We start from the raw sequence: 56341 nt of genomic DNA on the forward strand, positions 1-56341 counted from the left end.
CGGATGGCGTGCGTGGTCGTGGCGCGTTTGTGTAGAACTTGAGCCATGGATCCTCCTCCGATAGAGGTCTATACCATAAACCCTTTCTCCCTGGGACCAAACAGATAACGTCGCCTCACTGGCAGTATTGATGCGTAATGGGTTCGCTCAATATGGACACTCCGTAAGAAGCTTTGAGTTAAGCGGAGAGTGGTTTGATAAGCTCCATTTTGAAAGGCATATAACGAGCTGAACTTCTTTTCGGAAGACTAAAAATCAGGCACGCCGACTAAACTCGATTGAGACAAGGCCGGTTTCGTCAATGCAAGGGCCTGACTGCTGCCTAAGATGCTGTTAATCATGGTCTGACCTCTTTCTCTAGGTGCACAATGACCCTCAGGCTATCGACCTTGTACGCTGTCCTTGTACATCTGTAGAACCGCTTATCAACCATAGGCCCGCCCGGCTCAGAGGCGCAGAACTGGTCTGAGGCTTTCATGGATCTAATCAGGCAATGGCTGCGACACTTGAACCAGCTCCTATAGGGACCGTTGCCTCACCGGGATAAACCAGGCCAGGACTGCCTGACCGTAAAGCCCGGCCAGCAAGCCCAGCAGGACCAGCACCATGGCTATCAGCTTTATCATAGGTAACGTCTCGTTAAAGATCAGAACGGAGCCCAGCAGGCCAAAGACTGGAACCAACAGGGACAGCGGGGCGACAGTTGAGAGTGGATACTGCCTGAGCAGGGAGTTCCAGATCCAGTATGCCAGCAGCGTATTGGGATAGACCTGAAACGCCAGGGACAGAAGCGCCGTCAGGTTTAGCTGCTCAATCAACAAAGCGTAGCCGGTCGCTCCATTCAAGATATAGCTGAGCATGAATAGCGGGATAGGTGCAAAAGCGCTGGACCACACCAGAAACCCAAGGACCTCTCTGGTGTCTGCCCGCTTGATAATGAGGTTGGCAATGCTCCAGCAGACGGCCCCACAAACTACGAGCATAACGCCGGGGAGTGATACCGAGCCGTCAGTGATCAGCATAACCAGCGCCAGCCCCAGCAGGGCAAGGAGGCCTCCTGCTATCTGATGACGACGCAGCGGTTCACTGAAGACCAGGGCGCCTAGGGCAATGGTGAAGAATGCGCTGACTTGAAGCACCAGTGCAGCCAGACCAGCCGAGAGCCCGATCTTGATACCTAAATTAACGATCCCCCATAACCCTACGCCAAAGACCAGTCCGTAGCTGATCAGATAACGCCAGGGCACTGCTGGCTTGGGGATCAGAAAGATTGCCGGCACGGCACAGAGAAGAAAGCGTAGCCCGGCCAGAATAAAGGGATCAACCGTAGCGAGCCCAAGCTTGATAACCGAGAAGTTGAATCCCCAGATCGCAGTGATCATGACGGCAAGCAATAGATGGCGGGCTTTCATATGGACAGGTTTCCAAACGCAGAAGAAGAACTCATGGATAGCGCTAGCAGGAGGGCCGTGTCAGTTGCCAGAAGACCAAGGCGATCAGGCTGACGGCTGCGCCAAGTACACAGACGCCATTCCAGCCTGCCCATCCGTACGCGGCGGTGGATGCGAAGGCCCCTGTGGCGCTTCCGATTGAGTAGAAAATCATATAACCCCCGACCAGTCGGCTTGAGGCCTCTGGTCGAACGGCAAGGATCAGGCTCTGGTTGGTAACATGCACAGCCTGCACGGCAAAATCCAGAATAATGACGCCCAGGACAAGTACTGCGATTGAGGCATGTAACCCGGCGATGGGTGCCCACGACAGTAGCAGGAGCACCAGAGCCAGCCCTGTGGTCTGTTGTCCCTTGCCGACATCTGCGCGCTTGCCCGCACGGGCTGCAGCCAGGGTACCCGCAACCCCGGCCAGACCAAAGAGTCCAATCTGTGTATGGGTAAGACCTACCCTAGGTTCACTCAGCGGCAGCACCAGCGCCGTCCAAAGAATGCTGAATGCTGCAAAGATCAGCATGGCCAATACCGCTCGTACTCTGAGAACAGGCTCGGACATGAAAAGCCGTGGCACCGAACAGAGAAGATCCAGATAGCCGGCTGGCATGGCGCCCTGGTTATGTCGGGGCAACATGATGGCAAGCGTCCCGGCTGTAACTATTCCCAGCGCTGCGGATGTCATGTAAACGGAGCGCCAGCCGGCAAGATCAGACATAGCTCCGGAAAGCAGGCGCGCCATCAGAATGCCGAGCACGATACCACTGGTCACTCTTCCCACAAGGCTACCTCTCTCCTCCGGTCGTGCAAGGGTAGCGGCGAAGGCCACCACCACTTGTACCACCGTGGCCATGAGGCCTACTGCGGCAAGAGATAGCAGAAGCAGAAAAAAGCTGTCCGAGAGACTGGCTGTGAGAAGAAAGCAGGCGGACAAAAGGATCTGCACCAAAATCAGCCTGCGACGGCTGAGGAGATCGCCGAGGGGGACAAGAAAGAACAACCCAAGGGCATATCCGATCTGCGTGGCCGTTACGACGAGACCGATATGCGCGGCACTTACACCAAGGTCATGCGCCATGGCATTCAGCAGGGGCTGCGCCATATAGACATTGGCCACGGAAATGCCGGCTGTAAATGAGAGCAGGGTTATCAGCACTCCTGATAGTCCAGTCTGGCTTGTCCCAGAGCAGCTCTTGCCAGCCGTGCATGACGAGGCGTTTGCGTCTGTATTCATTGGTCACTCTTTATCTGCACAGTTGATAGGGAGGCAGGAAATGCCTCGCCGCGTCTGATAAAAAGGATCAGGCAAAAGACATCTATATGGCAGACTCAGCAATGGATGACCTCGAGCATACAGAAACGCTATCTCGCGCTCTGAATGGTGAGTTTTAAAGCAATCTGTATGGTCACCTCGTGATCCAAAGCTCTTATAGTTAGGAGATGAATCTTTATCACAATCTTGCTGCGCTGCTCGGCCAGCGAATCGAACAGGGACTCTATCTGCCCGGTCAGAGGCTGCCCTCGGTCAGAACGCTGAGCATGGAGCATGGCGTAAGTCTTTCGACAGTCCAGCAGGCTTACCGGGTGCTTGAGGACCAGGGACTTGCCGTGCCCAGACCCAAGTCAGGGTATTTCGTGGCCTCAGGCTGGCGACAGATGCCTTTGCCACGGACATGTCGTCCAGCCCAACGCCCGGTGGAGGTAGGGCAGTGGGATCTTCTGCTCAAACAGATGAGGTCAACACCCCGAGCGGATGTACAGTATCTGGGAGGAGGAACGCCTGACATCGGCGCACCAACGCTCAAGCCACTCTTTAGTGCACTTACCCGTATTTCGCGCCGTCATGATCCGGCCATGCTTCGCTACGACAACATTCAGGGTCTATCTGATCTGCGCCAGCAGGTTGTACGACTTTTAGTGGATTCTGACTGCCAGCTGCATCCCGATGAGATTGTGATTACAACGGGCTGCCATGAGGCACTCTCGACTGCCGTCCGCACGCTATGCAAACCGGGCGAGATCGTTGCCGTCGAGTCCCCGGGCTTTCACGGCATCATGCAGACCCTCAACGGGGCAGGGGTACAGGCTGTCGAGATACCGGTAGACCCAATTACGGGTATCAGTCTTGAGGCCCTGGAACTGGCTCTTGAGCAGTGGCCAATCAAGGCCATACTGGTCACACCCACCTGTAACAATCCGCTGGGCTTCAACATGCCCGAGGAGCGCAAGAGAAAGCTGCTTCGACTGGCGCAGCGATTTGATGTGGCGGTTATCGAAGATGACATCTATGGCGATCTGGCCTATGGCTATCCAAGGCCACGATCGATCAAGTCGATGGATCAGGAGGGACGAGTCCTGCTGTGCAGTTCGTTCTCCAAGACACTGGCGCCTGGCCTTCGCGTTGGCTGGATTGCTCCAGGCAGGTATCTGGAGCAGGTGCTCCACATGAAGTATATCGGCACAGGGGCTACCTCAACCCAGCCGCAGATGGCTCTCGCGGAGTTCATTGCAGCAGGGCACTATCATCCACATCTGCGTCGTGTACGCAGCCAGTACAAACGAAACCTTGAGCGTGTCTCAGGCTGGTTGTCGCACTACCTGCCAACGTCAGCAGGTATAAGTCAGCCTCAGGGCGGCTTCTTGCTCTGGATCGAGTTGGCCGAAGAAATAGATGCGCTGCGCCTGAATGAGCATCTGGGAAGCAGGGGCTATGAATTTGCGGTTGGGAATATTTTCTCTGCTGCCGGTAAGTACCGAAACTGTTTACGTCTCAACTATGCCTTGCTTCAGGGAAACACAATGGAGTCAGCCATTAAGGCCTTGGGACACGAACTGAAAGATGCATCCCTAGCATAGTGTGTCGTTATGATGCGCCAGCCCTTGAACAGATTAAGAGGTAACGGCGTTGACGATCAGTTGGTCACTCACTTGATGAAGCGTGAACGAAGGCGGCGCGAAGCCCTGTGACAGCTTTGCAGTATCGTGAAGCGGCAAAAGGCATTACAGGTACTGCTTGAAATCGTGCAACTTGATAGCGTTTATCCCTTTAGTGAGACTGCCAAGTGGACACCAGAGGATTTAGCCAGGCATGTTGTGATGCTTGAGCATGCTGAATTCGCCCTTGTTGCTAGACCGTCAATGCCTGAACCCTGCAGAAGCCAGACGTTGTTGTTTATCTAGCATCACTTAGAGGACTAGATCAGTTAAGTGCTGGTCCTAGAGAGGAATTCTGATTAAGGGAGAGCAGGGCACATGCCCTTGGCCTTTATGCTCTTACTTAGACCCCTAGATGGCCCTTATAGCCGTAACGGTGATCTCGATAAGAACATTGCCTTCAAGGGTAACCCCGAGGCAAGCTCTCTGAGGCCAATGATCAGGATTCTCCCCAATCCAGTCACACCAGATGCTGTCCATCAGAGGCTTATCCTGCATATTCGCGATATAAACCTGCGCAGAAACGATATGCTGTTTTGATGAGCCGAGGTCGGTAAGATTTTGTTCAATTGTGGCTAAGGTCTGAAGTGTCTGATCCCGCATATCCAGTGCAGTATCACTGGCAGTGGCGACTGTCCAAACCAGATCCTTATAGGCAGATGATCTGTTTCTGCCGTTATAAATACCCCGAACTCTTTCGATGGCTTCCATAGCATACCTCTTAGAATCAACAGGCTATCAAAGCCATTCACTCTCAAATATTCAAGTCTAATATGCAGGCGTGTTCGGTCTAGCTTGATCGGGTTGACCCGTTGTATTCGCTACATGATCCAAAAAGGCGCGTAATGGGACGGACATGTGCTGTCTGCTGGGGTAATAGAGGTAAAATCCGGGAAAAGCAGGCGTCCAATCTTTAAGAAGCCTAACCAGCTTTCCCTGTTCAACCAGCTCCTTGACCTGATGCTCGAACAGGTAGGCGATCCCGGCGCCATCCAGTGCGATGCGTGTAAGCATCTCAGGCTCGGTTACCACGAGCGGTCCATTAACAGCGATTTCAAGCGTCCTGCCGGCCTGCTCAAACTCCCAGCGATACAGGCTTCCATTTGTGGGCCAGCGGTAGGAAAGACAACGATGGTGCTGTAAGTCCTGTGGTCCGTGTGGTATTCCATAGCGCTCAAGGTAGGAGGGCGTAGCAACCACCATCATCTCCAGATTACCGCTTAGCCGGACAGCGATCATGTCCTGATCCAGCCGCTCACCCAGCCGTATGCCAATGTCGTAACCCCCCGCTACGATATCGACCAGCTGGTCTTCGACTACGATCTCAAGCTGTATGTGAGGGTAGGCCTCAAGAAAGGAGGCTATTAGCGGAGCCAGGTAATGAACGGCGGCTACACGGGTACTATTGATCCGAAGAGTGCCAGAAGGCTCGTCACGCAAACCTTTAATGTCAGTCACAGCGGCTTCCAGTTCTGCAAGCGTAGGTATCAGCCGCTTAAGCAAGCGAGTACCTGCTGTACTAGGTGCAACGCTGCGAGTGGTGCGGTTGAGCAACCGTGCACCGAGACGAGTCTCCAGAGACCTGATCGTCTGGCTTAGTGACGATGCAGACATCCCCATATGGGCCGCTGCACGTGTAAAGCTTCCTTGTTCGACCACAGCGACAAAGGCTTTGAGTTCTATGTAGTCGCTACCGCGCATTATGCACTCTTGGATAAACAACCTATTTGGATAATAGCGGATTATCAACATAGCCAGAGCCTGACATCTTGTTGCGTATCTCAACAAGAGGAAAAGCAGATGAGCAGGTTCGTAGGGAAAAAGGTGCTAATTACAGGAGGAACCCGTGGCATAGGACTGGCTGGTGCAAGGCGAATCGTTGCAGAAAAGGGTACTGTTCTGCTCACAGGTCGTAGCAGAAGTCATGCCGATTCAGCAGCTCAGTTATTCCCATCAGCGTCTCGGGTGTTACTCAACGATGCGGCAGATCCTGCGGCTGTGGAGGATCTTGCTTTAGCGGTAGCTCAATGGGGCAAGCTTGATGGACTATGGCTAAACGCAGGCTATGCGGAAGTCGGCCCACTACAGGAGATAACGGCTGAGTCTTTTGACAAAATGATGGCTGCCAATGTCAGAGGACCTTTGTTGCAACTTGGGAAATTATCTCCGCTTCTTAACCCCGGCGCATCAGTAGTGGTGACCTCATCATCGTCTGCTTACGAACAGACCTCTTCGACCAGTCTTTACGCGGCAACCAAGGGAGCACTGATTTCCATGGCTCGCTGCTGGGCAGCCGCTTTCGCAGAGCAGGGCATACGGGTCAATGTCCTGGTGCCTGGCCCCATCGAGACACGTTTTCGGGACTTCATGAGCGAGGATATCAAGCAGGCCTTTGAGCATAGTGTTGTAGAGGCCGTCCCTCTCGCCCGGGTAGGAGCCGCCGAGGAAGCAGCTGCGGTAGCTCTGTTTCTGTTGTCCAGCGATTCCTCCTATGTAACCGGAAGTCAGTATGCCGTGGATGGCGGGCTGCTTATGCGATGATCCAGAATCGGGACTGAAAGTTTCTCGGGGTAAGACTATTTAGAGCATCTGTCAGCTAAGACCACTTCAGCCTTAGCCTATGTAGGAGAGATCTGCTGCTAATGGGTAGGTTTATCTGGACAGCCTCTTCACCATCTCTGCTATGAGCTGACACGCCTGGTTATCTGCGGCAGGTGCGCAAAGAAGCCTTAGCTCATGAGTAACAAGTCTGGCGAAGCCATCTTCTTCCGTGAGAAGGCGCACTTGTAGGCTCAAGTCAGTCCGGTCTGCAATGGTTATGGCGGCTCCGGCTTCTACAGCAGACATAACAAGGTTTGAACTGGCACTCTGCATGACCAGCCGCCAGCGCCGGCCCTGACGTTCAAGTGCTTCAATAGCCATAACCCTGTAAGGACATCCTTCACCATGAAGGGCCAGAGGAACAGGGTCATCATCTGCTAATGTTAAGCCATGGGCAGCAATCCAGACTGGTTGCACTATCTCCAGCGGCGGCGTAGATAGAGGTTCTGACAGGTAGGGCTGTACAACGAGAGCCAGATCAAGTTGCCCCTGATCCAGCCGGCATTTGAGCTGACCACTGGTAGCCGTTTCAACCTCCAGTTCGATCAAGGGATATAGTGAGCCGATCTGAGTGAAGATTCTTTCCACAACGGTACAGGCGCGGTCATCTGATACACCCAGGCGAACCTTACCTCGCGGCGGCTGATCCACAAGCCCTCCGATGATGCGATCATGCAGGGCCAATAGCTCCGCAGTCTGAAGCGTAAATTGCTGACCAAGCGCGGTCAGCAATACCGACTGGTTATCGCGTTCAAAGAGCTTGCCACCGGCTATGTCCTCAAGACGCCTGATATGCAGACTGACAGCAGAAGCGCTGCGATTGAGGTGTACAGCCGCAGCCAGAAACTGCCCCGTTTTCACAACAGTATGAAATGTCCGAAGTAGTTCAATATCAAGGGAAAGGGACATGAATGAGAAATTCTGCATAAGTTATGCAGATAGTCTCGTTTGTGTGCATCGGTTCGTCAAACTAGGCTACGTGATACATGGTTTGGTTTAGGACAGCGCATGCACGAAGCACTTGAAGCATTAGTACTTATGTAGTGGGATAGCGCTTGGAAAGTTGTCAGGGGAAAGGCAAAAGCTTGTCCAGAGCGCGACCCGACTTATCTCCCCTCTGGTAACAGCACTTCTTTTTGCCATTGGCTGCGAGTTTGGCGCGGTTTTGACCAGTCCTCAGTTGGCTGGTCACTCTCTAATTTCAGGAGCGACCTTTGCAGTCTGCTGCACCCTGACCTCATGGATACTCATCCGCTGTTTCTACAGACGAGCCACTGATGTAACCCATCCTAAATCAGAGAACAGAAGCCATGCCCTGTGCTCAAGTCTTAAAGGATGTGCGTTGACACTCCTTATCGTAGCCGCAGGCGCTGTTACCTCACTTACACCTTTGGCACTTATTAAAGAGCATTTATGGCTGCCAGACATCAGTCACCTTATTTATGCATTGGTCTTTCTGGTCGGGATTGATCTGTCACGCATGAAGATAGATCGTCAATGGCTTTCCAAGGGCGCGCTTGGCCTTCCAATACTGGCCATCACAGGGACCTTTGCAGGGGGAATGATGGCTGCCTTTCTGCTGGGAGAGCCGCTCAGAATGGGATTTATTCTGGCATCCGGCTTTGGCTGGATGAGCCTCTCAAGTGCCATGGTAGGTAATGCACTAGGCAGCCAGTATGGTGTAATGGTGCTGGTGGCTGACCTCTTACGCGAGATACTAGCCATTATGCTTCTGTACACGCTTGGGCGCGTCGCACCTCAGGCGTGTATCGGTGCAACAGGCGCAACGGCCATGGATGCAACGCTTCCGATCGTTAAACTGACCTGTCCAGAAAACACCATCCATTACGCAATCATCAGTGGCTTTGTCTTGTCAGTGCTCTCGCCCGTTTTTCTGATGTTATTTATAGCGGCATAGCGCATTTCTGGTTTGTGACCTTGCATCCCTTTAACGATGGCAATGGCCGGCTTACTCGTGCGCTTACCGATCTGGCACTTGCCCAGGGTGAGCAACAATTAATCCGTTTATACACCATGTCGGCCAGCATCCTTGAAAATCGTACCGCCTACTACTACATCCTTGAATCAAGCCAGAAGGGTACTCTGGAGATTACCGCTTGGCTGAAGTGGGTTCTGCAAACACTCCTGCAAAGTCTGCAACAGGCGATGGCGCGCATTGATCGTGTGCTGGCAAAGGCTCGGTTTTGGCAGGCCCATCGCACCGATGATCTTTGCGCAGAACAGGTAAAAGTGCTAATTAAGAAAAGCCAAGGGAACCAAGGCCTTACGCGAATGACTCGCTTTCCATAGAACCGGCAGGCGTTCCTGACACAGATGGCAATCGTGTCCGTCTTCTACATGTTGCAGACATATGAAATTCAAACTCAAAATTCTTGGTCCTCTCGTGGTTTTGGTATTAACCAGCGGCTGTGTTTATGAGAATGCTCGTGCCGCGGCAACACGGTGGTGGAATATCGGCTTCACTGAGCCTGCCTATATGAAGGTCTGGGTGGAGGAGGCATCTGCAGAAGATGTAAACGGGAAGTTCATTCCTCACATTGGCGAGGGCAGTGCCTCTGGCGGTCAAATGGGGCTAGACAAGGAATATGCCCGAGGGTGGCTGGGAGAAGGTTTTACCAAGTACCCGGCAGTAGGGGCTGGTCTACCCAGACGTATCTTTGTTCGCTGGCAATCTATCGCCGAGCCACAGACGTACCGGGCGTGGGTCGATATACCCGAGGAGGCGCGCGAGATCCTGAAGCGGGCCAGTACCGAACTGTGTCCAGAGCAGCCGACAAATCACGACCCGCAAGGAGGACATCTCACGCTGGGACTCGCACCCGGCGGCATCGTACAGGTCTGGGTGCTTGACGAGTGCGCTCGACCGGTGAAGGCGGCTCGTGGCATTGCTGAGGTAGAACCACTCGGACCTGATCAGGGTAAAAGCAATGGCGAGTACGCCTACAAGGTCAGCGAAGAAGCCCAGCAGTATATCCAGCGCTACGGGATTCCCTACGGAAGCTGGTGAAAAATCAGATCGTTGAAGAGGTAAGCTGTTTTATAACAAGAGGCTTCGCCTGTAGTTATCAACGTCTCGCGATAGTGAAAGGGGCCAGGAGACCTGGCACCCCGGCCTTGTTCATATCCGCTAGAGGAAAACCGACTCGCCTTAATTCGTCATTTTGGCGGTTATTGTGTCGGTCACTGATATTCGCGCGTGGGCTGTTGGTATCGGCTTGCCTTTGGTCATCATCAATCTCCAGGCCAACACTTCAATAGTGAGCATTGCCGCAACGATAGTGATGAACGTAACCATTACAGTGGAGCGTTTATCCGCAGCAATGGATGAAAGCGTCTTCAACCATCGCTGGCAATATGCTGATTCCAGCTGGCGTGACAATCCTCTACAAGTTTTGACGGCGGTATAATTTTGAGTAGGGCAGATAGCAACACTAGGAGCGTAGGATTAGCATCTCGAACATTCCGAGTTGCATTGCGTATTAGCGGCATCATGCTCCTGGCCACGCTTGGATTTTTCATGTGGCAGAACTTTTATCCTGTGCAGCCAGCTGAGGGCTGGAGCTACAAGGTTGCTTACCGTGATGTACCGAAAGCTGCATCGCTTGTTCCTATGCAGGACGGCTCTTTAATGGTGAGTCAGGAATTGCGTGACGGGCTTGGAAGCATCATACGTATCCACCCGGATGGCAGACGCGAAAAAGTAGTGGCTGATCTATCCAAACCTGATGGCATGATTCCTTTTCGTGACGGCTTGGTATACAGCCAGGAAGTTGACGGAGCCATGGTAAGTTTTCTTAAGGAAGGCAGGATTTTACCTCTGTTCAAAGGTAACAGCGTACAGGGGCTTTGGGGTGAAGGCGATTATCTATACGCGATCGAAGACAGGAAAGGGAATGGCCGTTTAGTACGCTACCACTGGGATGATCGGACCCTAACTGTTGTGCGAGATAATCTGAATGAATCGGAATCCATCATGCGTTGTACGGATGGACGTATGCTCTATACAGAAAAGGAAAAGGGAATCGTTCGGCAGTTGACCGAAGACCGTAGCGATCCGATCGTGTTAGCTGACTTGAACCAGCCAACCTTTTTGATGTGCGATGAACGCGGAATCTGGGTAAGTGAGGACTCCACTCATCGTGCTCGGTTGCTGTTAATTGACTACCAAGGCCGTCGACAGACAGTTCTTTCATTTTTGAAAGCGCCCCAGTCAATTGTACGTACTACCAAGGGAAGTTATTTAGTAGCTGAAGGTGGTCGCGATAGAATTCTGGAGCTAATGCCGCCCTTGGATGTCCCAACTCATTAAGCCGGAGAAGCGCTCACTATTCCAACATCCTGTTGGGTTGAGAGAAACCTTTGATACCAGTGTGCCGGCACCGTGTGCGCCATCGTAAGGTGGCTACACTACGAGACTTCTAACGATATCGAAAAGTAGAGGCTTGCAGTAGGTCCTGTAAGCTGTTGGCTACCACATCCTATCAAGGCCTTGCGTCAGGCGCATGTGGTGGCAGAAGCAAAGGTCCCGCCTGGCGAGACCTTTGTGCCATTCAATCAGGCATTCACGGCGTCTTTCAGGCCCTTGCCTGGCTTGAAGGCGGGGTTCTTGCTGGCCGGGATATCGATCTCCTGACCAGTCTGCGGATTACGTCCCTTGCGGGCCGCACGCTCACTAACCTGAAACGTGCCAAACCCAACCAGCGCCACCGTCTCGCCCTTGGCAAGCTCGCCGCTGATTACCTCAACCAGTGAATTCAGGGCTTTTTCTGCCACGGCCTTGTTCAGGTCGGCTTTTTCGGAAATGGCCTGGATCAGTTCGGATTTATTCATGTGTTTACCATAGAGATATAAAAACAAGCCCTCATAATAGCCTGACCGCAAGCAATGTACTAACCCGCTCTGGCCTGGGGACTACAAATAACCTCGTTCGGCCAGCGATACGCACCCTCGATCACACCACAACGTGATCAAGCGCCTGGATACCAACCAGCTCCAACGCCCTGCAGGGCGTAGTCACGCTCGCTGGGCTCGGGATCTCCCGAGGGATGGTTAGTCTGTTGCTGGCGCTCGGTTGGCTCGTTACAGCGCCGATCAGAGAAAAGGAGCCCTCAATTCAAGAGGCCTCAGCCAAGCCTACAACCAGTCGGCAATGGAGCGCTTTTCGCGCAGCAGCTACGCCATTAGGTTCAAGCAGCAGCGGTGCCGATCTGACAACCCTTGCTACGCTGGCGATACTGAGTGATATCGACAAGAAACCTGTCTGCACGGAAGCTGCTGGCTACTCAAGCAGTTCTTGTGGGGGCGGTAACTGATAAGGCCGTTCGTTCGAGGACTTTTTCGTATAGAGCCTAGTAGCTGAACTCATGGCCAAGCTCCTGTTGTAGCCAGGAGAGAAAGCGCCGAACACGGGAAAAGTCCGGGTTCTAGGCAAGCACAGGGGCAGTAAGCACATAATGACCAACTGCCCAAAGAATACGGCCTTCTTGACACCAACTGCCTTGGCGTTAATCCCTACCAGGAAATCTGTGCCACCCGAGCATAGAGCAGCCAGTAGGCCCATAAGAACATCCATGCGCAGCCTTCAAATGAGTTTTAATGATCTAGGCACATTAGTAGGCGCAACTACACTTCTTGAGGTACATCATGACTATGCATTCTGACCAGGCACCCTCTAAGGTGAATACGCTCTTTGAGCTAATTCATCTACTGCATATGGCGATCAAGCTTGATGGCTTTGAGCTGCAGGAGGAAGACATCGTCGACCTAATCATTGACATAGCCAACGATCTGGATGAGACAAGCCCGGCGCCTTATCTCCATAATGCCCTGATTGATCCGACCCAGCCTATGGAGCCAATCTGTTGGGTAACCCTCTACATGACCTTGCTACCAGCGGTTGGCCGTAAGCTGGGGCTCTTGAACGCAGAAAGCGTTGATCCCCAAGCATGGGTTAAAGAGGACATGAAGCATACGCAGAACCTTATCAGTGGATGGTCACGTAACGCAGAGCGTGTCATGGCTGACGTCAACAGTACCATGCGTGATCAGATCGGATTTGATGCTGATTTGAAGACGGTGCATTAAGTAAGCGTCTTGACCGTCTTCATACGCTCTCCCAGTATGGTCCAGAGTTTCTGCTCAAGATCCAGCTCTGACCAGTGTAGGTCTGTGCCCATAGCTTTAGCGCTCTATCCTCACCTGCTACCACGCTGGTTGGGCACATCCTGGGTCACGACTCCTCTTTAGTGTAAAAGCAGGAGTCGTGCCGTTATCGGACCTTAAAACATCTAGAGGTTTATCGTCTGCGTTGCAACGTGTATTTGTCTGCTATCAGCGGGTGCCTGCTCGCGCTCATTCAGGCCATAATCTCAGACCACATGCGCAATACGTAGCCGGTAGTTATCAAAAATATGATTTCTTCCCGCGTGTTGAGCCGCTCGATGGCACTCCAGTTCACGCTACTGCTTTACCGACTGCTCATCACGCCAGAATGAAAGCGAGAGGAGTTTCCCTGGTTCACTTAGGCTTTCAAACCGCTCTATGGAAATAAAGCCCTCTATTTCAGTAAGCAGGGGTTTTAACTCGGCAGCAATATCCAGATAGCGTTGGAAATGCTCCTGATGCGGCCAGGCTTCAAAGATCACAGTGATCATGATTTTACCTCCTCGAAGTTAAATATCGGGATGCGACCGTTAAGTGAGGGTCGGTAAACCCAATGAAGTCTTCCTAACGAGCATGCTGGGATCGCCTGGGTCAGAGCCAGAAGTGCAGCATCAGCGATAGCGATGGCAAGTGCCTGTCCAGGACATTCATGATGACCAGAGCCAAAGCTGAAGAAGCGTCTGTAGGGCCTGTCCAGAAGAAACTCATCAGGTTGGGTATTTAGCTCTGGATCACGATTAGCAGAAGCCAGCAGCACAAGAACAGTACTCCCTGCGGGCAGGGTAATACCCTTGATGGTGCATGTCCTGGCTACAAAGCGCCGTGTATTCTGAACAGGCGGATCGTGTCGCAGGACTTCAGTGACAAAACAGGTTCGCGACTCCTGTGATAGACCTAGATCTGAGAGCAAGCCTTCCTCCTGGCACAGCCTCACAAGACAGTTGCCAATGAGGCCAGCAGTTGCTTCGTAAGTCTGGGACAAGAGTCCAACCAGGTTGGAAACAAGCACGTCTTCCTCAATGAGCGCTGATGCTTCAGGCTCCCTGATGAGACCGGCTTTTCGCAGCGTTGGAAGATGATCCTTCAGCGTTTCATGAAGCGCCTGTGCCGCCTGATGTGCCGCCTGTAGCTGCACGTTGTCGCTCAGAGGCGACAGGCAGGCAACGAAGTCGTGAGTCAAATCTGTCAGTGGCCTAGCTGCGTCCAGAGCAATGTCCAGCAAGCGGGCAACGACCATGATCGGAAACGTGAACATCCACTCTGCTATAGATATGTTTGTAGATGCCGATCCTACCTTTCGCTGAAAGGTTGTAGCCAAGTCGTTGATGGGTAGCTGTTGATGCTCTTTCAACAGGGGCATCACTAAGGACCGAGGACAGCTGTGCCGCGTGCCTTCATTCATGCGCATCAGGTGACCAAATATCTCTCCCGCAGCACTTTCCAGAATTGTCTGCGGAACCGGTTCATCTACAGGGCGAGCCCGACACTCTGGATGAGCCAGTACCGCGGCTACGGAGGCCGCATCACTAGCAATCCACAGGGCTTCTCTATTGCGATAGAACAGACCTCCTTCAGCTCTGAGCGATGAATAGAAGGGGTAGGGGTCACGGTGTGTTGCCGCTTTAAGCAGATCCATGTGTTGACCTTAGGCGCTCGTCATTTAGGGCTGCTACTATCCACCTGGGATAATCACCACGATTCGATGTGGAGCGAAATATGGATGCTGATCAACATGATTGTTCCGTCTCTGCTGTGGCTGCAGCGATTGCCGAACCCGCGCGCACGCGAATGCTGTGTTCACTCATGGATGGGCATGCACGAACGAGCACCGAGCTTGCGGCCATAGCTGAGGTCAGTGCCTCAACCGCCAGCGCTCATTTAGGACGCTTGAAGGAGTTGGATCTAGTGCGGCTGCATGTCCAGGGCCGGCATCGCTATTACAGCCTATCTGGACAGCCTGTTGCTCAAGCACTTGAAGCCTTGATGGTAATCAGCAAGAGCACTGCACATCATTTCATTCCCAATACACCGGACCGATTACAATTCGCTCGCACCTGTTATGACCATATGGCTGGCACCTTGGCCGTGCAGCTCCATGATTACTTCATGGAGTCAGGTTGGCTGGCAGCACAGTCATCAGATGCTCCTGAATATGTGATTACTGAAGCTGGAAAGCACGGCTTTCTAGCGTTAGGGCTGGAGACCGGTGCGCTATCTAATCAACGTAGGCGGTTCGCCTGTGCGTGTATGGACTGGAGCATGCGCAGGCCCCATCTGGCAGGTGCTCTAGGCGCTGCCATGCTCGATCTGGTCCTGAAGCGGAGCTGGTTGAGAAGAGACCTAGATAGTCGCGCTCTAACTTTAACCATGGGCGGGCGAAAGGAAATCTCTCGGCGACTAGGTGTGAGCCTACAGAGCGACACACCCACACCATTGCACATGGCTGGTTAAGGACCAGTCTCTCAGAGAGATATCATGGCTATACAATCGGACCTACCAAAGTGAATACGCTTTATGAGCTGATCCACCTCTTATATGGCGCTCAAGCTGGATGGGTTGGATATTCAGGAAGAGCAGATCGTCGACCTAATTATCGATATTGCCAACGAGCTGGATGACTCAAGCCCAGAGCCTTATCTCCATCATGCCCTGATTGAGCCGACCGAACCGATGGAGCCCATTTGCTGGGTCACGCTTTATATGAGTTTGTTGCCAGCGGTAGGCCGCACGCTGGGACTCTTGATCACAGACAGCGCTGATCCTCGAGCATGGGTTAAAGAGGACATGAAGCATACGCAGAACCTTGTCAGTAAGTGGTCGCGTAATGCAGAACGAGTCATGGCTGACGTCAATAATGCCATGCGTGATCAGGTTGGATTTGATGCTGACGAGCTGACCAAGCATATGCAAAGGACAGGCGAAAGCATGGACCAGGCTGAGGCGCGACTGTATAGCCAGCGGTCAAGTTTGAAGACAGCGCATTAAGAGTGGACAGCGATATTTTAGCTATAAAACAAAGCGCGAGGTACAAGAGAGGATTGATATTAATTTAACATAATCAATCTTATGCGAAGTAAAAAATTAATAAGAAGATAGAAGCATTTAGCCGCTTTATCGTTTCCGATTAAGGCCATAATCGGAAATTTCTGACACACCAAAGCGTGCAGCAAACAGGTTCTACTTTTGCAGTCAATTTCCGTTTTACAGAAATTAACGACAACCGTTTTATGATGAGCGTGCTGTCGGTTCACTAATGACCCGACAGCCTTTACGCAGGCGAATCTCTTCATCAGAGGGTCTAATCGAGACAAAGTTGAATTCAAGATTGTCATAGATTTCAAGATATCCCCACTCAAGATTCAACTCATCTTGTCCTGGCTCAGGAGGTTTTGCCCACCAAGGTTCACGACTGATCAACTTCGCCATGGTTCCTACCTGATGCCACTGTATGGCACACATTAACAAAACGGTTTTCGGTAATGCCTACGTTACAGATTAGTAGGTTTTGACAAGCTTTTAGGTTTGAAGATTACGACTGGAAAAAGGAATCGACCGCCTGTTTAAGTGCCAAGGCCGGATCAAGCTCCCTATACTGTTGACTCAATGTCATCGCGGCTCTCCTGAATCGCCCCTCCCTCAAAATAGTTGTAACTGCCTCTGATACATCCTGTGTGGCGGGACGATCCGTCTTGAGGTTGATACCTGCGCCTGCCCAGGCTACACGCGCTGCGACTTCTGCCTTGTCTTCCGAAGTGCCTGCAATCACAAGCGGAACGCCATGTCGTAATGCCTGTTGTACGCCACCGTACCCGCCATTGGTGATCATGACATCGACGTACGGAAGAATCTGCTCATAGGGTAGATAGTCAGCCATGTAAGCATTTGGGGTAACAAATGGCTTTGTGTGTTCCCCTTGTTTGCCGGCTGTAGCAATTATCAATGCATTGCTATCTGCAAGAGCATCAAGCGTTGGATACACCAGATCCTCCAGGTTACGGGCTACGGTGCCTTGAGTGACAAAAACAACAGGCCGACCCGCTGCTTTCGCTGCCTCTACTTCACTCCACCAAGCTGGAAGAGAACAGGCTTGTACCTGGCTAGGTGCAGTGCCTATCAATTTTACAGAGGGAGGAAGACACGCTTCGGCATATTCTAGGCCTGGAACAGTCATTTGCAGGAACATGTCTGGAAGTAGCGTTGTTGCATCCATAAAGGAATAAGATAAAGGCTTTATACCTAGCTCGCTCAGGACGGCATCAAGGGCTGCTTTTGATCCCTGCATATCCCGGTCAAAATCACGACGCAACTGTAAATACCGATGTCTTTCGCTTTCGGTGACAGCGGGAGGAAGACCCTTTCCAAACGGTGCGAGCGCGTCTGTACTGAGCATGAGGGGTGTTATCCCCAGTGAGATTAAACCGACAGGCCGTGCATTGGACGATCGCAGCTGGAACGGCCATCCTCCTGCAAACATATGATTGGTTATGAGCACGGAGGGCTCATCGCTTTCGTCTAGTACGGCTTGAACTGTCCTGGTCTGGTCGGCCAACGGTTGGATAAACAGGACGCGGAAATCAAAATCGAGCAGCTCTGGGCCAGGCTGGAGCCTTTTACGGTCAGGAAAGGTTTGATTCACATCGTGTGCATCATAATTCGCTATTCCCTGTAACGTGACATGGCGGATGCCTTCTCGCTCAACACGTTCTTTTGACCCGGACCCCGTAATAAAGGTGATGTCATACCCCTGCTCTTTCAGGCGCGGCAGTAACGACAAAATGGGAAGCACATGCCCCACCTGGGGCGTAGTTGCGACAATAATGCGAGGCATCAAGTAACCTTAACCAATGATGTATGAGTCAAGGTTTACCTGTCATCCATGACATTATCAATAAGGATAAGTAAAGGTATTTTGATCTGAAGAAGGATAGATGTTTATCTTGAAGCCCACCCGGGACCGTCTATCTTCAGGCCCGCTGGTAGGTGAAGGTTGGGCAGGAATGGGGCACTTTGCTCAAAAGACACCTTTCGTCCAGGCTCTTGCGTCTGATCCTGCACCGCTTCGTATTGTCCTTGTCGAGCAGGCGGGCCCTTGGCCAACCCGCCCGGAAGCCCTCAATGCCGTGCGTCATACCAGTGAGCAGCTTAGGCATTATGTTGAGCCTGCCACCCTACCGATTTACTGAATCATATCTTCGACATCATTGGCCCAAGCCCACGTAACTTCTTGAACATGGTTGGCCACATGTTGGTTGATTGACCGGTCTATCGTAAGCGCAATGTCATAGGGCGACTCTTTAGCTAGTTCAAGGAGCATCGCCAAATAGTTACTCGTCTTGAGAAGCTCACTAGCAGCTTCGACACTACGATCTCTCTGGCCCGCAGATTGAAGAAATCTTTTTCAGACAGCCTCTACCTCCTCCTCTTCATGCCTCTGTCACGTCCGTGGCACATAGTTGATAGGTGCCACGATTATCTTTACACCGGAAAGAGGAATCATGTATGTCAGCCGAAACACCTATCAGTGTAGAGACGATTAGCAAACAGGCATTCAGGACGATCGAGCGAGTACCTGGGGGCGGCTTGTATACTGAAGAAGCCAGACAGCGTCGATTGGAGTATTTGAACGAGAAGACTAGCGTCAAGCTAACTAACATCGAACAGATCGGTTTTAATGTTGACCATGTACGCAACAACTGCGAATCATTAATTGGCTCTGTAGAGGTGCCTGTTGGGGTTGCAGGCCCTTTGCTCATCAATGGTCGCTTCGCCAAAGGTAAGCATTATGCTCCTTTAGCCACCTCCGAAGGTGCTTTGATCGCCTCTATCGCTCGTGGAGCAACAGCGCTAACAATGGCAGGAGGAGCAAATGCAGCCTTTATTGGCAAACGCATGATTCGAGCACCTTTGTTTGAGTTCAACTCGCTTGAAACAGCTCTGATATTTGCCCAACTCGTTAATGATTCTTTTGCTGATATCAAAGTCCAGGCTGAAAGCAGCTCACGGTATGCGGTTTTAAAAAGTATTGAGCCACAAGTTAATGGGCGTTGCGTTCACGTTCAATTCATCTATGAAACCGGTGATGCAGCTGGTCAGAACATGACCACAACTGCTACGTGGAACGCCGTGCAATGGCTCAAGCACAAAATAGCTGAGTGTGGTCTTGTTTTACGCAACTATCTTATCGAAGCTAATCTATCAAACGATAAGAAGGTGACCTACCAGTCCTTTATTCGTGGTCGAGGCAGTCGTGTCGCTGTGGACTGTTTATTGCCCGGCTCAGTCGTGCGGCGCATCCTTAAAGTCGACCCGCAGCAGTTAGTCAGTAGTTATCGTCACCTGGCATCAGGCGCTCTCTGTTCTGGGATGGTGGGCATAAATGTAAACATCTCAAATGCAATTGCAGCCATTTTCACGGCGACAGGCCAGGATATTGCCAGCGTGCATGAGTCTTCAATCGGGCACTTGCACCTTGAGATGGATGATCAGGATGCAGTTTATACCTCCCTTACCCTACCCAGTTTAGTCATCGGTACAGTAGGCGGCCTGGCCAGAGGGAGTGTCTACAACTGATGGGATGCGCTGGAACAGACAAGTCAGAGGCCTTTGCAGAAGTTATTGCAAGTTTTTGTCTGGCTCTAGAGTTATCAACCCTATCGGCTATAGCGTCTGATGACTTTGCTCATGCTCCTGAGCGTCTTGGGAGAAATCGCCCGCAGACCTTGTAAGTATTAAATATTCTCTTTGCGCTGCCATAAGAGCCAAGCAAGCTCCTATGCTAGGTCGTATTCTGCTTGGCTATCAGAAAGATTAAGTGATTAGTACCTACAAGAGGATTTTTAAGCGCCGCACAAAGAGGCTGTAGTGTTGTTCAAGGACCTGGATATCCGAGCGACCTAGTCCAACCCTTGTCCAGCATCGGTTGTACTCGCAATTATGTTCTTCAGCGGTCCGCAGCCACTAGATGGCGGTGATGAGCCTAATCCTGGAAATAAACTCTACTATTTGATTTCGTATGGCTGTTACTAGCTGCTTTTTTATATTGGGCTAGAGGATTGCGCATAGTCACCGCTTGGGCAACTGCAAAAAGCAACAGCACCTGCCGTTGGTATCACCCTACATTACGCGACTGGGGCTACCCAATCCTCGACTCTCAAGCCGGGTACACGGTCGAACTCGCGGCGATTGTTAGTGACGAGAATCAGACCCTGAGAGCGGGCATGTCCTGCGATCATCTGATCATAGGGGCCAATTTGCTTACCAAGCCGGGCCAACTCAGCGCGAAGCTGTCCTGTATGTGCAGCAGCTTCCTGGTCATACTTGAGCACTTCCAGTCGAGCCGCGAAGCCTTCCACGTTCGCCAGATTGTGCTCAGGATTAGAAGACTTTTCCGCTCCATAGATCAATTCCATCAAGGTCACGGTGCTGATGCACATTTGACCATGATGCCGCTTGAAGGCCTCTCTAACCTCCTGCGGCCTGTTCTTAATGGTGAAGATACAGATGTTGGTGTCGAGCATGAACTTGAGCATCAGAACGTCTCGCGCTCCTGATCTGCTGGCTGCTCACGCTCCGCCATGAAGTCGGCAGTGACACCTTCGCCATCAAACCAGCTATCCCACGATTCGCCAGCCGGAGTGATGATTCGTGTTCGACCAAGGGCAACCACATCTACGCGCTTTACGCCTTCAGGAAGCGCGACGGCTTTGGGCAGCCTCACGGCCTGGCTGCGGTTACTTTGAAAGACAGCACCTTGTTCCATATCAGACCTCTACGGATCTATCAGACATAGATCCCATGGTAATTATCTAAAGGGATATGTCAATGGGATATACCAAATATAGACTCAGGCGATATCGAATGCGCGACGCAAGGTGCCCAAGACAGCTGTTTGTTCCTAGCGCTCGATTACATGCAACAGAAGTTTGAGGGAGTTAAGTAAACAGAATCGAAAGCTAATGTTTGAGTTTTGGGGTATGGATAGTGCCCTGCGCAGCACTGGGGATAACCATAACGTGTGTTAAAGCCAGATGGCCAAGCAGAGATCAAGTCTGCTAGTGAATCAAAGAAAGCTAAAGATAAGATCTCTTACATTTTTAATGTTGCTCTACATAACCAAGCCCTGTGGACTCAGCTAAGATCGTTAGGGTCAATGCATATCAGCGGTTCTCCAAACGGCAACGGCATATTTCGGTCTTTTTTATTTTTGGTGGCTTCAAGTTCACCAGCAGTGAACTGGTTGATGCTTCATATCACAATGAATAAAGCTGTAGGGCTTTACAGCTTTTTGTTCTGGATATCTTGTCTGATAGGGATGTTACTTGTAATTCAAAAAGTGGGAGCCGTGCTGGCAAGATATATAGCCTTGTTGGCATCAACTTTGTCAGCATGCTTACTGTGTTGATGACCTCAGGCATGCCTCGGTAAGCTGAACCTGGAGTTTCATATGTTCGCTGTCAGAGCGCTGTAAATGTCAGGTGGCCTTATGTGAGGTCAGTTCATGCATTAAAGTTTCCAGGCGCAAAAAAGCCTAGGCATCATTAACGCTGGAACCAACGCCTAGCTTTTAACATGTATGAGAAGAGGTTCATGATTACCCGCAATGGCAGCACAGATCAATTACCTGCGATGCCTTGTCAGCTCAAGACTCACTGTCTGCTGGGTTAGCAGCGAGGTGTATAAGTTGCCTCGTAACTTGATAGGACAACTCGAAAGAAGTGATTGGCAAGAATTCAAAGCGCGAATGAAAATTATGGGCGCCAGTGAAGTAATTTGGCGTCAATACTCCTCGCCTGGAAAGCTCAGACCCATCAGTACCTCCTCGCATATCAAGGACCTTCGGGGTAATACCTAAGGAGGACATAGCTTTGAAGGCAAGATCAATTGCACGGCGATCATTCTTTATAGCGTTGGCAATATTGGCGTATGTATCTGATATTGAGCACGAAATCTCGGCTTTTGGATGTTGTTTTTTGATCTGTTCAACGGCGCTTATGATCTGGCTTTTCCGAGCATTAAAGGTATCGAGGTCAAAATCCCGGATAACCATTCGCAAGCTGGCACGATTTTGGTCAGCCTCTATTTCCTGAAACCAAAAGTAACCCTCACGGCTTTCCGTGCATTCTGGCGTTTGCTGTCTGTCGAAATATGCTATGAAGTCTGTTGCAACCAATAGGGGGTTAACAAGCACTCCTTTGGCTGACATCGGATGAGCTGTTACGCCGGTAATCTCTATGTGGGCTGAGGCCGCATTGAACGTTTGGTAGACAAGTTCGCCTGCTTCGCAACAGTCAATCGTATAGGCAAACTCAACAGGAAAACGGCTTAGATCAAGCGTCTTAGCGCCACGTAGCCCAATCTCTTCGTCAGGTACAAACGCAATATGCAAATCGCCATGCGAGGTATCTGCTGTAAGATTGGCCATGGCCGTCATGATGATAGCGATAGCGGCCTTGTTATCAGCGCCAAGAACACTTGTCCCATCGCTGAATAAAATTTCTTGCCCTAAATAAGGCATAATTTCCGGGTGTTCATCTACACAAAGCCATATGCCCTGTTGCTTGTTCAGGCAAAGATCATCCCCCGTAAATTGTAGTATCTGTGGACGGATATCAGGTGAGAGCCCTACATCAACAGTGTCCAGATGAGCGATAAACCCCACGGCGGGCGCAGCTTTAAGGGTGCCCGGTTTAAAGGCGGTTACGATCGCGTTGTCATCAACGACAACATTTTTAAGTCCTAACTGTTGCAGCTCTTCAGCCAGGAGCGCCGCAAGGTGATGCTGGCCATCCGAACTCGGTAGCTGCGTTGAGCGCGCGTTACTCTGACTGGAGATAGCAACGTACCGACAAAACCGTTCAACAAGCTGCTGCTCAATAGGACCCAGCGCCACAATTGACCCCTTTAGCCAGCACTATCGACTGGCGAGCTATTAAATGTTTACGCCGTCTTCTGGCGGCTGGTACGAATAAAGCTGATGATGCTTTCACCACCCCGAATAATATCTTCAGCCATTGCCTTACGTGCCTTGGCAGGCTTTTTCTCTCTAAGGGCGGCAATCAGCACCTGATGTTCATCGGCTCCCAGGTAGTTTTCATGCCCTCCCTCGCTGTAAAACAGATTAAGAATTGGCCCCATGGACACCCAGAGCGACTCGATTTGGGCGACCAGCATGTCCATGCCAGAAAGCCGGTAGACGGTAAAATGGAACTCCCGGTTAAAACGCATTGCATTCAAGCCATCCGACTCGCGATCCGCACGCTCGAACTGAACATGAAGCTCTTCAAGTTTTTTCAAATCATCTTCAGTGACATGAGCCGTGGCTAACTCAGCTGCCAGACCCTCCAGAGCAATACGGATCGTGCGTACCTCCATGTAGCGCTCCATAGTCAGCTCCGGCACCGTGGCAAACCGACCTGAGCGCAACTCCAGGCCACGCTCTGCAACAAGGCGCAAACAGGCTTCTCGTACAGGTGTGACGCTGGTGCCTAGGCTGTCAGCCAGCTCCTGCATGACTAAACGTTCTCCCGGCTTGAAATTGCCTGCGATCAGACTTTCTCGAATGGCGAAATAGGTGCGGACAGACAAATTGCCCTGGTCGAGCGGTTGGATCTTCACGTCAGACTCCTAAAATCACTAATACAGTAGGCAACGTATATCATATAAGTCTGAACGGTCCGCTCGCTAGCTTAATGCCCCCTCAAGCTCCGGTCTCGTGTTTCAGGGACAGTACAGGCACCTAGCAGGCTGATCAGCCCACCAATGACAAGATAAAGCGCGGGCGCGTAGGTGCTCTTCATTAAAGCGATCAGCCCAGCGGCAACAAAAGGGCCTGCTCCACCAAACAGAACAACACCAATGTTGTATCCAATGGCAAGGCCACTATAACGTCTGGAGGTTGGAAAGAGCTCGGAAAATACTGCGGGTTGTGGACCGAGCATCATGGCTTGGCCAATAATGACAATCGACAAACCCGCCACCCAAAACCCAAGCCCCTGCTGATGTAAGAGATAAAACCCAAAGTAGGCGCTGAAGATGACCCACAGTGCGCCGCCAATCAGCAGCGGCCGACGCCCAATCCTGTCACTGAGTATCGCAAACAGTACTGTTGCTACCATGAGTACGCCCATGGATCCAAACCCTGCAAGTCGGGCATGTACAGCCGGTATGCCTAGCTGTGTCGTCATAAAGGTAGGTCCGTAGACCAAGAGCACATACGTGCACATGGTGGTTGAGCTGACCAGGGAAGCTACCTGAAGAATTGAACGCCAATCATGCTTTAAGGTAGCCCGCAGAGGCGCAGATTCCTTGGCATTCTCCTTGGCCATTTCCTGATACTCGATAGACTCGTCCAGCTTGAGCCTAAGGTAAAGGCCAAACAGCCCCAGCGGCAGACTTAGTAAAAAGGGAATGCGCCAACCCCATGACAGAACCGCTTCAGGACTAAGCAACCGATTGGTCACAAGGCTGGCCAGCGCCGCAGACATCATACCCAGTATGATGGTCACGGTTTGCCAGCTGCCGTAATAAGCCCGCCTGTTCGACGGAGCTGTCTCAATGACATAGGCGGCTGCGCCCATCCACTCTCCTCCCGCAGAGAGCCCCTGGGCGAATCGTAGCAGCAAGATCAAGATGGGTGCAGCAATACCAATCGATGCATAGCTGGGGACTACCGCCATCAAGGCTGTAGCTGCTGAAATCAGGATGATAATGACCGACAGCGTAATACGACGGCCATAGCGATCACCCACATAGCCAAATATAAGCCCGCCTACCGGACGCACTAGAAAACTTACACCAAACACGGCGAAGGTCAGCATTAGTGATGCTGCCGCTGAGTAAGCAGAAAAAAAAGCTGAGCAAGTGTGGCAGCGAAGTAACCATACAAGACGAACTCATACCACTCGATGAAGTTACCGATACAGGCCGCGATGATTCCTTTGCGCTGGGCAGCAGTAAGGGTAACTGGCTCCGAGTCATCAACCTGTTGGACTATTGAATAAGGCATCACACATTCTCCTGATGAGCTCTTGTTGCGAAGTAAAAACCACGCTTTATGTGTCAGGGCAGAATTGAAGTGCTGTTTGTCGCAACCGCAGCGAGCCAGTGCTCTTCTCTTTTTAAGGGGTCAAACCAGAACTCCGCCATCCACGCTAAGGACCTGTCCAGTAATATGCCCCGCTTCTCGTGAAGCCAGGAACGCCACAGCGTGAGCCACTTCATATGGCTGGCCCCAACGCTTATTGGCGGCATCTGCTGCGTCCATGGACAGACCATCTTTTGAATAGCGTTCGATGAGTCTGGGAGTCGCAATCGGCCCGGGGGCTAGCATATTGACGGTAATACCCAGAGTGCCTAGATCCCGGGCCAGGTATTTGCCGAATTGGACAAGGGCCGCCTTGGCAATACCATAGTGGGCGTACGAACCAAGAGGTAACGCCGCTAAGCCATTGAGGGATGAGATCAGTACAATCCGCCCTCCTCCAGCGCCTTTCATCGCAGGAAGGCAGGCGCGACAAACATTGATAGCTGAATAAAGGTTTTGCTCCAGAGAAGCCTGCAACTCTGCGTTGCTCATCACCGAGGCGCGGTTATCCAGAATCGACCCGCTACCACCACCTGCATTGCAGACCAGAACGTTTATGGCTCCATGGTTATGCTCAGCGTCCCTCACTGCCTGCTGGACCGCCATTTCATCGCAGAGATCAACCTTATGGCAAAATGGATTGCCGCTGTCGGGATCGCGCTCCGGGTGAGCAAGTGCCTCGTTTGGGAAACTCAAGTCAAACACCGTCACCCGCTCGCCACCTTCGCAAAACTGTTGAACGACTGCTCGCCCAATGCCACGTGCACCTCCGGTAACCAGTACATGACGCGACGGCCTATCCATGGGCTGCCCCCCTACTGTCCCGACAGCCATAGATATCTCGAAACCCATAGCCGTTAAAAAAGCAGGTCAGCAGATCCCCCAGATACTCCAGGGCATAGCCACCCTCCTGGACGAAAACAACCGGCAGCCCAAGCGATCTGATTTGCTGTCCTGCTTGATAGAATGCATCTGACGAAAGATCAAAGCCGCCCGCAGGGTCCTCCCGATAGCCATCAAAGCCCAGGGAAACTACCAGGGCTCCAGGCTGAAATGCGTTGATCTGGCTAATGGCCTCTTCTAATGCCGACGTGAAGGTGGTGTCGTCACTTCCGGCAGGTAACGGTAAGTTGACAGTGAAGCCAAGGCCATCACCCTCACCTTGCTCACAGGCATAACCGCTGAAATAGGGAAAATAGTCGGCAGGATCACGATGGATGGATATAAACAGGACATCTGAGCGCTGGTAAAAAATCTCCTGAGAACCATTGCCATGATGAACATCGATATCCAGCAGTGCTACACGTGAATAACGTTGTCGTAAACACTGGGCAGCAATAGCTGCATTGTTCAAATAGGTGGCGCCTCCGGCCTTATCAGACGACGCATGATGGCCAGACGGTCTGCATAGCGCATAGGTTGGCTCTTTTGTTTTAACTAGGTGCGCTGCAGCTGACCAGGCCACGCTGGCAGCTGCCAGCGCCGCTGTCCAGGTGTGCTCGCCAATGGGTGAAAGTTGATCCTGCAGGTGATAGCCGGCCCTGCCTACTATAGAGTCTGGATAACTTGCTGCTTTTTGACGAATCGGGAACGAGCTGGGTATAACCCGCTCACCGGTGGCATCCACCCGACCCCAAGCGGCATAAGCCGTTTCAAGAAACGTCATATACTGTGAGGTATGAACCGAAGCCGCAGGTGCTTGCTGCAGCTCCCTGACTTCAACAGGATCAAACCCTAAACGGCAGGCTGCGTTCAAAAGACAGGCTACACGCTCAGGAACATCGCGCCCAGCGCGCCATGTTCCTTTTTCATATACCTCGCCCTGGACATGATGCAGATGTTTTTCACTGTAAAAGACCTTCATTTCCTGCGCTCCTGGTGAAAGACCGTACGAAGCGTGGATTCAATGACGTCCAACGACTCGTTGATGATGTCTTTGGTATGGGAGGTAGAAAGGTAGAGCCGCTTAAGCGGAAGCGGCTGAAAGATATGTCGTTGTTCAATCAACTTTTGGCGGAAGGCGAGATCAGTCGCGTCGTCATTACGCAGCAGGTCGCTGTACTGCTCATAAGGGCCAGTGAAAAAGTACAATAGCCAGACAGAACCATAACCGGCCGCCTGTACAGGTATGCCCAGGCGGTGGACGATATCATCCAACTGAGCGCGTAGGTAATCACCCATTGCAAACAGCTGCTCATAGACTCCATCGGCAGACAGTGCTTCAATCGTGGCTAGAACAGCGGCTAGTGTTGAAGGTGTTCCATTGAACGTACCTCCCATGAATACACCGCGTTCGCCGATCTGTCCGATACGCTCCATCAAGTTACGGCGACCGGCCACCAGACCTACCGGATATCCAGATGAAGCAGCCTTACCAAAGGTCGCAAGGTCTGGCGTTATGCCTACGATTGACTGGTAGCCACCCAACGCATGACGAAAGCCAGTAATGACTTCGTCAAAGATCAACAGGGCACCGTGCTCCGTAGCCAGACGCCGCAACCCCGTTAGAAAGCTGGAAGTACCGGCTACGGCACCCATGTTATGAGCGATGGGTTCAACAATGATAGCGGCGACTTTGCCTGGGTTTGACTGCAGGTAACTCTCGACGGCCTCGGTGTCGTTGTAGGGAAGCACCACGGTATGCCGAGAGGCATCACGCAAGATGCCATCGGACATCGGGTCGTACTGGCCCATTCGCTCACGTGCCGTCTGCCCGTTCATGGCAACATAATCGTGCCAGCCGTGATACCCCCCTTGAAACTTGATGATGCGCTGGCGCCCGGTAACAGCTCTGGCCAGACGCAAGGCGTGATAAGTAGCCTCCGAGCCACTATTACAAAATGCAACTTGTTCGGCACACGGAATGCACTGGACGAGTGCTTCGGCCGTCCTTACTTCAAGATCCAGAACGCCTGCGCCGATCAGATCGACGTGCTCACCGATCTGAGCAACTTTTTCACGAATGCCCGGATGCCCGTGTCCCAGGACATGAGCACCAAAACCGCAGTGATAATCCACGTGACGCTGGCCATCGGCATCGTACAGATAGGCACCCTCTGCCCTTACAAATACATAAGGCTGCCCCAGTTTGCGGCTGGGACTAAGATGTCCACTCGGCAAGACACATTGTGCACGGTCAAAAAGGGTTTGGTTGAAATCAACCCGCATGGCGCTTTCCTCCGGGAATGCCCACTGCTTCGCGAGCAACCTGTGCAATCCCAGGCGCGTCCAACTGATAATGCCGATAGAGGTGGGTGGGCGGTGCGATGAGACTGTACTCGTCCTGAATGCCATGACGTACCAGACGTGCCCTTGTGACCTGCTCAGCCAGTATCTCGGCAACAGCTCCACCGAGCCCGCCAATGATGTTGTGTTCCTCGACTGTCATGATCACGGAGGTAGTGGCTGCCGCCTTTAGCACCGCTTCGCTATCCAGTGGTTTAACAGTAGGCATGTCGATCACACCCACTGAGAGTCCTTCATCACGTAATAGGGCGGCAGCGGCCAATGTAGGGTGAAGCATCGTGCCGGTTGCGATCAACGTGATGTCCTGACCGTATTCGTGCACGATGGCCTTACCAAACTCGAACTTGATATCGTCCGGATATACCACTGGCTCCTGGCCACGCCCGATCCGGAAATAAATTGGATGAGGGTGATGAATGGAAGCCCTGATCGCTGCGGCCAGCTGAGGGCCGTCTGCGGGTGCGACCACAGTCAGATCAGCAATACTACGGGTAATGGCCAGGTCTTCTGTTGCATGGTGAGACGTACCGTAAAAGCCAAGGCTGATACCAGCATGGTGACCAATCAAGCGGACTGGCAAAGCCGAATACGCGACGTCCGTACGAATCTGTTCGCAACACAAAAGCGCCAGAAAGGAAGCGAATGTAGCCACAAAAGGCATTGTACCGGTTGTAGCAATGCCTGCCGCAGCAGACACCATGTTCTGCTCGGAAATGCCGAACTGAATGAACCGCTCAGGGTGTTTTTCGGCAAAGCGGTTAAGTCCATTGGAATATTGCAGATCGGCTGTGCCCACTGCAATGGAGTGCCCATCGGCCACAAGATCAATCAGCCCTTGTGACAGATAGTTAAGCCCGGGTGCACGGGCATTGATCTGCCGGTATTGCCAGCTATCTGCACTAATTGGAGCCTTCATTTTGCACCTCCCTTAAGGGTGATCTCTTCAATGGCCAACGCTTCATCTTCCGGGGCCAGCCATCCAAGATGCCACCCAGGCTCCGTCTCCATGTATTCGATTCCCTTCCCTTTAATGGTTTGAGCAATGATACAAACAGGCTGGGTACGATCAGTGTCTTCCTTGAGGAACCGAAGCAGATTCGCGACGGCCTCAACATCGTGACCATCAACCTCATGCACTTGCCAGCCGAACGCACGCCACTTATCTGCAAGCGGTTCAATGCCAAGGATGTCGTCAACCTTGCCGTCTAGCTGATATCCATTGCGGTCTACAATGGCGACAAGATTTCCTGTTTTATGGTGTGCTGCTGACAGGGCCGCCTCCCAAACTTGGCCTTCGTGCATTTCTCCGTCACCTAGCAGTACATACACATTAATGGCCTGCTCCTGAAAACGAGCACCTAGGACCATACCAAGGCCACCGGAGAGCGCATGGCCAATAGATCCCGAGCTGAAATCAACGCCTGGCACTTTGCGCATGTCAGGGTGGTCGCCCAGCGGATTCCCCAGGCGGGTATAACCATCCAATAGCGACTTATCGAAGAATGCCCAATCTGCCAGGATAGGATAAAGGCCAACGGCTGCATGCCCTTTTCCCATAAGAAACCGGTCGCGTTCCTCCCATTTTGGTTCGCCTTTCTTCAAGCACATCACATCGTAGTAGAGCGCTGCAAAAATCTCGGCGCAGGAAAAAACAGACGTGTAATGGCCTACTTTGGCAATTGAAATCAGACGGATCGTTTCAAGACGGATAAACAATGAGCGGTCTTTTAGCAGGTCGACTTCATCCGAAGTAACCGGAACAGAGGGAAACGTCGCCTTTTCTCCCGAAACTGAGTTCAGCATGTTGATGCTCCTCGATTGTATCGCTTGGGTTTGTTTTCTTATAACTTATAAGATACAAGTTAATGCAGCAAGCAACAGGATAGAAATTTTTAACGTGTGGCTAGCTTTGTATGGATCACCGTGTGATGCATCACTTGCCGCATTAGGAAAATTTCACCTAGACGGGGTTGCTTTTTAATAGGCTCGACATACATCTTATAAGATATAAATTAATCAATAGTGAGGCAGCGATGACCATGCAGCAATCCACCGGCCTTTCAGAATTGGCTCAAGCGGACACTCATTTCCACCTGCATTCGCAAACTAACCTGCGTGATCATCAAAGTGAGGGTCCGCTTGTTATCTGTCAGGGGGATGGTATTCATGTCATCGATGAGGCCGGAAATCGCTACCTGGAGGGAATGTCAGGTCTATGGTGTACCGGGCTGGGCTTTTCCAATGCACGCTTGGCCGAGGCTGCCAGCCGGCAAATGACCGTTTTGCCCTACTACCACACATTCAACCATCGAGTGCCGGATGTAGTGGTAACGCTGGCAGAGCGTATTGCCCGGCTCACGACAATGAGCGCTCCCAAAGTGTTTTTTGCCTGTTCAGGATCAGAAGCCAACGACACCATGGTCAAGATTGCCTGGGCATATCATCGGGCACGAGGTAATCCTAGAAAGCGCAAGGTTATCGCTCATCAAAAGGGTTTCCACGGCTCTACAGTAATGGGCGCAAGCCTGTCTGGCTTACCCAATATGCATCAGGCATTTGGTTTACCATTGGAAGGCATCGTGCATGTACAGTGCCCTCACTATTACCGTTTCGCTCATGAGGGCGAAACTGAAGAGCAATTCAAGGATCGTCTGGTCGCACAGCTGGCCCAGTGCATTGAGCAAGAAGGTGCTGATACCATTTCGGCCTTTATCTCAGAGCCAATCCTGGGGGCAGGAGGAGTAATTGTACCGCCACGAGGCTATTTTGCCGCGGTTCAGGCTCTGCTTAAACAACATGACATCTTGTTTCTGGCTGATGAAATAATCTGTGGATTTGGCCGGACAGGCCAGTGGTTTGGTCACCAGACCCTGGATTTCCGTCCTGATCTCATGGCCTGTGCCAAAAGCCTATCTTCTGGGTATCAACCGATCTCCTGCGTAGTAGTAGACGGCCCTGTTTACGCAGTGTTGGAAGAGCAAAGTGCGCAGTTAAAAGGGTTTGGCCATGGCTTTACTTATTCCGGTCACCCCGTCGCGGCTGCCGTAGCCCTGGAAACATTAACCATCTATGAAGAAATGCAGCTTCCCCAGCGGACCCGCCTTCTAGGGCAGACACTACATGACATGCTCAGCCCACTGCTCGATCATCCGTTAGTGGGAGAAATCCGGGGTATTGGCCTGGTCGCCGGGATTGAATTGGTAAGGGATAAGGCGACCAGAGCTTCTTTCCCTATGCATATCACCATCGGTGCTCAGGTCGAGCGGGCGGCTCGTCAGCAAGGGCTGATCGTACGCAACATGGGTGATGCGATTGCACTAGCACCACCGTTCATTATCGAGCCTGAGCAAATCGGCGAGTTGATGAGCAAGCTCACTGTCGCCCTGGATCATGTGGCGGCAGCAAATATCCTCTAACTAGACGAGTGAGCGACCGACATGAATAAAACTGCTGACACACTCATTCAGTTCAGTGATGTCCAGAAGAGTTACGACGGAAAATCACTGGTCATCAAGAATCTTAGCTTATCCATTTTCAAAGGGGAGTTCCTTACCCTACTGGGTGCTTCGGGCTCCGGAAAGACCACCACATTAATGATGCTGGCTGGCTTCGAATCGCCTACACGCGGTGAAATTCGAATGCGCGGCAAGCCTATCGAACATGTGCCGGCTCACCAGCGTGGTATGGGCATGGTATTTCAAAACTATGCTCTGTTTCCGCATATGAGCGTTGCAGAAAACCTTGCATATCCCTTGAAGATGCGCCGGATGGATCGTACCGAGCGTGATATCAAGGTCAAGCGAGCCATCGATATGGTTCAGTTACATGGCATGGAACAGAGGCGCCCAACTGAACTGTCAGGTGGGCAGCAACAGCGGGTGGCGTTGGCTCGCGCAATGGTATTTGAACCTGACGTTATTTTAATGGACGAGCCACTGGGTGCTCTGGACAAAAACCTTAGAGAGCATATGCAGTATGAGATCAAGCAATTGCATCGGTCGCTGGGTGTAACAGTAGTATACGTGACTCACGATCAGAGCGAAGCCCTGACCATGTCTGATCGGGTAGCGGTCTTCCATAAAGGGGACATTGCTCAAATCGGCTCGCCCTCAACGCTTTATGAGCGCCCTAATACTGCGTACGTAGCCAACTTTATTGGCGAGAACAATACTCTCACCGGTACGCCGGCCTTAGTCGAGAATGGCTGTTGTCACATCAGTCTGGCTGGTGGAGTAACTGTAAAAGGTTCCGCTAGCCATCTCAACGGCTACCTGCCTAAACAGGTAGAGCTGATAATACGTCCTGAAAAGATTCGACTCACCGAAGCTAGTGAGACTAGTTACCGCGCAGTGGTCACTGACAAGGTTTATCTAGGAGAGCATATCCGCGTCCACCTGCAACTGGCCAACGAGCATAAGTTGGTCGTCAGGGTTGCCAATGACCAGGCTTCCAGAAACCTACAGTGTGGACACATCACTGGGTTTCGCTGGGATGTAGCCGATGCGCATGCCTTTCCTCTCAATTGACCCAGGTCGTTTACATAACAAGAGCCATTAAGGTGACGTGTTATCGCTCACATTTTGTCTGCCCGTTTGCCAACCCACAACAAACTAACAAATGCCAAACAGCAGGAGTCATGCTCATGTCTTTTCCATTCACTCGTGCCGCCGCTGTGCTTTCTCTTTCCCTTATAGGGTGCAGCGTATTTGCTCGTGATCTTACTGTTGTTGCCTTTGGCGGCGCGATGCAGGAAGCCTTTGAAAAAGCCTATTTCGTACCCTTTGCCCAACAGACCCATACCCGAATCATTCAGGACTCCTATGCAGGTGGTCTGGCCAAGCAGAAAGCCATGGTCGACTCGCGAAATCCTACCTGGGATGTCGTTCAGATGGATGAAAACGAGATGGAGCTGGCCTGTGATCAAGGTCTTTTGGAAGAGGTAGCCCAGACCCGACTAAGCCATGCGGGCGAGGTAAACCCTACGGCCTTTGCCACGTGTGGCGTAGGTGCATTTGTCTGGTCAGAAGTGCTGACCTATGACACAAAGAAATTTGGAGAGGATGGCCCCAAGAGTTGGGCTGACTTCTGGAATGTGAAGAAATGGCCTGGCAAACGCGGGCTACGTAAACAGGCGCGGATGACTCTTGAAATAGCGCTTATGGCCGATGGCGTCGAGCCCAAAGAGGTATACAAGGTATTGGCCACCCAGGCGGGAGAAGAACGAGCGTTCAAAAAGCTCGACGAGATCAAACCCTATATTCAGTGGTGGGAAACAGGCGCTCAGCCACTGGAATGGTTAGCGGCCGGTAACCTTGCCATGACAGCAGCGTATAACGGGCGTATCGCTATTGCCAACAAAGAGGGTCACCACTTCCCCCTCATCTGGAATCAGCAGCTCTACAGCATGGATTACTGGACCATTATTAAGGGTACTCCAAATCTTGAAGCCAGTTACACGTTGTTAGACTTTATGCTTAGTGCCGATGCCCAAAAGGCTTTTGCACACGCAATTCCCTACGGCATCGCAAACCAGAAAGCGCTGTCCGAGCTAGATCCAGAGAACCTTAAAAATCTGCCTACTGCGCCGGACAATATCAAGACAGGTCTTTTGCTGGATACGCCTTTCTGGTTGAACAATGAAGAGCATCTCATGACCCGCTTCACTAACTGGGCTGCGCAGTAACGTTCACGCAGCCTCGCTCAGAGGCTGCCTTTCATATAAAAGAAAGGTCATTGAGATGGACGCTTCCGAATCCCTGGCTGTTGCTCATCACCGCTCCAGCCGCAGAAAACGCATGGTATCAGTCTTATTGCTGCTGCCTTTGGTGAGCTATACCGCTGTATTCTTTTTACTGCCTATAGGCATGATGCTCTATCGTGCAGTTAGCAATCCGGAGTTGATAGATGCCTTTCCTCGTACGGTTCAGGCTCTGAACCATAGGTCATTTGATCGGGACGCTGATCTGCCTGAAGAAACGGTTTTCAAAGCCTTAGAGCAGGATTTCATAAAGGCCACATCCCTGGGTGTGATTGGTGATGCGGCCCGCCGGCTGAATTATGAAAACAGTGGTTATCGTTCTCTTATCATGACAACGGCTCGGTATTACCGCAAACGCACTCAAACTATCTTGCAGGCAGGATCAGCCAGGGAGCGTCTTGAAGCGGTAGATAATCGTTGGACAACCCCAGTGTTATGGCGTGACTTTCAACGGGCCTCGCCTGCTTACACGCCTTATTACCTGCTTGCCGCCCTTGATCTTAAACAAACCCCTGAAGGCATTGAGCGGGTTCCGGCCCATCAACGGGTAAACCTCGACCTGACGCTACGTACGCTTAAAATTGCCAGTATCGTATCCCTGTCTTGCCTGATACTTGGGTTTCCGCTCGCCGCACTGATGGTGAAGGCATCAAGGACAATACAAATCGTCCTTCTGCTCGCCGTTATGTTACCCTTTTGGACCTCATTGCTGGCGCGCACGTCCGCTTGGATTGTTGTCCTGCAGGAAAAAGGCCTCCTCAATACCCTGCTTATGCGTCTGGGCGTTATCGATCAACCCATTGCATTAATCTTCAACTCCATTGGCGTGTACATCGTCATGGTGCACATCCTGCTTCCTTTTACCGTGTTGCCTCTTTACAACGTCATGAAAGGGATTCCCTCCCATTACATGCGTGCCTCTGAATCAATGGGTGGACATCCAATTCGAGGTTTCTTCTATGTGTATTTACCTCTCACATTGACCGGTATCGGCTCTGGAACTCTACTGACATTTATTGTGGCAGCTGGGTATTACGTGACACCAACGCTTGTAGGTAGCGCCCGTGAGCAAATGCTTGGCTATTACATTGCGTTTTACACGAATACGACGGTGAACTGGGGCATGGCTTCTGCACTGGGTATTGTCCTGATTGCGGGCGTACTGATGGTTTATCTACTCGCCGCGCGGCTGGTAGGTATTCGCCAGATTGCCGGCTTACGCTAAAAAGAGAACTGATCGGATGACTCACTTTAGACTGTGCCGGATAGGTTGGGCTTTGCTCCAACTGTTCGGAATTTCAATGGCCGTCTTCATGATGGCTCCGCTCCTGGCCCTCGTCCCTATTTCGTTTAGCGACAGCAGCTTTTTGTCCTACCCCATTCACGGGTGGTCTTTACAATGGTACGAGCGCGTGTTTACGCCCGGCCCCTGGCTTGATTCCCTCAGGAACAGTGTTTTGGTAGGTATCGCGTCGACACTGATTTCCACCGTTTTAGGCACGTTGGCAGCGCTTGCCTTTGCCAGACGAAACCTGCCAAGAGCAACGGGAATTCTGGGTGTATTGATTTCTCCCATGATCATCCCTCCCGTAATCTCGGGCCTGGGGATGTACTTTCTCTTCGGTAAAATTGGACTAACAGGAACCTTATCCGGTCTTATCCTGGCGCATACCGTTCTGGCGACCCCGTTTGTGTTAATCAGCGTAGCCGCCTGCCTCCAAGGCTTTGATATGACATTGCTACGTGCGGCTGCCATGTTGGGCGCCTCGCCTACCAAAGCTTTTATGAATGTAGCGCTTCCCATCATCTCGCCTGGGATCATTTCTGGTGCCCTTTTTGCCTTCATGACCTCGTTTGATGAGATCGTAGTTGTGCTTTTTGTAGGTGGACCGTCACAGCGCACTCTTCCACGGCAAATGTTCGATGGCATTCGCGACACCATTGATCCCTCCATCGTAGCGATGTCGAGCTTTTTACTGCTCCTGGCCATTGTAGGGTTAGTGAGCACAACATGGCTTGCTGTCAGGGCACAACAAGCAAGCAAAGGTCTTAGCTTGCCTTCAACAAACAAATAAACGACGGAGCGTGCAATAGCCTCATCCGTCATGATTAGCACATGGAGAATCAAGGCATGTTTATTGTAACGGGCGGAACTCAAGGTATTGGCGCGGCAACGGTTGAAAAGCTGGTAGAAGAAGGTCACCGTGTGGTTTTTACCGGACGAGACGAAGAAGCTGGACTAGCACTGCAAGCTCGGCTACCTGGAACACAGTTTGTAGCGGGGGACGTACTGGATGAAGAGGACTGCAAGCGCGTCGTGGCCTGTGCAATGCATTCTGGTGAGGGGCGTCTGGCTGGCTTGGTTAATAATGCAGGGATGTCTAGCCGTAAGCCGTTCATTGATACTACTCAGGAGGAGTGGGACCGGCTCTTCGCAGTCAATACACGATCAGTGTTCTTTTATATCAAGCATGCTCTACCGGGACTTAAAGCCGGTCGGGGCTCTGTAGTGACGGTGTCTTCTATAGCGGGGAAAACCGGAGAACAGGGACTCGCGGCCTATTGTTCGACCAAAGCGGCACTTCTTGGGCTTACCCAGGCCCTGGCTTTGGAGTACGGCGCCGAAGTACGATTCAATGCCGTCTGCCCAGGCCAAATCGCAACCCGTATGATGGAGAAAATCGTTCAGGATACGGCTCGCCTTAGCGCGTTAACCGCACGAATCCCATCTGCACGTCTTGGGACGGCTCGAGATGTAGCAGAAGCAATCTGCTGGCTCCTTTCTCCATCATCAAGTTACATCAACGGAACGACACTCACGGTTGATGGCGCAGAGACCGCTGGGCTTTTAAACCCCAAATGAATATTGGCTTAAAACGAATTCAAAGAACCTGCATTACCCTGCTCCCTTTTAACTAAAGGGAGCGATCAGATCCCCCCTTTTCAACGAGGTATTTACTCCGCTTACACATCAGCCACTTTCTCTTCTCCAGTGGATCCCTGCGGTTATAGGCTGCTTCCACCTTGCTGCCCAACGTATGCGCCAGTGTCATCTAGCAGGCTTCGCGGGGATAGTTTGTAGTCTCTGCCGCCCAGACTCTGAATGTTGACCGAAAGCCATGCGGTACGGATATGTGAACCTTTAAGGTATCCAGTAAGCGGCCGATGACATTACTGGGGATGCAGCCTATACGCTTGCTATTGGGAAAAAACCACTCGGGATGTTGGCTGATCTGCTGGCTGATCACCTCAAGCATGGCATCGGTAAGCGGGATACGATGCGTCTTGCCTGTCTTTATGCGCTCGCCCGGTATTGTCCAGAGCTTCTGCTCAAGATCCAGCTCGGACCAACGTACCCCGCAGGTCTCGCTGTTTCGGGTGGCGGTCAGGATCATGAGCTCTGCTGCGCGTGCGACAGCACCTTCCAAACTATCCAGAGGACGCATGAGCCGTGCGGTTTCCTCTGCAGACAACGAGGTAAAGGGTTTGACCCTGCTGCCCTGCTTGGGCAAGCGCTTGTCGAGGTGCCCACGCCAGCGTGCCGGGTTTTCTCCTTCCCTAAGTTTTCGTGCCTTGGCCGCCTCAAGGACCTGCTCAATACGGTTGCTACCGGTACAACGCTCCAGATAGTCCAATACATCATCCGTGTCGATCTAAGCGAGAGGCATGAAGCATACGCAGAGCCTTGCAGCAAGTGGTTGCGTAATGCTGAGCGTGTCATCGCTGACGTCAACAATGCCATGCGTGATCAGGTTGGATTTGATGCTGAGGAACTGTCCGAGCCTATGCATAGGCCAAGCCGAGGCTCGGCTGTACAGCCAGCGGTCAGAGTTGAAAACTATGCATTAAGAAGGTCAGCGATGTTTTAGCTATAAAACAAAGTGTTTAGTACAAGGTAGGAGTGGTATATGCCCTGCTCATGATTGTTGGAAGCAATGAGTGAGCAGGATAAGCTCTCTACCTATGGAAAGCAGCCAAAGGGTTTCGGCAGCCTTCAGTGCAGCGAATTAAGCTAAGGATAGAGTGCTGGCTTTAACACTTACGATATCGTTCAGAAGCGTCTTAACGAGCGTTTTAACGTCTTCGAGCGGCGTGTTGCTTTTCGCGATCCGGTTGATAAGGATGCGGTCAGCCTTCTGCAAAGTTGGAAGGCAACGTTTAGCGGTTTCACGTATTTCTTTGTTTGTACCATGGATCTGCGCTGAAAGGGAAAGACAGACCGCTGCGTCAAAAAATCTCAAGTATTTTGTTCCTAGATGGCTTATATCAAGGGGCGAGTATACTTCTTTCCAACTATTTTGACAAATAATTAAAAATATGTTTAGGAATCATGGATCCTTGCCCGCTCGGTCAACATTAATGGCCTTACCCAAAAGCACTCACGCCTGCCAGGCCTTGGGTCGTTCGATGTGCTCCAGCATGTGCCGAGAATTGGGCTTGACGGGCGACTGACGCAGACAGGCTAACCAAGTCGTCCCATCGCTTGAGAAGGTTGTCAAGGCGGCGACAGTGGCTCGGTTGTAGACACACCGATTGGCGCGGGTGATTGCCTCGGAGCAAATGCGCTCGATGATGCCAGGCGATGGAAGAAGCACAGTCTTTCGGCGCAGGCTTTCTACCAGTGTCGTGGCCAGCACAATGCCCTTCTCGGTTTGCTATGCCAGCTCATCAAGACTGTAAACGCTTGTGCGATAGTGCTGTGTTGTGAATGGCTGGAAGCCAAAGACGGACTGCAACTTCAAAAGATGCTCGCGGCGCGTTTCAGCCCTCTGATCATAATCCGCCTAGGCTTTGGATGGCGCCTACAGTTGCGTCGCCACCAACTGTGGTAATTGCGGCGATGGTTAATGCCGACAGGTAGCTCTGGATGCTCTTTATCACTGCGCTGGTTTTGATGGTTGCGTACAGCGCCAGCATAAGGACGCAAGACATCGTTACGTTCCTTCGCTGCCGCGTAGCTTCTGCTGGAATCTTGAGAAAACGCAACATCAAAGAATGCCCGAGGAGATACTCCGCTCTTGATCGCAAGTACATACCAGCCGTCATCGGATTCCATGGTCTGGATGGATTCCAGCGTCACACCTTTTAATCAACACCAGTGCATAGAACTGATAGGACTGACCTACCGTTTCAGCTTTGAAATTTAACTTGGCAATCCGATCCGCTGCATCCACTTACCCCTGTTTTGAGATTTATTTACTACCAAACCTCGTGGTTGATACCCGCGCGGGTACCAACCACGAGGATAAGAATCCACATTACCCCCTTAACATTAACGCCATGCCAGGTGCCGGTTCGATTGCTAGCCTTGGTCTACGGCTGAGATGGCGGGGCATTGTCTTCTCCACGGGGCACTCTATCTACATAACAGAGTGTGAGCCTGCAGGCCGTTAAAGCACAGCCTTCTCCATTTATTAAATGATAGAACAGTAATATGTAGGCTGAGCTGCAGTAGAAAGTCAGCTCAATTGCCTAGCTTGCAGTAATTTTTCGCTACCCAGTTCAGCTAGCAATAGCCTCTGGAAGTTTGGCGATGACCTTTATCTCAAATTGAAAGCCGTAGAGCCATGTAACGCCAATGCCGGTTAACGTCGGATAAGGTGCTTCTCCCCAGTATTCAGGCAGTACTTTCCAGATCGTATCGAAGCGTGTTTCGGGATCAACAATAAAAACCGTTACGTCAATGACATCTTTGAACGAGCAGCCTGCTGCAGCCAGAATCGCGTTCAGATTTTCAAAAGCAAGCCGCACTTGTGAGTCTAGGTCCGGCTCGGGTGAACCATCCTCACGACTACCAACCTGTCCTGAAACAAACAAAAAACCGTTGGAGCGAATCGCGGGAGAATACCGATTACGCTCATATAATGCCCGACGCCCAGCTGGAAAAACGGCTTTGCGTATGCTCATGGTTGCTCTCCTAGTGGTCGGATTGACCCTTTATTCCGGTGTAGAGAAACTTTAGGGCACGTTTACCTGTTGAATAAACTAGCAAGCGCGGTCATCACTATTTGTAAAATCCAAATAATCTCCGAGACAGCAGGAACAGCGATGGATCGTTTTGATGCAATGCAAGCGTTTGCTCGCGTCGTGGAGGCAGGCAGCTTTACTAAGGCAGCCGAAACACTTCATATGAGCAAGACAAGCGTTACCCAACTGGTGCAGCAGTTGGAAGCCCGGTTACGCGTCAAGCTGCTCAACCGGACCACACGCCGTGTCAACGTGACGGCCGATGGGGCCGCTTATTATGAACGTGTAGTAAGACTTCTGGCAGACATGGATGATGCCGAAACGAGCTTATCTAGCGCTTCTTTGGCTCCCAGGGGGCGGCTACGGGTGGATGTTCCAAGCCCTTTTGCCCGTCTGGTTCTGATTCCTGCACTTCCAGCATTTTACAAAAAGTACCCAGATATCCAACTTGATATGGGTGTCAGCGATCGTATGGTTGACCTTATTGGCGACAGCGTGGATTGCGTCGTTCGTGGTGGCAAGATTACTGATCAGTCGTTGGTTGCTCGTCATATAGGCGACTTACGGCTTAGGGTGTATGCAGCGCCGAGCTATCTGAGACGCGCAGGGATGCCGCTACACCCTAGGGAATTGGAGGGCACTGACCACTGCATCGTAGGGTTTCTATGGGCACGGACCGGCAAGCTCTTTCCCTATGCCATGCATTCCGGTAACGAAAGCATCAATGTCATGGGTCGTTATGCGCTTGCCGTTGATGATGGTAACGCCTACCTGGCAGCTGGGCTGGCAGGGCTAGGCCTTCTCTGGCTACCCGATTATATGTCTAGAGACTATCTGATTCGAGGCGAGCTGGTTCCGGTGTTTGAGGACTGGCGCCTCGACCCAATGCCAATGTACGTGGCGTTCCCCCCAAACAGGCACGTTAGCGCCAAGCTACGTGTGTTTATTGAATGGATCGCCGAACTGATGACTCACAACGAAGCAGCATCGGATAAGGGACCAGGCGCTACGAACCCTGCCAGTTGACATAGGACTATCCACTCACCTGAAGCGTGTTTACTAGCAATACTTTCCTTTTCCCTCAAGGTCCAGCCGCTTTCCCTACTCCGGCTCTGTTGCCGACCGGCATACACCTACATGGCACAAAGGCCAGCGCGGAAAACAACGGCTGAATACCTAATAAGTGTTCTCTTGGTCACACCGGTAGTCATCCTGTGGCTGGTACTGCTTATGCCTTCAGATCTTGAGCTGGCTGGAGCAGAGGGTAATCAAGAGAAGCTCAGGTGCCGCTTGCTGCCAAGATGCCATTAAGGGCGAGCTCATCATTCAGACGAGGACGACCGTCTTTGGGTGAGAGTTTATGCTCCGGTAATAGCGGCTTGATGCGCCTCCATAACGCGCCGTAATCTCTTTGCGATGTCTCATGCCTCTAGCGTGGACATAACCAGGCTTAGATTCAAGAGGGGTTTGTTAGCGGCTCTAAGCAGTTCCGTAAATCAGCGGGTCGATTCGGTCAAAGGTTCAGTTAATCCCTTGGTGATACAGCGGTTCGGCCATCGCCCTGCCCTTCTTCCTTTCACAGTCTTAGAACATATATATAGTTACGTTTACATACTCAGCAAGGTTAGCTAAGCTAAGTTAGCTAACCTTATATGTCGAGGTCTATCATGACTCCAGAAAGTGTGAACATTCACGATGCCAAAACCAATTTGTCAAAGATTATCGACGAGGTAGTTAGTACAGGTGTAGAACAGGTTATTGCCAAAGCTGGTCGGCCAGTGGTTAAGGTGATCCCTTACACTGAGACGCCTCAAAAGCGCATTGGAATGTTGGATGGTATGTATCCGTCTGTGCCAGCCGATATTGATGCACAATTCAAAGACGATATTGAGGCAATGTTCAACGTATGACCCTTATCGTCGACACGCACCTTTTACTGTGGGCTTGCTTTGACAGCACTAAATTGCCAAAGCAGGCTCTACCACTCCTGACAGGGCCTGGCACGCTGTACTTTAGTGCCGCAAGCATATGGGAGATCGGTATCAAGCGTGCATTAAACAAGCCAGACTTCCCTTATGATCCTGCAGTGACACGAACAGCGCTAATTAGTGCAGGTTACCGAGAGTTGCCGATTAACTCTAGTCACAGTATTACTGCTGCCGCGCTGCCATCTCACCATAACGACCCATTTGACAGATTGCTGATTGGCCAAGCTATTGAGGAGGGCATGTTTCTACTAACCTGCGACCACATATTGACCAGGTATCAGGCGCCGATTCGCTACCTGGGTTAACGCCTTTCAAGCGTCAGTCTCTTTGTAAAGATCAGCATCAGTCACTACTACAAAGCGAACTCACTAACTTAATAACCATTGAGTCTTGAGTACATGGACTAATTCGAAGGGTCTAGCTTGAGCCTTCGAGAGGTCGCTGGCCTGGTCCGGTGAAAGCAGAAAGCGCAGAGGTACCCCATTGGCATCACAAAGCATGTGTACCTTAGTGGTCAGGCCGCCTCACCGCGATCCAAAATGAGGACCCGGAAATCCATATTGATAAACCGTCCCTACACCCACGTCTTAACGCCATCTGGCACGAAACCGGACTATCTATTCTTCCTTACTCACTCAACGCATCGCGGACCGATAGCTCGCTCGGCCTAGTCATCCATGCTATTTCTAGCGATACATGAGAGTCCGGCTAACATTTGGTTCAAGTTTGTTCGCTTCTCTCGTTCGGGGCAGCAACTTTACGTTAGGGCAGCCGTTAGGCCTGTTTCCATTGATGAGGTCCACTCATGATTTCTATAAAGAAAGCCGCTCCACTTCTGCATCGCCCCCCTTCCTCTTTTCCAGCAGGTCTCCACGGTTATAGGCCGCTTCCACCTTGCTGCCCAGCGTATGCGCCAACGCCATCTCGCAGACCTCGCGCGGATAATTCGTGGTTTCTGCCGCCCAGGTTCTAAAGGTAGCCCTAAAGCCATGTGGCACTGCCATGTGAACCTTTAAGGTATCCAATACGCGTCCAATGGCATTGCCGGGTATACAGCCTGTACGCCTGCGATTAGGAAAAACCCACTCGGGATGCTGGCCGATCTGCTGGTTGATCACCTCAATCATGGTCTCGGTTAGCGGGATCCGATGCGTCTTTCCCGTCTTCATACGCTCGCCCGGTATGGTCCAGAGTTTCTGCTCAAGATCCAGCTCTGACCAGCGTGCCCCACAGGTCTCGCTGTTTCGGGTTGCGGTCAGGATCATCAACTCGGTGGCCCGAGCGGCAGCGCCCTCCAGGCTATCGAGCCGATACATGAGTCGTGCGGTATCCTCTGCAGACAACGAGGCAAACGGTTTTACCCTGCTGCCCTGTCTGGGCAGGAGCTTGTCGAGGTGCCCGCGCCAGCGAGCCGGGTTCTCCCCCTCCCGGAGCTTTCGCGCCTTGGCCGCATCGAGGACCAGCTCGATACGGTTGCGCAGCCGGCTGGCTGTAACCGGGATAACGCTCCAGATAGGTTCGAGCACTTCCAGGACATCGTCCGTGTCGATCTGTGCCAGCGGGATGGAGCCTATCACCGGAAAGACATGCTTGGCCAAGGAGCTCTGCCATTGCTGCGAGTGCTTGGCGCTCCAGGAGGGTGAGTGCGTTCTGATATAACGGGCGGCCTCTGTCTGAAAAGTCTGCGCTTCTAGCTCCTGTGCTGTTCTTCCCTCACGTGCGCTACGGCGCTCAAGGACCGGATTGATCCCCCGGGAGATTTCAAGACGGTACTTGTCTGCAGCCAGACGCGCCTCACGCAGGGAAACGGTTGGATAGCTACCAACCGAGAGGTCATGCCGGCGGCCATTGATCATGTAGCGAAACACCCAACTCTTGCGCAGCTGAGCTGAAACTCGAAGCTGGAGACCGCGGCCATCCTGATAGCTTCCGGGTTCGGAAATGGCTTTAACGAGTTTGGGAGTTAGCTTGCTCATATAACGCCATGATACTGCTCAACTCATCAAAATGGAACGAAATGTAAGAGGAGAGTTTATCCCCGTACATTTCTGCTACAGGCTATGAAAATAAAGGAATTAAAGCCTTTGATTAATTTTTATCCCACATCAGATCCCACAGATAAACAGCCGGTGATGACTGGTAGTGCGAATCTCCAATATCTTCATAAGATGACCCAGGGGGTCAAGCTTTCATTAGATAGCGATTCAGGTCTTTACCGTATTCTTCAGGGTCAACTTGACAGCCAAATACAGGGTCGAAATAAACGTTCGCAGCCTGATCGTCGCCAATCGAAAGAATCGTATGCCGTGCAAACTCGACAACTTCGCAGGCCCAGCTTTGGCCTCCAGATTCCGTTCAGTCAGCTAGAGCCTAACCTGTGCCAGGCTATATGCGTTAAATGGCTTTAGGTCGACCTGATCGAATAGATAAAGATTACTCCTGATCCTCTCTAGCAAAGCAGTACCGCTAGACGATATGAATAGCACTGCCATGAAATCAATAACATCCCTGTTATCACTGTCTACCATGCTTTCTTAAACTTTGAATTGATTGACCAGGTGGCGTTGCTGTTCGGCCAACTGGGTGAGTTGCACACTGGCTTTAGAGGCTTCGTCTGCACCAGTAGCTACCTCGCAGGCGACCATGCCTATTGTTGTCACATTACGATTGATATCTTCCGCTACGGCGCTCTGCTCTTCAGCAGCGCTAGCAATTTGTATATTCATCTCAGTAATGACAGAAACAGCCTCAGTAATTGCAGCCAGTGCAGCTACCGCTTCGGTCGAATGCCGGACGCTTGTCTCGGTTTTCTGCTGACTGTCCTGCATCACCTTGACTACATCCTGCGTACCAGCCTGAAGGTGCTGGATCATGCCCTGAATTTCCAAGGTAGCCTGTTGGGTTTTTTGTGCCAGGTTACGAACCTCATCAGCAACTACCGCAAAACCTCGGCCCTACTCACCCGCTCGAGCGGCTTCAATAGCAGCGTTAAGCGCCAGTAGGTTGGTCTGCTCGGCAATCCCTTTGATACTGGTCAAAATAGTCGTGATATTGTCACTGTTCTGAGCCAGCGTCTCGACGCTTTGCACGGCCCGCTTGATTTCTTCGGCCAGCGCCAAACTGGCTTGGGTAGAGTTTTGTACGATAGTCTTACCCAGGGTTGCTGACTGATCTGCATGACCTGCCGCCTGCGCCGCCTGGTTAGCACTTCGCGCAACCTCCTGCGCGGTTGCTGACATTTCCTGAATAGCCGTAGCAACCTGGTCGATTTCTCCCTGCTGCCGCTGTACGCCCTGATGGGTCCGGGTCGCAATATCAGCCGTACTCTCTGAGGCATCACTAACTTTCTGTACAGAGCTCACCACTGTGGTAATCATGGCTTGTAGCTTTGTCAGAAACAGGTTGAAACTCCCTGCAATTGCGCCAAGCTCATCGGCTCGATTTACCGTTAGGCGCCGCGTAAGATCTCCCTCACCCTGGGCGATATCGTCCAGCATTACCACCATCTGCTTTAGTGGCCGCGCAATACCCAGGCTGACCAGCCATAGCAGCAATAGGCCCACCGTGCCGATGATAAGCCCAACCACGGCCATACCAATGACATTACTGTCATGTTGGCTCTTCATGTCAGCTTGAAGGGCTATTGCCTCACTAAGAACAACATTCAGTGGGAGTTGGATCGACAGTATCCAGCGAGTACTTGTGTCAGCAATTGAAAATGGCAATACCAAGTCAATAATGCCTTTCTGGTTATCTACCTGATAAGTAAATTCGTTATCTGTCGATTGTGCTTGTTTAGTAAGCGTGTCGCTGTGTATGTATTTATTAGCAGCCTCGCCAAGCTTGGTAGCATCGGTCGTATAGGCGACCAGACTGCCGTTACCGGCTATCAGCGCCATTTGACCTGCGCCCTCGTACAGGGACAGGTTGGTTTTGCCAAGCATGTCCTGAATAAAGTTGACAGAAAGATCTGCGCCTCCAATTCCCTGGAATTTTCCATCAACCAGAATCGGAGCAGTAAAGGAGGCCATCATGATGGATTTGCCGCCTATCTCATAAGTGAAGGGACCAGCAACACAGGCCCTCTTTTGCTCTTTGGGGCATAGGTAATATTCTCCCTCGCGATTTCCCATTTCAGAGCGTTTTTCACTTTCCATCGCAAAAATTATATCTTGTGCTAGTGATCCGTTTTGATCTCGATACCAATAAGGTAGGAAACGGCCAGCAGCATCATTACCTTTTTGCCCAATAAACTGAGCATCATCGCCAGTAAACGCATTGGGCTCCCAGCCATAATAGGCGCCTATAAGCTCAGGATGGCGAACCATAGTGTCATGCACGACCTTATCCTGATCGTTTCGGCTCAGAGATATGTCTGTTGCGGTATTGCTGCCGGCCTAGGCACTCAGGCTGGCCAGGTGCTTGGCAATACCAAGTGGGGCTTCTAGCTCATGCTGCAAACGATCCACGCTGGCCTGTGCCAGTGTAGTTACGCGTGCCTTGATAAGTTGCTCAACCAGGCGATGTGTACCATCTGCAGTGGTTGCCTGGCTCCTGGCACATGACACCAGTGCATACCCTACCAAAGCCAATACGACAGCCAGAATGCAGGCTCCCGCGTAAAGCATGATAGAGAATTGAATAGATTTGAACTTCATAGCTACCTCAATAGCTAAAGGCTATAGAGGTAGCTATCGGCATGCGATAGTAAATCTAAAACAATAAATATACGTACGGCCGGCAGCACAGGGCTTTGTGGGCGCTAACAAGCAGCCAAGGGTGATGTAATGAAAGGCCTTCTGCTACTAGCCTTTTGAAAGCGCTGCTGAAGCAGTATTCCAAGCCCTGTAGCTCAGCTGATGGGCCAGGCTCAAGCGCAATGGGATGAGGCAACGCTTGACTATAGATTGCTAATGAATTCGGCCATCCGTTTTCGAAAAACAATGTTTCCATTGAAGCCTGAGCATCCTAGAACTCGCATTACCAATGGTTCGGGGATCAGAGAAGAGATTAAAAAGAAACACGGATGCTTTTATCTCACCCAACGGACGCGAGCAGCAGAAAGAGATGGCCTGCTAGATAGTATTTAACTAATCTGGCGGCGAAAACGACTTTTAATTGATAGCGTATGCGCGTGCAAGCTATGACACTGCCTATCCTTTACAAAGACTCATTCACTATACAAGTCTGTAGTCGCTGGGACCTATCGCAATAACTACGGAATCCAGTGTCACTTCAGGCAGAACAGAAAGGCCTTCTCCCTCTGAAACAACAATTAAACAGTCGGAGAATTAAAGATGATTACTCTGGATTGGATGAGCAACCATATGCAACACAGCAATACATATGCGGCCTGGTTGCATCGCCAGTTCGCTTATGAATTCTCTGATCAGACCCTGGAGGAGTGGCAAGCCGAATTTGCCGAGGGCCAGAAGAACGGCGCATGGAGATGCCTTATTGCGATGCATCAGCAAGATCTGGTCGGAGGTGTGTCGTTAGCAACAAAAGACTTAGCCATGCGGCCTGATCTTGGTTCCTGGCTAGCCTGTTTATTTGTGCATCCTGACTGGAGGGGACAGGCAGTCGCTCAGCGCTTGATCGCTGAAACTTGCAACTACGCTCGAACAGCTGGGGTACAGCAATTATTCCTGCACACTCATGATAAGGCGCTTTATTACAGAAAACTTGGATGGCAAATTGAAGGATCGTTTCAAGCATGGTCCAGGCAGCACTATCTCATGAGCTTAACCTTGTAGACGCCTGGTTTCTGTCCATTCCAGGCCATGTATTGCCAACAAAGCCATAAAATGGTGATCATGTAGCCTCTTACGGCTGAAAAAATGTGCCTTGAGGGTCAAATGTTGAGAGCTTCGAACACGTGACCTGGGCGCTCACCCGGTATAGCGTCTGGCTGTAAGCTAATTCTTTCTAGAGCCCGCGCGGAGACCCAATGGATGGCAGGATCGACGTAGATTTCGGGCATCTTAGGCTAATGCAGGGCTTTGCTACCCAGCTCTGCCACACACCCCCTGCTCTATGCGCTAACAAAGATAGTTGAGGCAATTACCACTATATACAGTGCCCGTTCTTATTTGGGCCAGAAGATTCTCACGTGGCTGCTCCCCCTACCTTTCTGTAAAAGATATGAAACAACTTGGAGCTATGTTGGATCTGTAAGCAGATTTTAACGGATGACAACATGGATGTACGGGATTTATTGGCAAGCGCCCGGGGTATACGACGTTCCTGGTTTAGGCAGACCCATCTTATCCTCCTTACCTGGATCCTGTGTCCTGCATCGCTATTGTCTATGCCGCAAGCCGCATCCGCTGCCTCGCTCGAGGAGATTGAAAAATTACTGCGCTACAGGCAAGGAGCGTATGTTGCCAACTGCGTAAGCACGTCTGACTGTACGGAAGAAGCCAAATCTCTGGCCAACGCTATCAATGATCGAAACTGGTGGGTCCCTGGGGTAACCAGTTGCAAAGGGAGCAATACTTTCGCTGAAGTGCAAGCCTGCCGACTCATCAGGTTAGGCGACAATCTTGCGCTCGGGCATTTTTCTGAAGTAACCCACGAAAGCGATCAATTGCCGGCCTCACTCCAGACAGTCATTGATCAATATCTTCCGCCGAACATCGCGGCACTGGCAAAAGCTGTAGGTAACAGCTCAGAAGAAAAAGTTGCTGGCCACATCGCTTTGAGTGATATTGAAGATGGTGTGTTATTGGCTGATACCTGGCCGAAGATACCGGTCATCATCAATGGACAGAACAGCAAAGTTTTACTTGATACGGGCTCAAGCGTAACAATTATCAGTACTAGGGACGCTCAACGCCTTGGGGTTAAGCTCCTTGGGGGAATGGGTCATGCGCGCAGTTACTATGGTAAAGGAAACGAGCCGGTCCAATGGGGCATTCTTAATGAGCTTGAGATCACTGGTTCTCGATTTAATGATGTGCTGGTACGAGTTGGCGGCCAAATGAGCATGCTGGGTTTGGACATGATGCTCAGGGTTAATAGCCTTCTGATTGACCATGATAGGGTCGAGTTTAATCTTTCAAGCGCGGCTCTTACTGACCGCTTCGATCACTGTGTAGCCCCTGTAAAATGGTCTTCAGATTTTCTGCGCTCAAACCAGAGCATCTACGTTGAGGCAATAATTGCCGGCAAACCTCGACCAGTGGGAATCGACACGGGGTCGATGTTCGAACTGTTCACCCCCATTCCACTCTTTGGCTCGGATCACCCCAGCGCTACTAAACCCATGTGGGATGTCTCAGGACTGCGAGCGGTTAATCAGCGCACCTACCAGACCGATGTCACCCTGCACCAGCGCAAATACCCGATGGAACTCTCGGTTCTGAAAGACGCAACGCCTTTGGCGCCCTTCGTGCTGGGATGGCCCGCCTTCGATAAGTTGTCGCTTCTTCTCGATAATCAGGCAAAAAAAGGATGTTTGCTCGATGCTCCAAACTAATCTGATTCTATTGGGAGTTGTCTTGTTTTGTAGTGCCTGCTTTGCAGGCGAGCCGTCATACCATACAGCCAGGTCGGAATACCTAGCCGGTCATTACGATCAGGCGTACAAGATCGTCAGCCAGTTGGCGCTGGTCAAGAGTGAGGTACAGGCCCGGCGTATGCAGGCTGGTTTGCTATTCGCAGGCAAAGGCACTGAGCGTGACATACCGCGAGCCCTTGAGCTTTGGGAAGCGCTAGCAAACGAGGGCGATACAAAGTCCCAATCGACTCTTGGCGGCCTCTTTCTGGACGGCGCACAGGTGGGCGGTACGGATTATCCCAAGGCGCTGCGCTACATCAACCTGGCTGCTGACGCCGGTGACGCCATTGCCTTATACAACAAAGGTTTCATCTACCAGAGTGGCCTTGGCGTTGAGCGCTCTGTGAAGCAGGCCAAAACCTATTATATGCAGGCGGCTGAAAAAGGGTACGGCAGTGCATATCTTCAACTAGCAGGGCTGGCTGATGACTTGAATGGCTCAATCAACAAGGTTTCGGCTTGTCACTATTATGAGAAGGCTGCTCAGGGAGGCGTACCACAAGGTGAGTTTTTGTACGGTAAGTGCCTTGTGACAGGCGACGGCGGCATCAAGGATATGACTGGTGCTGAGAAGTGGTACTTAGCAGCTGCAAAAATGGGCCTTCCAATCGCTCAGGCTAATCTAGGGTATCTCTATGAGAAGGGTGAAGGAGTACCGCTAGATCACGTAGCAGCTTACAAATGGTATTGGCTTGCCAGTGCTGACGTGCCGTCCGCAAGAAAGCGTATGGAAGCCCTCCAGCAGCGAGATCCCCAGGCCGTTAACGGAGTCACCGATCTCATAAAGGAAGGATGGCGCAATGAGATCCGAACCCATATTCGTAAAACCCTTAACGCACGAGGCCAGGTCTTCTCAAATATGTAAGTTTTGGATGGGTCGATCTCCTGTCATTTAGAGTTCGCTGGCTTTCTATACCCGCGCTGCCTGCGCCTTGATTTCCCAACTAAGGAATAGTTGATTCTTGGCCGAGACCTTGTCGTAGCGTGGGCAGTCTTGTAGCAAGTAATAAACAGAGCTGTTTTGTTACTAATAAGAGCAACTGTTTACGCACTCTATGTGTAGTAGATGCCTCTGTTGGCTCTACATATCGTGCCGTGATGGGAGCAGCAATGCCATTATCTCCAGGCTTGGACCCAGGCAATCACCTATCCTCGCCTGTTACAAGCAGGTAATGGTAGTCCATGACTGCTGCGATATGATCATCACGCTTCTTTCACAGGATACTGACTGGAGTTGCTGTTATCAGACTGGCCTGGATAGCTCATAGCGTTTATGTATGTAGAACATCACACGAGTGGTCGGCGCTTGACCGCATTGTGTGACTCGGCCGTGCAGTCGGCGAAATTTACCCCGCTGCTGGATTACCCATACTGCAGGCCACAATGTCTTAGCTACGCGTGAGTCCCCGATACATGTGAATGTCACATGAAATACTTAGCATCCTATCGTCTTGGCGAACTCCCAGAGCGTAATCCTGATGTATTACAAAAGAAGCTGGCACACATCATTCACCTATTGCGATCTGGCAGCTAACCAACCGGGAAGAGAGTATCCAGGCATACGCCCTACCTGAAGATGCTGGAAACAGACAATCGACCGAATGCGGCTTTGCTCAGGAGAGAAGTACGGGTCGCTAGACAATCGGTAACGCTGGTTCCTGAACCTATTTAGAGTCGAGCCTTCAACGAGCATGCCTAACAGACCGTCACGTTCAACAGTCACACCGCTTGGATTAGCGTTACGGTACTGCGGTACCGAAGTCAGGCAGCGCGTAGCTCGATATAAACAGTTGATTCTGATCGGTTTACTGCTTCTGCTCCCAGGCGTAGGTGAGTTTAATCAACTGATTTTGTATCCACTTTCCACGGTCTTTGGCCAGCTCGAAGGACTGATAGGAGCATGGGCTGCGGCTGCTTTTGTGGGTGTCGCAATGCTGTGGGCGGGTCTACACCGAGATGCCATCGCGTATCCTCCAGCAGCAGGGTTGCTCGCCAGTCTGCCGATCTCAAGGCAGGCGCTGCTCGCTCGGGACCTTCTTGTACTCGCGCTTGTGTCGTTACCCCTGCTGATACTGTTAGGGGTGGCACTTGTGGTATCCCAGCCTCTGGGCATTGTGCATAAAGTGCTTGTCTTGCTAACTCTGCTTTTGGCAACAGCCACAGCTCAGCTGGCAGTGATTCGCAAGGCTGTCATATGGGGAGCTGTAGCCATCGTTTCAGCGGTAATTGCAGGAAGGATACACCGGGCAGATATCCTTCCAATTATGGTGTTAGCAAATCTACTTGCGCTCTGGAAAATGCCAGGGCATGTTCTCGGGAAGACTGGTGATTATCGACAAGCACGTTTTATTACAGGATTCAGGCGTGATGCTATCAGCTGGACAGAATTGCACTGGCGATCAATTTACCAGTCAGCACATGGCGGTTATCGACTGTGCCTTGTCCTGACTCTCTCCTTAACAGCCCTCGCCGTTACGCTTTGCAGAATAACTGATAAGCCCATGCATGAACTTGGAGTTCTTCTCGCGCATGGTGCATTGATGAGTGGGTTATACGGGTTAAGCTTCCCGACCGCTCTAAGCAATCAAGCCACCTATCGGGCTTTTCTAACCTCATTACCCACCCGCCGATTTCGCCGGATGGTCGATATGGTCGTTGCAGTTGAATTTCCAGCGATGTTGCTTGGCCTGGGAGCATCCTGTTTTGCTTCCCAATGGCAGATCGCCGCTCTTGCACTGTTCGTAACTGCATTACTGTGCTGCATCCAATACCTGACTTATCAAAGACTACCAAGGCACGCGGTTGTTATAGGTCTGGCAACTGCAATCATAATCATCGTGCTTGTACTGAATATTGCTTTGTTTACAGGGGTGTTCTGATGATTGTACTGGCGATTGAAAAACTCACGTTAGGCTACCAAAAAGATCCACTATTCAATCAGTTCTCCCATGCATTTACACTTGGCTGCCATATCATCCAGGGCGGTAACGGTGTTGGCAAATCAACATTGCTATCAGCCGTATCTGGCAGTCTCCCCTATAAGGGGCGGATTCTGGTAAATGGGCACGAGCTTTCCGAGAATGGTGTTGCAGCACGTCGATCGCTAGGCTTTGTGCCTGACAGTACTGAATTTTACCCCTTTGTCACTGGGAGACAATTTGCTGAGTTTGTTTTTCGTGCCCATAAATGTGGGTTGGCTGCCAATCAACCGCGTTACGAGGAGTTGATTGACCGTTTCAACATCCGCAAGTATTTAAATTATAGTTTTAGCCAGATGTCGCTTGGGACAAGGAAAAAGTTCTTCATATTTACAGCAATGCTGCTGCAGCCCCTTTTATTGGTCATGGATGAGCCTTTTAATGGGCTGGACGACGCGGCATCCAAAGAGCTTATCGAGCTATTTGATGAGTATAGTAGGAGGAGCACCATCCTCTTGACATGCCATCAGCCAGCCATAGTTGAATGCATCAAGGGCATAAGGTGGACGCTTGAAGAAGCGCCTCACGCGGCATTAACCGCTTCTCAATCCTGAATAACGTAGCCAAACAGCCATAGGGCAATTCTTCAAGCCTGCCAGCAGCCGGTAGAATTACCAGAGTTATCAATCGGGATATAACGGTGTTTATAAAACAGGGCTTTGTGCTAACGCGGCATTGGCGAGATACCCCAGCCGGTACGGAAATCGCGTTTTGGCTCGCCACGGACGCGGGGCCAATCAAGGTCGCTCTGTCCTGCCAATCGTCCATCGCCTTCATCCCAGCGGAGCAACACGACCAAGCAACTGCGCTTATCAGGGGCGAACCCGGCATAGAGCTGCGTCCTCTGGATCTCTGCGATTTCAGGCACCGTCCCGTGCTGGGTTTGTATTGCACGACCTATCGCCAGCTCCTGAGTCTTACAGAGAAGTTCAGAGCCGCAGGAGTCGAGGTCTACGAGGCGGACATCCGGCCTCACGAGCGCTATCTCATGGAGCGCTTTATCACCGCCCCGGTCCTGTTTGGCGGCGCACCGGATGAAAGCGGGCAGCTCCTTAACGTCCAGCTAAAACCCGCTCCTGAGTACCGGCCAAAGCTCCGGCTGGCCTCGCTGGACATCGAGACCAGCGAGCGGGGCGAACTCTACTGCATTGGCATCGAGTGCGATGGTGTGCGCCAGGTCTTTATGCTGGGGCCTGCCAATGGCAACTGTGACGCACTCGGCTTTGAACTCTATTACTGTAATACCCGCGCCGAACTGCTCGAACAGCTCAATGAGTGGTTTGCCCAGCATGACCCGGATGCCATTATTGGTTGGAATGTTATTGGCTTTGACCTACGTGTGCTTCAGGAGCATGCAAACACGCTAAAGGTGCCACTGCGTCTGGGCCGCGGTGGCAGCGAGATCGAGTGGCGAGACGGTCGTTTCGCTTCAGCCCCGGGCCGTCTGCTGATCGATGGTGTGGAAGCGTTGCGCTCAGCCTTCTGGAGCTTTCCCTCTTTCAGCCTGGAGAATGTCGCCCAGACGCTTCTGGGCGAAGGCAAGGACATCGACAATCCTTATTCGCGTATGGCATCCATCAACCGGATGTTTGCCAACGACAAGCCTGCGCTGGCGCGCTACAACATCAAGGACTGTACCCTGGTCTTGCGTATCTTCGAGAAGACCGACATTCTCGCCTTTCTCCTGGAGCGTGCCAGTGTTACAGGCCTACCAGCCGACCGTCATGCAGGCTCCATTGCCGCGTTTACCCACCTGTACTTGCCGTTGATGCATCGTCAGGGCTTTGTGGCCCCCAATGTTGGCGAAAAGCCTCCCGAGGCGAGCCCCGGCGGGTTTGTGATGGACTCAAAGCCGGGGCTCTATGATTCAGTGCTGGTGCTCGACTACAAGAGCCTGTATCCCTCTATTATTCGCACCTTTCTCATTGATCCAGTTGGGCTGGTTGAAGGCCTGCGCCAACCAGACGATGCCCACTCTGTGCCAGGCTTCCGTGGTGCACGCTTCTCGCGTACTCGTCATTGCCTGCCAGCAATGGTTGAGCGGGTATGGAGCGGACGAGACACGGCCAAGCGAGAGGGTAACAAGCCGCTCTCCCAGGCCCTGAAGATCATCATGAATGCCTTTTATGGCGTGTTGGGCTCAAACGGGTGCCGATTCTTTGATCCGCGTCTGGCCTCCTCCATTACCATGCGTGGGCACGAGATCATGCACCAGACCCGCGAGCTGATTGAGGCCCAGGGCTACAAGGTTATTTATGGCGATACGGATTCGACCTTTGTCTGGTTGGGGCGAGCGCACGAAGAAGTAGAGGCCGCGCAGATTGGCCGCTCATTGGTAGACATGATCAATCACTGGTGGCGTAATCACCTCGAAAATACATTTGGACTGGAAAGTGCTCTTGAGCTTCAGTTCGAGTCCCACTTCTGCCGCTTCCTGATGCCTACCATTCGTGGCGCTGAGGAAGGCAGCAAGAAACGCTACGCCGGTCTGATCTGTAAAGACAATGGCACGGAAGAGATGGTCTTCAAGGGCCTTGAGACGGTACGCACTGACTGGTCGCCCCTGGCGCAGCAGTTCCAGCGTGAGCTGTACATACGTATCTTTAAGGGTGCCCCTTATAAGCCCTATGTACGTGACTATGTGCAGCGGACCCGAGCGGGCGAACTGGATGAGCTGCTTATCTTTCGCAAGAAATTGCGCCGCCGGCTGGATGATTATCAGCGCAACGCCCCGCCCCATGTAAGAGCTGCCCGCATCGCTGATGCTTATAACGATCAGCAGGGACGACCACGGCAGTACCAGCGAGGTGGATCAATCCGGTATGTAATGACCGTAGCAGGTCCAGAGCCGCTTGAAGTGAGGACAGCTCCGCTGGACTATGAGCATTACATTACGCGCCAGCTGGAACCGATTGCCGATGCCATCCTGCCGTTTGTAGGAGACCGCTTTGCCAGGCTGATTGATGATCAGTTGAGCCTTTTCTAAGCGCTAGAATCTCCAGCTGCATGATACGTACTTGCCCAGCCATAATGGCTCATACATCAGACTGATCATTAAATGCCATGACTGCATCTGGACCCGAAACTTATCCTAAGCTTGCGTACGTTAATTCAGTTTATGAGGTGAGCTAAAGTTTTCGGGATTGACTTTGAATTTTGGGGTAAAGGGAACAAACGTGTCCGGCCTTTGATAGTCCATGCATTTTTACCGCATGCTAGTGGCTGACAATCCCATACAACCCTTCCCATTCGAAATGGATCCTGCCTGACAAGCATAGTTTTCAGCAGGGTCCTTAATATCTATACAGCTTAATGAGCCAAATTGATATCCAAGTACCTCAGCGAGTGATTTGACTTCCTTTGTAGCAGCTGAAGTATCGAATGAAATAAGCGTAGTCAATATAATAAAAATACTGGATAACCCATATTCCCTTTTCATGATTAAACCCCTTGGAAACCAGCAGGTGTGAAAGGAGACTATTTTTGTCTTGTACTTCTCTATAATGCACTGTTTTATATGATAACTTTACTAAACTTTTTTAAAAGACTGGCATATAAGCCATGAGTGAGGGTTGAAATCTTTAGGGTCAATGGATTT

The 56341-nt window shown here is 51.5% G+C and carries 53 protein-coding genes and 8 pseudogenes; 29 read left to right on the top strand and 32 right to left on the bottom strand.

The genetic code is table 11. The features are described from left to right. Positions 1-518: 518 nt before the first annotated feature. The gene (locus IEX86_RS22145) at positions 519-1412 is read right to left on the bottom strand and encodes an EamA family transporter (protein WP_188868316.1); all 894 of its coding nucleotides are present in this window, start codon (positions 1410-1412) and stop codon (positions 519-521) included. A 43-nt stretch (positions 1413-1455) separates the two neighbouring features. Further along, on the bottom strand, positions 1456-2679 hold the full coding sequence (locus IEX86_RS22150; protein WP_188868317.1) for an MFS transporter: 1224 nt from the start codon (positions 2677-2679) through the stop codon (positions 1456-1458). 206 nt (positions 2680-2885) lie between these two features. Here IEX86_RS22150 and IEX86_RS22155 point away from each other — a divergent pair, with 206 nt between their 5' ends. Further along, complete coding sequence (locus tag IEX86_RS22155) at positions 2886-4301, top strand: aminotransferase-like domain-containing protein (protein WP_188868319.1); 1416 nt, start codon at positions 2886-2888, stop codon at positions 4299-4301. 429 nt (positions 4302-4730) lie between these two features. Here the strand turns inward: IEX86_RS22155 and IEX86_RS22160 are convergent, their stop codons facing one another. Then, entirely contained in the window at positions 4731-5090 is a 360-nt protein-coding gene (locus IEX86_RS22160; protein WP_188868320.1) for a RidA family protein, read from the bottom strand. A 57-nt stretch (positions 5091-5147) separates the two neighbouring features. Next, positions 5148-6080 (bottom strand): LysR family transcriptional regulator, encoded by a 933-nt coding sequence (locus tag IEX86_RS22165; protein ID WP_188868322.1) that lies wholly within the window; start codon positions 6078-6080, stop codon positions 5148-5150. A 99-nt stretch (positions 6081-6179) separates the two neighbouring features. On the opposite strand from IEX86_RS22165, the gene IEX86_RS22170 reads away from it, so the two are divergent. Further along, positions 6180-6920, top strand: coding sequence for an SDR family oxidoreductase (locus tag IEX86_RS22170; RefSeq protein ID WP_188868324.1), 741 nt, complete (start codon positions 6180-6182; stop codon positions 6918-6920). A gap of 111 nt (positions 6921-7031) precedes the next feature. On the opposite strand, the gene IEX86_RS22175 is transcribed toward IEX86_RS22170, so the two are convergent. Continuing rightward, complete coding sequence (locus tag IEX86_RS22175; RefSeq protein ID WP_188868325.1) at positions 7032-7889, bottom strand: LysR substrate-binding domain-containing protein; 858 nt, start codon at positions 7887-7889, stop codon at positions 7032-7034. Between the two features lie 481 nt (positions 7890-8370). On the opposite strand from IEX86_RS22175, the gene IEX86_RS22180 reads away from it, so the two are divergent. From IEX86_RS22180 to IEX86_RS22200, 5 genes and pseudogenes are all read left to right on the top strand, one after another. Next, positions 8371-8898 (top strand): LysO family transporter, encoded by a 528-nt coding sequence (locus tag IEX86_RS22180; RefSeq protein ID WP_229685456.1) that lies wholly within the window; start codon positions 8371-8373, stop codon positions 8896-8898. Beyond that, positions 8889-9260, top strand: a pseudogene (locus IEX86_RS22185) (Fic family protein); the annotation flags it as partial. The gene IEX86_RS22180 and the pseudogene IEX86_RS22185, both read left to right, overlap by 10 nt. 91 nt (positions 9261-9351) lie before the next feature. Beyond that, complete coding sequence (locus IEX86_RS22190; protein ID WP_188868328.1) at positions 9352-10008, top strand: DUF2931 family protein; 657 nt, start codon at positions 9352-9354, stop codon at positions 10006-10008. Positions 10009-10174: 166 nt separating this feature from the next. After that, on the top strand, positions 10175-10408 hold the full coding sequence (locus tag IEX86_RS22195; protein ID WP_188868330.1) for a hypothetical protein: 234 nt from the start codon (positions 10175-10177) through the stop codon (positions 10406-10408). Positions 10409-10491: 83 nt separating this feature from the next. Next, positions 10492-11310, top strand: a complete 819-nt coding sequence (locus tag IEX86_RS22200) for an SMP-30/gluconolactonase/LRE family protein (protein ID WP_188868332.1) — start codon at positions 10492-10494, stop codon at positions 11308-11310. Between the two features lie 245 nt (positions 11311-11555). On the opposite strand, the gene hbs is transcribed toward IEX86_RS22200, so the two are convergent. After that, positions 11556-11831, bottom strand: a complete 276-nt coding sequence (hbs, locus tag IEX86_RS22205; protein ID WP_188868334.1) for a non-specific DNA-binding protein Hbs — start codon at positions 11829-11831, stop codon at positions 11556-11558. 215 nt (positions 11832-12046) lie between these two features. On the opposite strand from hbs, the gene IEX86_RS22210 reads away from it, so the two are divergent. Continuing rightward, a complete protein-coding gene (locus IEX86_RS22210) occupies positions 12047-12313 on the top strand; it encodes a hypothetical protein (RefSeq protein WP_188868335.1) in 267 nt (88 codons plus the stop codon). A 113-nt stretch (positions 12314-12426) separates the two neighbouring features. Here the strand turns inward: IEX86_RS22210 and IEX86_RS25155 are convergent. After that, positions 12427-12573 (bottom strand): annotated as a pseudogene (locus IEX86_RS25155) (EamA family transporter); the annotation flags it as partial. A 71-nt stretch (positions 12574-12644) separates the two neighbouring features. Here IEX86_RS25155 and IEX86_RS22215 point away from each other — a divergent pair. Beyond that, the gene (locus IEX86_RS22215; RefSeq protein ID WP_188868336.1) at positions 12645-13085 is read left to right on the top strand and encodes a hypothetical protein; all 441 of its coding nucleotides are present in this window, start codon (positions 12645-12647) and stop codon (positions 13083-13085) included. Positions 13086-13369: 284 nt separating this feature from the next. Here the strand turns inward: IEX86_RS22215 and IEX86_RS22220 are convergent. Both IEX86_RS22220 and IEX86_RS22225 read right to left on the bottom strand, forming a co-directional pair. After that, positions 13370-13654, bottom strand: a pseudogene (locus IEX86_RS22220) (antibiotic biosynthesis monooxygenase family protein). Further along, on the bottom strand, positions 13651-14799 hold the full coding sequence (locus IEX86_RS22225; RefSeq protein WP_188868337.1) for a cytochrome P450: 1149 nt from the start codon (positions 14797-14799) through the stop codon (positions 13651-13653). The pseudogene IEX86_RS22220 and the gene IEX86_RS22225 overlap by 4 nt, the downstream one beginning before the upstream one ends. 80 nt (positions 14800-14879) lie before the next feature. Between IEX86_RS22225 and IEX86_RS22230 the strand changes: the two genes are divergently transcribed. After that, positions 14880-15614: an ArsR/SmtB family transcription factor gene (locus IEX86_RS22230; RefSeq protein ID WP_188868338.1), complete on the top strand. Its 735-nt coding sequence runs from the start codon at positions 14880-14882 to the stop codon at positions 15612-15614. An 84-nt stretch (positions 15615-15698) separates the two neighbouring features. Continuing rightward, complete coding sequence (locus IEX86_RS22235) at positions 15699-16148, top strand: hypothetical protein (RefSeq protein WP_229685447.1); 450 nt, start codon at positions 15699-15701, stop codon at positions 16146-16148. Between the two features lie 240 nt (positions 16149-16388). Here the strand turns inward: IEX86_RS22235 and IEX86_RS22240 are convergent, their stop codons facing one another. After that, positions 16389-16589 (bottom strand): hypothetical protein, encoded by a 201-nt coding sequence (locus IEX86_RS22240; protein ID WP_188868339.1) that lies wholly within the window; start codon positions 16587-16589, stop codon positions 16389-16391. Positions 16590-16692: 103 nt separating this feature from the next. Then, positions 16693-17991, bottom strand: coding sequence for a nucleotide disphospho-sugar-binding domain-containing protein (locus IEX86_RS22245; protein ID WP_188868341.1), 1299 nt, complete (start codon positions 17989-17991; stop codon positions 16693-16695). A gap of 100 nt (positions 17992-18091) precedes the next feature. On the opposite strand from IEX86_RS22245, the gene IEX86_RS22250 reads away from it, so the two are divergent. Next, entirely contained in the window at positions 18092-18346 is a 255-nt protein-coding gene (locus tag IEX86_RS22250) for a hypothetical protein (RefSeq protein WP_188868342.1), read from the top strand. 316 nt (positions 18347-18662) lie between these two features. Then, positions 18663-19888, top strand: a pseudogene (locus IEX86_RS22255) (hydroxymethylglutaryl-CoA reductase). A gap of 393 nt (positions 19889-20281) precedes the next feature. On the opposite strand, the gene vapC reads toward IEX86_RS22255, so the two are convergent. Next, positions 20282-20692 (bottom strand): type II toxin-antitoxin system tRNA(fMet)-specific endonuclease VapC, encoded by a 411-nt coding sequence (gene vapC, locus IEX86_RS22265; protein WP_188868347.1) that lies wholly within the window; start codon positions 20690-20692, stop codon positions 20282-20284. Beyond that, positions 20692-20922, bottom strand: coding sequence for a type II toxin-antitoxin system VapB family antitoxin (gene vapB / locus IEX86_RS22270; RefSeq protein ID WP_188868349.1), 231 nt, complete (start codon positions 20920-20922; stop codon positions 20692-20694). Before vapB ends, vapC begins: the two co-directional genes overlap by 1 nt. 255 nt (positions 20923-21177) lie before the next feature. Between vapB and IEX86_RS22275 the strand changes: the two genes are divergently transcribed. Further along, complete coding sequence (locus IEX86_RS22275) at positions 21178-21564, top strand: hypothetical protein (protein ID WP_188868351.1); 387 nt, start codon at positions 21178-21180, stop codon at positions 21562-21564. Between the two features lie 237 nt (positions 21565-21801). On the opposite strand, the gene pepT is transcribed toward IEX86_RS22275, so the two are convergent. The 9 genes from pepT to IEX86_RS22315 all read right to left on the bottom strand — a co-directional run bounded on the left by pepT (position 21802) and on the right by IEX86_RS22315 (position 30294). Then, positions 21802-23052, bottom strand: a complete 1251-nt coding sequence (pepT, locus tag IEX86_RS22280; RefSeq protein ID WP_229685448.1) for a peptidase T — start codon at positions 23050-23052, stop codon at positions 21802-21804. 47 nt (positions 23053-23099) lie between these two features. Further along, the gene (locus IEX86_RS22285; protein WP_188868352.1) at positions 23100-23777 is read right to left on the bottom strand and encodes a GntR family transcriptional regulator; all 678 of its coding nucleotides are present in this window, start codon (positions 23775-23777) and stop codon (positions 23100-23102) included. A 71-nt stretch (positions 23778-23848) separates the two neighbouring features. After that, positions 23849-24979: an MFS transporter gene (locus IEX86_RS22290; RefSeq protein WP_229685449.1), complete on the bottom strand. Its 1131-nt coding sequence runs from the start codon at positions 24977-24979 to the stop codon at positions 23849-23851. Next, complete coding sequence (locus tag IEX86_RS25160) at positions 24979-25167, bottom strand: hypothetical protein (RefSeq protein WP_229685450.1); 189 nt, start codon at positions 25165-25167, stop codon at positions 24979-24981. The genes IEX86_RS22290 and IEX86_RS25160 overlap by 1 nt, the downstream gene beginning before the upstream one ends. Before the next feature lie 120 nt (positions 25168-25287). Next, positions 25288-26049 (bottom strand): SDR family NAD(P)-dependent oxidoreductase, encoded by a 762-nt coding sequence (locus IEX86_RS22295; protein WP_188868354.1) that lies wholly within the window; start codon positions 26047-26049, stop codon positions 25288-25290. Continuing rightward, positions 26042-27109 carry a histone deacetylase family protein gene (locus tag IEX86_RS22300; protein WP_188868356.1) on the bottom strand — a complete coding sequence of 356 codons (1068 nt, stop codon included), beginning with the start codon at positions 27107-27109 and terminating at the stop codon, positions 26042-26044. Before IEX86_RS22300 ends, IEX86_RS22295 begins: the two co-directional genes overlap by 8 nt. Beyond that, entirely contained in the window at positions 27106-28413 is a 1308-nt protein-coding gene (locus IEX86_RS22305) for an aspartate aminotransferase family protein (protein ID WP_188868357.1), read from the bottom strand. The genes IEX86_RS22300 and IEX86_RS22305 overlap by 4 nt, the downstream gene beginning before the upstream one ends. Next, entirely contained in the window at positions 28403-29407 is a 1005-nt protein-coding gene (locus IEX86_RS22310; protein ID WP_188868358.1) for a transketolase family protein, read from the bottom strand. The genes IEX86_RS22305 and IEX86_RS22310 overlap by 11 nt, the downstream gene beginning before the upstream one ends. Then, positions 29404-30294, bottom strand: a complete 891-nt coding sequence (locus tag IEX86_RS22315) for a transketolase (protein WP_188868359.1) — start codon at positions 30292-30294, stop codon at positions 29404-29406. The genes IEX86_RS22310 and IEX86_RS22315 overlap by 4 nt, the downstream gene beginning before the upstream one ends. Before the next feature lie 230 nt (positions 30295-30524). On the opposite strand from IEX86_RS22315, the gene IEX86_RS22320 reads away from it, so the two are divergent. The 6 genes from IEX86_RS22320 to IEX86_RS22345 all read left to right on the top strand — a co-directional run bounded on the left by IEX86_RS22320 (position 30525) and on the right by IEX86_RS22345 (position 37112). Next, positions 30525-31907: an aminotransferase gene (locus IEX86_RS22320; RefSeq protein WP_188868361.1), complete on the top strand. Its 1383-nt coding sequence runs from the start codon at positions 30525-30527 to the stop codon at positions 31905-31907. A gap of 21 nt (positions 31908-31928) precedes the next feature. Further along, a complete protein-coding gene (locus IEX86_RS22325; RefSeq protein WP_188868362.1) occupies positions 31929-33017 on the top strand; it encodes an ABC transporter ATP-binding protein in 1089 nt (362 codons plus the stop codon). 116 nt (positions 33018-33133) lie between these two features. After that, positions 33134-34174: an ABC transporter substrate-binding protein gene (locus tag IEX86_RS22330; protein WP_188868364.1), complete on the top strand. Its 1041-nt coding sequence runs from the start codon at positions 33134-33136 to the stop codon at positions 34172-34174. A 55-nt stretch (positions 34175-34229) separates the two neighbouring features. After that, positions 34230-35474, top strand: a complete 1245-nt coding sequence (locus IEX86_RS22335) for an ABC transporter permease (protein WP_188868366.1) — start codon at positions 34230-34232, stop codon at positions 35472-35474. 76 nt (positions 35475-35550) lie between these two features. Next, the gene (locus IEX86_RS22340; RefSeq protein ID WP_229685451.1) at positions 35551-36324 is read left to right on the top strand and encodes an ABC transporter permease; all 774 of its coding nucleotides are present in this window, start codon (positions 35551-35553) and stop codon (positions 36322-36324) included. Positions 36325-36380: 56 nt separating this feature from the next. Next, positions 36381-37112 (top strand): SDR family NAD(P)-dependent oxidoreductase, encoded by a 732-nt coding sequence (locus tag IEX86_RS22345; RefSeq protein WP_188868369.1) that lies wholly within the window; start codon positions 36381-36383, stop codon positions 37110-37112. A 190-nt stretch (positions 37113-37302) separates the two neighbouring features. Here the strand turns inward: IEX86_RS22345 and IEX86_RS22350 are convergent, their stop codons facing one another. The 5 genes and pseudogenes from IEX86_RS22350 to IEX86_RS22365 all read right to left on the bottom strand — a co-directional run bounded on the left by IEX86_RS22350 (position 37303) and on the right by IEX86_RS22365 (position 40156). After that, entirely contained in the window at positions 37303-37884 is a 582-nt protein-coding gene (locus tag IEX86_RS22350) for a tyrosine-type recombinase/integrase (protein WP_229685452.1), read from the bottom strand. A 372-nt stretch (positions 37885-38256) separates the two neighbouring features. Continuing rightward, positions 38257-38490: a DUF7740 domain-containing protein gene (locus IEX86_RS25945; RefSeq protein ID WP_444544332.1), complete on the bottom strand. Its 234-nt coding sequence runs from the start codon at positions 38488-38490 to the stop codon at positions 38257-38259. A gap of 141 nt (positions 38491-38631) precedes the next feature. Then, positions 38632-39027 (bottom strand): annotated as a pseudogene (locus tag IEX86_RS22355) (DUF4158 domain-containing protein); the annotation flags it as partial. Beyond that, positions 39023-39181 (bottom strand): hypothetical protein, encoded by a 159-nt coding sequence (locus tag IEX86_RS22360; RefSeq protein ID WP_188868412.1) that lies wholly within the window; start codon positions 39179-39181, stop codon positions 39023-39025. The gene IEX86_RS22360 and the pseudogene IEX86_RS22355, both read right to left, overlap by 5 nt. A 570-nt stretch (positions 39182-39751) precedes the next feature. Beyond that, a complete protein-coding gene (locus IEX86_RS22365; RefSeq protein ID WP_188868370.1) occupies positions 39752-40156 on the bottom strand; it encodes a RidA family protein in 405 nt (134 codons plus the stop codon). A 141-nt stretch (positions 40157-40297) separates the two neighbouring features. Here IEX86_RS22365 and IEX86_RS22370 point away from each other — a divergent pair, with 141 nt between their 5' ends. The 3 genes from IEX86_RS22370 (at position 40298) to IEX86_RS22380 (ending at position 42509) form a co-directional block, all read left to right on the top strand. Then, positions 40298-41242: a LysR family transcriptional regulator gene (locus tag IEX86_RS22370; protein WP_188868372.1), complete on the top strand. Its 945-nt coding sequence runs from the start codon at positions 40298-40300 to the stop codon at positions 41240-41242. A gap of 641 nt (positions 41243-41883) precedes the next feature. Beyond that, positions 41884-42126: a type II toxin-antitoxin system Phd/YefM family antitoxin gene (locus IEX86_RS22375; protein ID WP_188868374.1), complete on the top strand. Its 243-nt coding sequence runs from the start codon at positions 41884-41886 to the stop codon at positions 42124-42126. After that, entirely contained in the window at positions 42123-42509 is a 387-nt protein-coding gene (locus IEX86_RS22380; RefSeq protein ID WP_188868376.1) for a type II toxin-antitoxin system VapC family toxin, read from the top strand. Before IEX86_RS22375 ends, IEX86_RS22380 begins: the two co-directional genes overlap by 4 nt. A gap of 117 nt (positions 42510-42626) precedes the next feature. Here the strand turns inward: IEX86_RS22380 and IEX86_RS22385 are convergent. The 5 genes and pseudogenes from IEX86_RS22385 to IEX86_RS25830 form a co-directional block, all read right to left on the bottom strand. After that, a pseudogene (locus IEX86_RS22385) lies at positions 42627-42728 on the bottom strand (IS5/IS1182 family transposase); the annotation flags it as partial. 288 nt (positions 42729-43016) lie between these two features. Then, the gene (locus IEX86_RS22390; RefSeq protein ID WP_188868377.1) at positions 43017-44180 is read right to left on the bottom strand and encodes a tyrosine-type recombinase/integrase; all 1164 of its coding nucleotides are present in this window, start codon (positions 44178-44180) and stop codon (positions 43017-43019) included. 558 nt (positions 44181-44738) lie between these two features. Further along, positions 44739-45581: pseudogene (locus tag IEX86_RS25820) on the bottom strand (methyl-accepting chemotaxis protein). 12 nt (positions 45582-45593) lie between these two features. After that, positions 45594-46544, bottom strand: a pseudogene (locus tag IEX86_RS25825) (methyl-accepting chemotaxis protein); the annotation flags it as partial. Positions 46545-46601: 57 nt separating this feature from the next. Next, positions 46602-46862 carry a hypothetical protein gene (locus IEX86_RS25830; protein ID WP_373290474.1) on the bottom strand — a complete coding sequence of 87 codons (261 nt, stop codon included), beginning with the start codon at positions 46860-46862 and terminating at the stop codon, positions 46602-46604. A 639-nt stretch (positions 46863-47501) separates the two neighbouring features. On the opposite strand from IEX86_RS25830, the gene IEX86_RS22400 reads away from it, so the two are divergent. From IEX86_RS22400 to IEX86_RS22425, 6 genes are all read left to right on the top strand, one after another. Continuing rightward, entirely contained in the window at positions 47502-47960 is a 459-nt protein-coding gene (locus IEX86_RS22400; protein WP_188868379.1) for a GNAT family N-acetyltransferase, read from the top strand. Positions 47961-48403: 443 nt separating this feature from the next. Continuing rightward, positions 48404-49684, top strand: coding sequence for a retropepsin-like aspartic protease (locus tag IEX86_RS22405; RefSeq protein ID WP_188868380.1), 1281 nt, complete (start codon positions 48404-48406; stop codon positions 49682-49684). Then, positions 49671-50630 (top strand): tetratricopeptide repeat protein, encoded by a 960-nt coding sequence (locus IEX86_RS22410; RefSeq protein WP_188868382.1) that lies wholly within the window; start codon positions 49671-49673, stop codon positions 50628-50630. The genes IEX86_RS22405 and IEX86_RS22410 overlap by 14 nt, the downstream gene beginning before the upstream one ends. A gap of 925 nt (positions 50631-51555) precedes the next feature. Beyond that, positions 51556-52644 (top strand): hypothetical protein, encoded by a 1089-nt coding sequence (locus IEX86_RS22415; protein ID WP_188868383.1) that lies wholly within the window; start codon positions 51556-51558, stop codon positions 52642-52644. Further along, positions 52644-53297: an ATP-binding cassette domain-containing protein gene (locus tag IEX86_RS22420; RefSeq protein ID WP_188868385.1), complete on the top strand. Its 654-nt coding sequence runs from the start codon at positions 52644-52646 to the stop codon at positions 53295-53297. Before IEX86_RS22415 ends, IEX86_RS22420 begins: the two co-directional genes overlap by 1 nt. Before the next feature lie 86 nt (positions 53298-53383). Then, positions 53384-55729, top strand: a complete 2346-nt coding sequence (locus IEX86_RS22425; protein ID WP_188868386.1) for a DNA polymerase II — start codon at positions 53384-53386, stop codon at positions 55727-55729. Positions 55730-56341: the final 612 nt, after the last annotated feature.

It is taken from the genome of Pseudomonas asuensis, from assembly GCF_014646755.1.
GTDB classification, from domain to species: Bacteria; Pseudomonadota; Gammaproteobacteria; order Pseudomonadales; family Pseudomonadaceae; genus Chryseomonas; species Chryseomonas asuensis.

Excerpts from the sequence above, each read along its gene's own strand:
- IEX86_RS22390 (WP_188868377.1), bottom strand. The coding sequence starts at position 44,180 with ATGAGCAAGCTAACTCCCAAACTCGTTAAAGCCATTTCCGAACCCGGA.
- IEX86_RS22380 (WP_188868376.1), top strand. The coding sequence starts at position 42,123 with ATGACCCTTATCGTCGACACGCACCTTTTACTGTGGGCTTGCTTTGAC.
- IEX86_RS22420 (WP_188868385.1), top strand. The coding sequence starts at position 52,644 with ATGATTGTACTGGCGATTGAAAAACTCACGTTAGGCTACCAAAAAGAT.
- IEX86_RS25830 (WP_373290474.1), bottom strand. The coding sequence starts at position 46,862 with ATGAAGTTCAAATCTATTCAATTCTCTATCATGCTTTACGCGGGAGCC.
- IEX86_RS22240 (WP_188868339.1), bottom strand. The coding sequence starts at position 16,589 with ATGGCGAAGTTGATCAGTCGTGAACCTTGGTGGGCAAAACCTCCTGAG.
- IEX86_RS22250 (WP_188868342.1), top strand. The coding sequence starts at position 18,092 with ATGTTTATCTTGAAGCCCACCCGGGACCGTCTATCTTCAGGCCCGCTG.
- IEX86_RS22230 (WP_188868338.1), top strand. The coding sequence starts at position 14,880 with ATGGATGCTGATCAACATGATTGTTCCGTCTCTGCTGTGGCTGCAGCG.
- IEX86_RS22360 (WP_188868412.1), bottom strand. The coding sequence starts at position 39,181 with ATGTCTTGCGTCCTTATGCTGGCGCTGTACGCAACCATCAAAACCAGC.
- IEX86_RS22320 (WP_188868361.1), top strand. The coding sequence starts at position 30,525 with ATGACCATGCAGCAATCCACCGGCCTTTCAGAATTGGCTCAAGCGGAC.
- IEX86_RS22310 (WP_188868358.1), bottom strand. The coding sequence starts at position 29,407 with ATGAAGGCTCCAATTAGTGCAGATAGCTGGCAATACCGGCAGATCAAT.
- IEX86_RS22245 (WP_188868341.1), bottom strand. The coding sequence starts at position 17,991 with ATGCCTCGCATTATTGTCGCAACTACGCCCCAGGTGGGGCATGTGCTT.
- IEX86_RS22375 (WP_188868374.1), top strand. The coding sequence starts at position 41,884 with ATGACTCCAGAAAGTGTGAACATTCACGATGCCAAAACCAATTTGTCA.
- IEX86_RS22405 (WP_188868380.1), top strand. The coding sequence starts at position 48,404 with ATGGATGTACGGGATTTATTGGCAAGCGCCCGGGGTATACGACGTTCC.
- IEX86_RS22335 (WP_188868366.1), top strand. The coding sequence starts at position 34,230 with ATGGACGCTTCCGAATCCCTGGCTGTTGCTCATCACCGCTCCAGCCGC.
- IEX86_RS22305 (WP_188868357.1), bottom strand. The coding sequence starts at position 28,413 with ATGCGGGTTGATTTCAACCAAACCCTTTTTGACCGTGCACAATGTGTC.
- IEX86_RS22190 (WP_188868328.1), top strand. The coding sequence starts at position 9,352 with ATGAAATTCAAACTCAAAATTCTTGGTCCTCTCGTGGTTTTGGTATTA.
- IEX86_RS22145 (WP_188868316.1), bottom strand. The coding sequence starts at position 1,412 with ATGAAAGCCCGCCATCTATTGCTTGCCGTCATGATCACTGCGATCTGG.
- IEX86_RS22160 (WP_188868320.1), bottom strand. The coding sequence starts at position 5,090 with ATGGAAGCCATCGAAAGAGTTCGGGGTATTTATAACGGCAGAAACAGA.
- IEX86_RS22225 (WP_188868337.1), bottom strand. The coding sequence starts at position 14,799 with ATGGATCTGCTTAAAGCGGCAACACACCGTGACCCCTACCCCTTCTAT.
- vapB (WP_188868349.1), bottom strand. The coding sequence starts at position 20,922 with ATGGAACAAGGTGCTGTCTTTCAAAGTAACCGCAGCCAGGCCGTGAGG.
- IEX86_RS22370 (WP_188868372.1), top strand. The coding sequence starts at position 40,298 with ATGGATCGTTTTGATGCAATGCAAGCGTTTGCTCGCGTCGTGGAGGCA.
- IEX86_RS22175 (WP_188868325.1), bottom strand. The coding sequence starts at position 7,889 with ATGTCCCTTTCCCTTGATATTGAACTACTTCGGACATTTCATACTGTT.
- IEX86_RS22365 (WP_188868370.1), bottom strand. The coding sequence starts at position 40,156 with ATGAGCATACGCAAAGCCGTTTTTCCAGCTGGGCGTCGGGCATTATAT.
- IEX86_RS25160 (WP_229685450.1), bottom strand. The coding sequence starts at position 25,167 with ATGCCTTATTCAATAGTCCAACAGGTTGATGACTCGGAGCCAGTTACC.
- IEX86_RS22295 (WP_188868354.1), bottom strand. The coding sequence starts at position 26,049 with ATGGATAGGCCGTCGCGTCATGTACTGGTTACCGGAGGTGCACGTGGC.
- IEX86_RS22170 (WP_188868324.1), top strand. The coding sequence starts at position 6,180 with ATGAGCAGGTTCGTAGGGAAAAAGGTGCTAATTACAGGAGGAACCCGT.
- IEX86_RS22315 (WP_188868359.1), bottom strand. The coding sequence starts at position 30,294 with ATGCTGAACTCAGTTTCGGGAGAAAAGGCGACGTTTCCCTCTGTTCCG.
- IEX86_RS22155 (WP_188868319.1), top strand. The coding sequence starts at position 2,886 with ATGAATCTTTATCACAATCTTGCTGCGCTGCTCGGCCAGCGAATCGAA.
- IEX86_RS22410 (WP_188868382.1), top strand. The coding sequence starts at position 49,671 with ATGCTCCAAACTAATCTGATTCTATTGGGAGTTGTCTTGTTTTGTAGT.
- IEX86_RS22345 (WP_188868369.1), top strand. The coding sequence starts at position 36,381 with ATGTTTATTGTAACGGGCGGAACTCAAGGTATTGGCGCGGCAACGGTT.
- IEX86_RS22400 (WP_188868379.1), top strand. The coding sequence starts at position 47,502 with ATGATTACTCTGGATTGGATGAGCAACCATATGCAACACAGCAATACA.
- IEX86_RS22300 (WP_188868356.1), bottom strand. The coding sequence starts at position 27,109 with ATGAAGGTCTTTTACAGTGAAAAACATCTGCATCATGTCCAGGGCGAG.
- IEX86_RS22165 (WP_188868322.1), bottom strand. The coding sequence starts at position 6,080 with ATGCGCGGTAGCGACTACATAGAACTCAAAGCCTTTGTCGCTGTGGTC.
- IEX86_RS22340 (WP_229685451.1), top strand. The coding sequence starts at position 35,551 with ATGGCCGTCTTCATGATGGCTCCGCTCCTGGCCCTCGTCCCTATTTCG.
- hbs (WP_188868334.1), bottom strand. The coding sequence starts at position 11,831 with ATGAATAAATCCGAACTGATCCAGGCCATTTCCGAAAAAGCCGACCTG.
- IEX86_RS22200 (WP_188868332.1), top strand. The coding sequence starts at position 10,492 with ATGCTCCTGGCCACGCTTGGATTTTTCATGTGGCAGAACTTTTATCCT.
- vapC (WP_188868347.1), bottom strand. The coding sequence starts at position 20,692 with ATGCTCAAGTTCATGCTCGACACCAACATCTGTATCTTCACCATTAAG.
- IEX86_RS22290 (WP_229685449.1), bottom strand. The coding sequence starts at position 24,979 with ATGCTGACCTTCGCCGTGTTTGGTGTAAGTTTTCTAGTGCGTCCGGTA.
- IEX86_RS22330 (WP_188868364.1), top strand. The coding sequence starts at position 33,134 with ATGTCTTTTCCATTCACTCGTGCCGCCGCTGTGCTTTCTCTTTCCCTT.
- IEX86_RS22210 (WP_188868335.1), top strand. The coding sequence starts at position 12,047 with ATGGTTAGTCTGTTGCTGGCGCTCGGTTGGCTCGTTACAGCGCCGATC.
- IEX86_RS22215 (WP_188868336.1), top strand. The coding sequence starts at position 12,645 with ATGACTATGCATTCTGACCAGGCACCCTCTAAGGTGAATACGCTCTTT.
- IEX86_RS22325 (WP_188868362.1), top strand. The coding sequence starts at position 31,929 with ATGAATAAAACTGCTGACACACTCATTCAGTTCAGTGATGTCCAGAAG.
- IEX86_RS22235 (WP_229685447.1), top strand. The coding sequence starts at position 15,699 with ATGGCGCTCAAGCTGGATGGGTTGGATATTCAGGAAGAGCAGATCGTC.
- IEX86_RS22150 (WP_188868317.1), bottom strand. The coding sequence starts at position 2,679 with ATGAATACAGACGCAAACGCCTCGTCATGCACGGCTGGCAAGAGCTGC.